This is a genomic window from Streptomyces sp. R-74717 (genome assembly GCF_047305335.1).
Taxonomy (GTDB): domain Bacteria; phylum Actinomycetota; class Actinomycetes; order Streptomycetales; family Streptomycetaceae; genus Streptomyces; species Streptomyces atratus.
This window is the reverse complement of the sequence record NZ_CP102361.1, coordinates 5,539,047-5,596,717: the sequence shown is the minus strand read 5'-3', so window position 1 is coordinate 5,596,717 and position 57,671 is coordinate 5,539,047. Positions and strand designations below refer to the sequence as shown.

Genomic DNA, 57,671 nt, shown 5'->3' with positions numbered 1-57,671 from the left:
CACGTAGAAGAGCATCTCCTCGCTCTTGCCCGCACCCTGGGTGTGCCAGACAACGCCCGCCCGGCCGTCGGTCGCGATGGCCGACTCGGTGGCGCGGACGGCCGCGTTCACGGCGATGTACTGGTGCGCCTTGGCCAGCTTGACCGTGTTGACGTCGCCCGAGCCCTCGGCCGAGTACGAAAGAAAGTGCGCGATCAGATCGAGGAGACGGGCCGGCTGGAACGCCCCGTACAGCATGCGTTCCAGCGCCCGCCCGTCCTCGCGCTCATGCTTGCGCAGCATGAGGTCGTGCTCGTCGGCGTGCCAGGGGGCCATGTGCTGCCAGGGCGTGAAGGGCGTGCCCATGCGGGCGGTGATCCCGTCGGAGGCGAGCGCGACGAGGAGCGTGGCAAAGGTGCCGGTCTGCTTCAGTTCGCGCCGGTAGCCCTGGAGCTGCTCGTAGGCGGTGCGGGCGCTGTCGTTGCTGTCGGCCTTCTTCAGCTCGATGACGGCGAGTGGCAGCCCGTTCACGTACAGGACGATGTCGAATATGAACGTCCGGCCCTTGACGCTCTTGACCCGGACCTGGTTGGCAGCGACGAGGTCATTGGCGTGCGGGTCGCCGAAGCCGACGGGCCGGATGACAGCATGCCGTGTGTCGCCGGTGGCGGGGTCGTCGTAGGGGACGGAGACGCCGCCGGTCAGCTTCTCGTAGAACCGGTGGTTCTCTCGCAGATCGTGCTGCGTGAGCTGTTCGAGGAGCAGGGGTATGGCGTCGTCGGCAACGCTCTCGGGCAATTGCGGGTAGCGGCGTCGGATCGCCTTGCGGAGATTGGGGTACAGGACGAGGTCCCCCCACCCTTTCCGCACCCCGTACGAAGGCCCCAACTCGGCCCCGGGCACATGCCGCCACCCGCACTCGGCAAGCAGCCCGAGGGCGTGGAGCTCCAGCTCGTGCTCGGTGAGCCGGTCGATGAGGGGCTCGCCGGTGGGGTGGGCCTGCAGGCCGGCGTCGGTCATACGGCCTCCTCTACAACGCGGGTGGCGTCCTTGACGCGGAGCTTTCCGGTGACGAGCTGAGGGAGGAGGGTGTCGCGGAGGTCGGCGAGGGTGCGGTTCTCGAGCCTGGCTGCCTCGGCCCGTGCGTGCAGCGGCGCACACTGCCGATCGAAATCAGCGAGCGCCGATCGTCCGGGAAGCGAGATCTTCAGCGACCGAATATCGCCGAGACTGAGATAGTCAGCCATGTCGGTCTGCCCCTTCATTCCGACAGCCTGGCGCCAGAACTCCTGGCCGCGCAGCCAGTGGAACAGGTAGATTCTCGACATCGAGGCGCCAGCCTGTGCGCGGAAGAAACACACCTGCGGACTGTAGACGAACTCGGCATCGTGGGGAGAAATCATTGCCACCCGCCCAACTGTGCCCTTAGTCGTGAGGACGATGTCACCAGAACGCGAGGTTTTCCTCCCCATCGCCGTCCGGAATTCATCCCGGACGTGATCACCGAAGGATGGAGTAATTTCCCCTGCCCCCACCTCCGCAACCCGCAGAATGGGAAGCCCCGGTGTTCCGTGCTCAGCTTTCTTGGTCCGGTACCCGTCACCGAACTCCAGCGCGCCTTCGGCCATGAGCTGGCCGAGAGTCGCGTACTCCACGCGGGCACCTAGATCGGCCATCGCCTGGTAGTAGGCGTCGCCGATCTCCAAAACGGCTGAACAGATCCGCTCATTGAGCGCGATCTTGTCATCCAGCGCACCGAGAACGTCGGCAATGGCCCGCTGAACGCTTACCCCGGGCAACAGCCCTAGCTCCAAGGCGCGCACTTCTTTAATGTTTAGGTGAGCGACAGTAGAGCCCGCCCCCCTCGCATGCATTCTCTCTTGCACTCGCGGACTTACCAACAGGTACAAAAGAAACTGCCCGTCTACCGCTTCCGGGTCCGGCCTCAACAAGACTGTGCGCTGACGTAGGCAAACTCGCACGCCATGCTGAATCATTCCTGCCTGACCAACCGGTGCCTCGCGGGTCAGGATCAGGTCACCTGCTTCAGGAACGCCTCGCACCGTCCATTGAGCATAGGTTCCACGATCGACAGGCACTGCATCCTCAAGCAACAACCGCCCGCTTCGGATGTGAGGCGTTCCGACTGATAGTGCAAATTCCGCGCCACGAGGGGCGCGAGGGGCTGTCTTGTGCTCACTGTCAATTACCGCGATGCATACATCTCCCAATCGCGCGCTCACGCCAGCACCCTCCCCAACTGCTCTTCAACAACCTTCGCCAACCGCTCCGACTCCGCGAACTGCTCCCGCAGCAACGCCGTCAGCCGCGCGATCTTCGCCTCCACCGGCTCCGCGCCCGGGTCGACCTCCACCTCCGCCGTCCCCACGTACCGCGCCGGGGTCAGTACGTAGTCGTGCTCGGCGATGCACTCCAGGCCAACGCTCGCACAGAAGCCCGGCACGTCCTCGTACGGTTCCACGCCCCCCACGCCCCGCCACGCACGCACCGTGTCGCCGATACGGGAAACAATCTCCTCGGGCGTCAGTTCCCGCAGCGTGCGGTTCTTCATCACGCCGAACTCGCGCGCATCAATGAACAGCACCTCGCCTTTGCGCCCCCGCACCCACCCGGAGTGCCGGCCCTTACCCTCCGCGAGGAACCACAGGCAGGCCGGGATCTGCGTCGACCGGAACAACTGCCCCGGCAGCGCGATCATGCACATCACCAGGTCGACCTCGACCATGCCCCGGCGGATGTCGCCCTCTCCGGACTGCTTGCTGCTCATCGAGCCGTTGGCCAGGATCACACCCGCCCGGCCGCTCGGCGCGAGCTTGCTGATCATGTGCTGGAGCCACGCGTAATTCGCGTTGCCGACAGGCGGTGCCCCGTACACCCAGCGTCGGTCCATGCCGAGCAGCTCGCCGCCCCAGTCGGAGATGTTGAACGGCGGATTGGCCATCACCACGTCCGCCTTGAGCGTCGGGTGCTGGTCGTTGCGGAACGTGTCGGCCGGTTCGTCACCGAGGTTGGCCTCGACACCATGAATGGCCAGGTTCATATGGGCCAACTGCCAGGTAGTCTGGTTGAGTTCCTGGCCGTACACCGAGACGTTCAGCGGGTTGCCGCCATGCGTCTCGATGAACTTCTCCGCCTGGACGAACATGCCGCCCGACCCGCACGCCGGGTCGTAGACCCGCTCCCCCTGCTGCGGCTCCAGCACCTCCACCAGAAGCTGGACCACGCTCTCAGGCGTGAAGTACTCCCCGCCCTTGCGGCCCTCCTTGAGCGCGAACTCGGCAAGGAAGTACTCGTACACCTCGCCCATGATGTCCCGCGCACCCTTGCGGCGGCCGTCATCGCCCAGCTGCTCCTGGAAGGCGAGCCGGTCCAGCAGCCTGATCAGCCCCGAAAGGCGTTCCTCATCGACCTGGCCGCTGGCGTAGATCTTGGGCAGGGTCTTCTTCAGCGCCGGATTCTGCGCCTCGATCGCCAGCATGGCCGCGTCGATCGCCTCGCCTACGGTCTGGCCCTCCACCGTCGTACCGGCCCGTTCGAGGATGCTCTCCCAGCGGGCGGTCGGCGGTACGTAGAAGATGCCGGCACCGGTGTACTCGCGCCGTTCCTCCAGCGTGACGAGAATGTCGTCCTCGCTCCAGCCGCCCTCCTCCCTGAGCTCCGCCTCCAGCTGCGCGCGCTTCTCGCTCATCGCAGCGGACACGTACTTGAGGAAGACGAGGCCTAGGACGAAATGCTTGTACGCGGCGGCGTCCAGGCTGCCGCGCAGCTTGTCCGCGGCCTGCCACAGGATCTGCTTCATGTCGGCGGGTTCGGTCTTCTTCCGTGGTGGCACGGGGTTCTCGTTTCTCTCGTGGTTCGTAGGGGCCGGTCGGGCTATCAGACCCGGGGTGCGGGCCCGGGACCGGGCCGTTTGCGCAGTCTCAGGTCGCCGTCCGCGACGCCCGCCGCCAGCCGTTCGGCCAGGGTGTCCAGTGCGGCCAGCTGACGGCGTACGTCGGCGCGGTGCCGTTCCGCGTCCGCCAGGACCGTTTCGAGATCGGCGATCTCCTCCGCCGGCAGCTGTGGCAGGTCCATGTCCCGCACGCTCACGCGCCGTACGAGCGATCCGCTGCCGCGCTGCTGGTTCCGCGGCGCAGCCAGCAGATGGGCCAGCGGATAGGGGCGCATCCACAAACTCTCGGGACGCGCTTCCTTCCCCGCCGCCAGGTCCGTCAAATACTTCCGGTATGCCGCGATCCGTAGCCCCTGGACCGGTGCGAGCAGTACGCAGCCGCCCGCGCCATCGACGCGCGTGCGTACCCCGTGTTCGGTGAACAGGAAGACGTCGCCCTGTTCGGTCATCACAGCCTGCGGGTAGGCGGCGAGATCCTCCAGCATGATGCGCCGTTCGCCGATCGGCAGGGCCCCGAGCATTTCTTCGCGGCCGATCACCGGGACTCCGGCATCTCCGATGTCGCCTTCCCGGATGCGGTGCCCAGGCAGGAGTCTGAGCTGCCCTGCTTTCAGCTGTCCACCGACCTTGAGGTGAGCGGCCCGGCTCTCTCGTTTGCCGATGCCGAGATCGCCGATCCACTGCTTCAGATGCGGCAGCGCCGCGTACGCGTTCTGCCGTGCCTCCACTGTCGCCGCGAAGTGGTCGAGACCCTTCTCCGGGGACGCGAGGCGATGCGCGGGCAACAGGGAACGACCGTCCAGCAGAAACGAGGTGCCCGGGCCCGTCGTCGTCACCGGCACGTGCTGGGCTTCCTGGGCGACCGGGGTCTCACCGCTTCTGAGCAGCCCCACGACGTAGCGCGGCCAGCCATCTCCGACCCGTCGCGCCAAGCGGTCCGCATCGATCAGCAGGACCGGCGCCGCCACACGCGGGACCTCCGCCACACCCCGCAGTACGAGCAAGGCGTGCTCCGCGCCGGTGCGGAACGTGTGGATACGGCGGGGCAGTTGAACGATTGCTTCCACCACGCCGGACTTGAGCAGGTCCTCGCGCATCCGGGCATTGGCCGTCATCACCCCGCCACGTGGACGGGACAGCGTCCAGGATGGTACGACCACGAGCCCCTGACCGTCCGGACGCAGGTGCCGCATCGCCTCGATCGCCCACCACAGCGGCCCGTCCTCGTCGCGCTCGCGCTCCCCGGAGGCGTACGGCGGATCGGCGACGACCAGATCGGCGGCGGGGAATCCCCTCGGCTCCTCGTCCACGTCGGTCGGCTGCGACGCCCACTGCTCATGCGGACGGACGGTGCCCAGTTCCTCCGGCCGGGCGCGGACCTCGACCGCCTCCGCCGACCAGCGTGCGAGCAAGCGGTAGATCAGCAGCTTTCGTCGCAGCGGGTCGGGCTCCACAGCGGCGACATCGCCGACACCGCCGTCGACCCCGAGCGCCAACAGCAGATCTCCAGTGCCGGCACACAAGTTGAGCACGACCTTCGGCTCCGCTGCCGAGAGAACAGGCTCTCCCAGCGCCTCGATCAGGTCGACGACCGCCCGTGGCGTCGCGTCCATCGCGAGGTCGGATTCCATGCGCCCCGCCAGCTGAAGGATTACCTCGGCTGCCGAACCGGTGCTGTCCAACTCCTCGATCAGCTCGCGCACGGTGTGCACGAGTTCGGAATCGGCTCGGTCGAGATCCGGCAGAAGGCTGTCCGGCAGACTCTCCGGCACGCTGCCTCCGCCCTCCCCCTCCATCGCCGTGACGGCCAGCGCCTGGATGATCAGCTCATCGGCACCGAGCATCCCGTGTCCGAGTGTCACCAGCCGCCGCAGCCGCAGACCGTCACGGAAGCGTTCCCCGTAGGTCGGCAGTGTTCCGTCCGGACGACGTTCGCCGTCGGGCACGGGCCGTTCGTCGAGCCAACGCCCGATCTCCTCTGTATCGAACAGGGGCTTGCTCTCGCTGCCGCCGACCGGATCGGGGAAGGAATCGTGACGCCGCCGCCAATTACTGACCGTGGGCCGGCCCACCTCGGCGAGCTCCTTGATCTCGCCGAGGGTCACCGGCTCGTACCGCCGCCGCTCCGTCACAGCACAATCTCCTCCTCACCCGAGAGAACCCGGGCCTTGCGGGCCAGGACCGCGGGGACCTGGCTGTACTTCTCGTGGCGCGCCGCCAGCTCGGGAGCGACGACGGCCATCAGCTCGACAGCCGTCCGGAAGTCCTGCTCCAGGTGGCGGTGGGAGATGCGCTCGTGGTGCGCGATGCGGTTGCGCAAGGTTCGCATGACCTCGAACTGATCATGCAGTTCCTCGCGCCGCAGCCCCTTGAAGCAGTGGCGCAGCGACGGGTACCAGTACTTCATCTCGTAGTTGCCACGGCCGCCCGTGCTGAGCAGGCCGATCCAGAAGCCGAACGACAGCGTCGCGACGACGTCGCACGGGGCGTACCGCCTGCCACGGCGCGCGAGGCGGTCCTCGGCGTCGCGGATGTCTTCCATGGCCCAGCGGTTGGGCTCGGCCCGCCGGAGGTTCCACCAGTCGGCCTGGCGGAACTTGCCCGCGAGCTGCCGGTGGAGCCGATTGCGCAGGCTCACCTCCAGGTCACGCAAGGGGCTGTGCAGCGCCCGAGCCGCTTCGGCGTCCCAGGCGTAGAGCCGCAGAGCCACCACCACATCTCCGCGGCACTCGCCCAGGAACGGCTGGAACCGCTCCGGGGAGATTGCCTGGACTAACTGCTCTTCACCGTTCTCCGTCATAGCCCCGCCCTTCCTTCCGTCCGGCTGTCGTGTTATGTTGCCGGAGTACGCCTTGGAGTCCTGTCACCGCTTGCTTTTCCGCATAGCACACAGCCCGGGGTAGAGCCTGGTGATGTGCCCTACACCGCCCACGGATATTGGGCGGTGTAGGGCGTCACTGTTTCCGCCGTGATACTCGGCCTGACGCCCCATCACCGCGACGTCTTCAACCTAGCGTGTTTCCCTCTCCAAGGGAAGCGCATAGAGACGGCGCTCGTGAGAAGCCCGGTTCTCACGAGTCTTTCGTTTCTTTTGTCCACAGTGAAAAACGGGCCACGAAAGTTCCCGTGACCCGTTCCTTCTGCCGCACGCACCACTCAGAGCCGCCGCGCGACCTCCGTCGCCCAGTACGTCAGGATCATCTGCGCACCGGCCCGCCGGATCCCGGTCAGGCTCTCCATGATCGCCGCGTCCCGGTCGATCCAGCCCTTCTCCGCGGCGGCCTCGATCATCGCGTACTCACCACTGATCTGGTACGCGGCGACCGGCACGTCCACCGAGTCGGCGACCTTCGCGAGGATGTCCAGGTACGGTCCGGCCGGCTTGACCATGACCATGTCGGCGCCCTCTTCGAGGTCGAGCGCCAGCTCGCGCAGGGACTCACGGGCGTTCGCCGGGTCCTGCTGGTACGTCTTGCGGTCGCCCTTGAGCGAGGAGCCGACGGCCTCACGGAACGGCCCGTAGAACGCCGACGAGTACTTCACCGTGTAGGCGAGAATCGAGACGTCCTCGTGGCCCGTCTGGTCGAGCGCGTCGCGGATGACGCCGACCTGGCCGTCCATCATGCCGCTGGGGCCGACCACATGGGCGCCCGCGTCGGCCTGGACCTGGGCCATCTCGGCGTACCGCTCCAGCGTCGCGTCGTTGTCGACGCGGCCGTCAGCGGTCAGCACGCCGCAGTGGCCGTGGTCGGTGGACTCGTCCAGGCACAGGTCCGACATGACGACGAGATCGTCACCGACCTCCTCGCGCACCGCGCGCAGACCCACCTGGAGGATGCCGTCCGGGTCCGTGCCCGCCGTGCCCCGGGCGTCCTTCTTCTCGTCCGCGGGGACACCGAAGAGCATGATCCCGGAGACCCCGGCCGACACCGCCTCGACGGCGGCCTTCCGCAAGGTGTCCAGGGTGTGCTGCTGGACGCCGGGCATGGCCGAGATGGCGACGGGCGCGTCGATACCCTCGCGTACGAACGCGGGCAGGATCAGATTCGCCGGGTCGAGCCGTGTCTCGGCGACCATGCGCCGCATCGCCGGGGTCGTCCGCAGCCGCCGGGGGCGGGAGCCGGGGAAGTTTCCGTACACAGTCATCCTTCGAGATTAGCCCCGTACACATCACCGTCTTACCGACACCCGTGCCGGAAAAACGGGCAGGGGCCCGGCCGCCGAAGCAGCCGGACCCCTGACACCGTCAACCGGGCCGATCAGGTCGTCGTACGACGCCTCCGCGCGCCCGGACGCCGCTCGCTCGGCCGCGCCACCGGGTCACCGGCCTCCTTCGCCGCCTCCCGGCGCTGCGCACCGAACTCGGCGAGGGCCTCGGCCAGCTTGTGCACCGAAGGCTCCGGCGACAGGACGTCGACGCGCAGGCCGTGCTCCTCGGCGGTCTTGGCCGTCGCCGGGCCGATACACGCGATGACCGTCACGTTGTGCGGCTTGCCCGCGATACCGACGAGGTTCCGGACGGTCGACGACGAGGTGAAGAGCACCGCGTCGAAGCCGCCGCCCTTGATGGCCTCACGCGTGTCCGCAGGCGGCGGCGAGGCGCGGACCGTGCGGTACGCGGTGACGTCGTCGACCTCCCAGCCCAGCTCGATGAGCCCGGCCACCAGCGTCTCGGTGGCGATGTCGGCGCGCGGCAGGAAGACGCGGTCGATCGGGTCGAAGACCGGGTCGTACGGCGGCCAGTCCTCCAGCAGACCGGCGGCGGACTGCTCACCGGACGGCACCAGGTCCGGCTTCACACCGAAGTCGACGAGCGCGGCGGCGGTCTGCTCGCCGACGGCCGCGACCTTGATCCCGGCAAAGGCACGGGCGTCGAGCCCGTACTCCTCGAACTTCTCCCGGACGGCCTTCACAGCGTTCACGCTGGTGAAGGCGATCCACTCGTAGCGGCCCGTGACCAGGCCCTTGACCGCGCGCTCCATCTGCTGGGGCGTACGAGGCGGCTCGACGGCGATCGTCGGGACCTCGTGCGGCACAGCACCGTACGAACGAAGCTGGTCGGAGAGCGACGCCGCCTGCTCCTTGGTACGCGGGACGAGCACCTTCCAGCCGAACAGCGGCTTGGACTCGAACCACGCGAGCTGGTCGCGCTGGGCGGCGGAGCTGCGCTCACCGACCACGGCTATGACGGGCTGGTGCCCCTCCGGCGACGGGAGGACCTTCGCCTGCTTCAGGACCTGGGCGATCGTCCCGAGGGTCGCCGTCCAGGTGCGCTGGCGGGTGGTCGTACCGGCCACCGTCACGGTCAGCGGGGTGTCGGGCTTGCGGCCCGCCGAGACCAGCTCACCGGCGGCCGAGGCCACCGAGTCGAGCGTCGTCGAGATGACGGCCGTGGCATCGCTCGCGCCGACCTCGGTCCAGCAGCGGTCCGAGGCGGTACGGGCGTCGACGAACCGGACGTCGGCACCCTGCGTGTCACGCAGCGGCACGCCGGCGTACGCGGGCACGCCCACGACGTTGGCGACACCCGGTACGACCTCGAAGGGGATACCGGCGGTGGCGCAGGCGCGCATCTCGGCGCCGGCGTTCCCGTCCAGTCCCGGGTCACCCAGGACGGCACGGACGACCCGCCTGCCGCCCTTCGCTGCCTCCATGACAAGATTGGCCGCATCCCTGAGAACGGGAACACCGGCGGCTGTTGACTGCGCGTCAACAACCGCCAGCTCAGGCGTGCTTACGCCTGCCCGCGCATGGCAGCGAACGACGCCGAGAACGTCCGGCTCGGCGACAAGGACGTCCGCGCTCGCGAGCGCCTCGACAGCGCGCAGAGTCAGCAGTCCCGGGTCGCCGGGACCGGCGCCGAGGAAGGTGACGTGCCCTTGTGCGGACAGGGCCGGAAAGTCGGATGCGGCGTGGCCGGTGGGGCTCAAAGTGCTCGCTCCCCCATAAGACCGGCCGCACCCTTGGCGAGCATCTCGGCCGCGAGTTCGCGACCGAGGGCCGCCGCGTCGTCGTGCGACGTGGGGACGGGACCGGTGGTGGACATCTGTACCAGCGAGGAACCGTCGGTTGAACCGACGACACCGCGCAGGCGCAGTTCGTTGACAGCCTGTCCGTCGACCAGGAGGTCGGCCAGCGCACCCACAGGTGCGGAGCAACCGGCCTCCAGGGCGGCGAGCAGGGCACGCTCGGCGGTCACGGCGGCCCGGGTGTACGGGTCGTCGAGCTCGGCGAGCGCGGCGGCGAGGTCTGCGCTGGTCGCAGCGCATTCGATCGCCAGTGCTCCCTGGCCGGGAGCGGGCAGGACGGTGTCGACCGACAGGAAGTCGGTCACCTCACCGATCCGGCCGAGGCGGCTGAGCCCGGCCGCGGCGAGTACCACCGCGTCCAGCTCCCCGCTTCGTACAAATCCGATACGCGTATCGACGTTCCCCCGGATCGGCACGGTCTCGAAGTCGAGGCCGTGGTTACGGGCGTACGCGTTGAGCTGCGCCATGCGGCGCGGCGAGCCGGTGCCTACGCGGGCACCGGACGGCAACTGCTCGAAGGTCAGCCCGTCCCGCGCCACCAGTACGTCGCGCGGGTCCTCGCGCACCGGTACGGCGGCCAGCACGAGGCCCTCGGGCTGGGCGGTCGGCAGGTCCTTGAGCGAGTGGACGGCGAAGTCCACCTCGCCGCGCAGCAGCGCGTCGCGCAGCGCCGCGACGAACACACCGGTGCCGCCGATCTGCGCGAGGTGCTCCCGGGAGGTGTCGCCGTACGTGGTGATCTCGACGAGCTCGACGGCGCGCCCGGTCACCTCGCTGACCGCGTCGGCGACGAGGCCGGACTGCGCCATGGCGAGCTTGCTGCGCCGGGTCCCCAGCCGCAGCGGCTTGGTTGCCCCCGCGCCCAGGGGTGAGTTGTCGGTCATGACCGCCCTCGATTCGGGTCGTTCAGGTCTGCCCGGGAGACGGCGGCGACCGTCTGCGGGTCGAGGTCGAAGAGTTCCCGCAGCGCATCGGCGTACCCGGCGCCGCCGGGCTCACTGGCGAGCTGCTTGACCCGCACGGTGGGCGCGTGCAGGAGCTTGTCGACGACGCGGCGCACGGTCTGCGTGATCTCGGCGCGCTGCTTCTCGTCCAGGTCGGGGAGGCGTCCGTCGAGCCGCGCGATCTCGCCCGCGACCACTCCGGCGGCCATCGTGCGCAGGGCGACGACGGTCGGGGTGATGTGGGCGGCGCGCTGGGCGGCGCCGAAGGCGGCGACCTCGTCGGCGACGATGGTGCGTACCTGATCCACATCGGCGGCCATCGGGGCGTCCGCGGACGCCTCGGCGAGCGATTCGATGTCGACGAGGCGCACACCGTCGAGACGGGCGGTGGCTCCGTCGATGTCGCGCGGCATGGCGAGGTCGAGCAGGGCGAGGCGGACGGGGCCGGCGCCCTGGGCGGGCACGGTGGCCCGGCGGACGGCCTGGCGCACCGTACCGGCGGTGCCGTTCTCCACCCAGGCGGCGTGCCGGTCGGGGTCGGCGGGCGGCGCGGGGACGGACGCGGCGGGCGCCTCGTACGCGGTGTCGAAGGCCAGGCCGAGCGCTCCGGCGACGGCCTCGGCGGTCAGCACGAGACCCGTCGCGCCGGTGCACGAGACGACGACATCGGCACGTGTCAGTTCGTCGGAGACCGCGGCCATCTCCACGGCGTGAGCGGCCACTCCCGTACCGCCGGGCTGGCCCAGGATCTCGACGAGCCGGTCGGCACGGGCCCGGGTCCGGTTGGCGACGACGATCTCGGCGACGCCGGTACGGGCCAGGGTGGCGGCGGCCAGCGAGGACATCGAGCCGGCGCCGATCACCAGGGCACGCTTGCCCCTGGCCCAGTCGGCGACATCCGCACCGGCCGCGAGCTGTTCGAGACCGAAGGTGACGAGCGACTGCCCGGCCCGGTCGATGCCGGTCTCGCTGTGGGCACGCTTGCCGACCCGCAGGGCCTGCTGGAACAGGTCGTTCAGCAGCCGGCCGGCGGTGTGGATCTCCTGCCCCAGCGCCAGTGCGTCCTTGATCTGGCCGAGGATCTGGCCCTCGCCGACGACCATCGAGTCCAGCCCGCAGGCCACCGAGAAGAGGTGGTGGACGGCCCGGTCCTCGTAGTGCACATAGAGATACGGAGTGAGCTCGTCCAGCCCGACGCCGCTGTGCTGGGCGAGGAGCGTGGACAGCTCGGCGACGCCCGCGTGGAACTTGTCCACGTCGGCGTACAGCTCGATGCGGTTGCAGGTGGCCAGCACGGCGGCCTCGGCCGCGGGCTCCGCGGCGAGGGTGTCCTGGAGGAGCTTGGCCTGCGTCTCGGCAGCCAGAGAGGCCCGCTCCAGCACGGAGACGGGGGCGCTGCGATGGCTCAGCCCTACGACAAGAAGACTCATGCCGGCATCACGGCGGGCATGTCCCCGTCAGGTCCCTTCCGATCGCCGGCGGCCGCGCGCACGGGCGGCGCGGCCGGGTCCGGGCTGCTCTCGGTGGCATCCTCGCCGGCCTTGCGCTGCTCGTGGAAGGCGAGGATCTGAAGCTCGATGGACAGGTCGACCTTGCGCACGTCGACGCCGTCGGGCACGGACAGCACTGTCGGCGCGAAGTTCAGGATGGAGGTGACGCCCGCGGCGACGAGCCGGTCGCAGACCTGCTGAGCGGCACCCGCCGGGGTCGAGATGACACCGATCGACACGCCGTTGTCGCCGACGATCTTCTCCAGTTCGTCGGCGTGCTGCACGGGAATCCCGGCGACGGGCGTTCCGGCCATCGCGGGGTCGGCGTCGATCAGTGCGGCGACCCGGAAACCACGGGAGGCGAAGCCGCCGTAGTTGGCGAGCGCGGCACCGAGGTTACCGATACCGACGATCACGACCGGCCAGTCCTGGGTGAGCCCGAGTTCGCGGGAGATCTGGTAGACGAGATACTCGACGTCGTACCCGACACCACGCGTCCCATAGGACCCGAGGTAGCTGAAGTCCTTGCGCAGCTTGGCAGAGTTGACCCCCGCCGCCGCGGCGAGCTCCTCGGACGAGACCGTGGGGACCGAGCGCTCGGAGAGCGCGGTCAGTGCGCGCAGGTACAGCGGAAGTCGGGCGACGGTGGCCTCGGGAATTCCTCGGCTACGGGTCGCCGGTCGGTGATTTCGGCCAGTTGCCACGGTGCTCCTGCGGGATGAGCGGGGCTGCAGGCGGCCGTATGTCCCAAGGCCGCCCCGTCGAATGCAGGCTATGTCTTTGTGAACGCGTGCACAAAGATAGTGTCCGTTTTGTCCGGTCAAAGTGACCGGGGTCACGCACATTCGTCGCGCGATCCCGGAACCAAGGATCGCATCAGCCCGTTGCAGGCCCGAAGGGGGCAAAGCGGTACACACTCCTCACAACCACTCCCCCGAGAGCACTCAAAACGCCCACGATGGTAACCGCGTTTCCCTCACGAACGCAGTGCGTTGCGCAGCCTCACCGGGTCCACCTTCCAGAACGTGTGCTGTTCGTTATCAATCAGGACAACCGGGATCTGCTCCCAGTACTCCCGGTGCAGCTCCTCGTCCTGGGTGATGTCCTTCTCCTCCCAGGACGCACCGGTCTCCGCACAGACCTCCCGCACCACCGCCCTCGCGTCGTCACAGAGGTGACATCCGGGCTTCCCGACCAGGGTCACCACCCGGTCCGCGGGCTTCTTCTTCGTACGTCGCAGCAGTGCACTCATGCCTTCATTCTGCGCCGGAAGGAGACCATCCCTCCGAGCCGGAAGGGAGCCACTTCCACCCTTGATCCGAAACGCCCCGAATCACCCGTTTAACAAATCGGCAGCCGAGAGTTCACGGCACGGCATCCCAGCAGGTCGGGAAGGGCCGAACCGACTGACTATGCTCACGACATGGCCGCTCTTGGATGGCTCACACCCCGTAGGCGCCCCGCAACAGCACGGAGCGTGCTGGCAGGCGAGGCAGCAGCTGAGGCGGCGCGGAAGTCCTCCCTCCCCGACGATCAGTCCCCCGCCGCCGACCAGGACACCTCTGTCCTCACCACGACCGAGGAACCGCCCTTCCCCGTCGTCGGCGACGACCGGGCCGCCGCCTTCTTCGACCTGGACAACACCGTGATGCAGGGCGCGGCGATCTTCCACTTCGGCCGCGGCCTGTACAAGCGGAAGTTCTTCCAGCGCCGCGAGCTGACCAGGTTCGCCTGGCAGCAGGCCTGGTTCAGGCTGGCCGGCGTCGAGGACCCGGAACACATGCAGGACGCCCGCGACAGCGCCCTGTCCATCGTCAAGGGCCACCGTGTCTCCGAGCTGATGTCCATCGGCGAAGAGATCTACGACGAGTACATGGCCGACCGCATCTGGCCCGGCACCCGCGCACTCGCCCAGGCCCACCTCGACGCCGGACAGCGGGTCTGGCTGGTCACCGCCGCCCCGGTGGAGACCGCCACGATCATCGCCCGCCGCCTCGGCCTGACCGGCGCACTCGGCACGGTCGCCGAATCCGTCGACGGCGTCTACACCGGCCGTCTGGTCGGCGAGCCGCTGCACGGCCCCGCGAAGGCCGAGGCGGTCCGCGCCCTGGCGGCGGTCGAGGGTCTGGACCTCGACCGCTGTGCGGCGTACAGCGATTCGCACAACGACATCCCGATGCTGTCCCTGGTCGGACACCCGTACGCGATCAACCCGGACGCCAAGCTCCGCAAGCACGCCCGCGCGCTCGACTGGCGGCTGCGGGACTACCGGACGGGCCGCAAGGCGGCCAAGGTCGGCATCCCGGCCGCGGCCGGCGTGGGCGCCCTCGCAGGTGGCACCGCGGCCGCCGTCGCCCTGCACCGCCGCCGCCGCTGACGCACACCCGTTCGCGCCCCCGCCCGATCCCGCCGGGGGCCGCCGAGCCACGCCCGGACGCCTGCCGCCAATCGGGACCCCTTACCCACCGACCGCTCCCGCCAGTCGGATTGCTCGCACCCGACCACAACCCGTCGCGCCCGCAGGCAGATCGCGAAGTAATCCGATCAATAACCGGTCACGATGTGCTACTTGATGCATCGATTAGTCGCTACAGAAACGACGTAATCGGTGATTTGAGCAACTGGGTGTAGCACTGCCTGTACGAAGCGTTATTCTCCTCAGACGCATTCCGGAACCCACCACTCACTACGACGAGTGACGGTTTCGCACTGAACGTGATGGAAGCTCTGCCTCTGGGAGTCCCGTGTACCCACACGTCGGGGTTGACGCCTCGGGCCTGGCTACGCTGCGCGCAACGGTCGCCAACCGCTTGCGCGGCTTCGTCCCCACCGCGTACGCCGTACCCGCATTTGCCACCCCTGCACCTGTCGGCCCTTGCTACGCCCTGGCCGAACGCGGTGCGGCGGTCGGAAGACGCAGCAACCGCGGCGCAACTACTACGTCCACCGTTCGTCGGCCCACCGCCGACAGCGACAGCGCGCGCATGATGGATCTCGTCGAGCGCGCACAGGCCGGCGAGGCTGACGCCTTCGGCCGCCTCTACGACCAGTACAGCGACACCGTCTATCGCTACATCTACTACCGCGTGGGCGGCAAGGCGACGGCGGAGGACCTCACGAGTGAGACCTTCCTGCGCGCCCTGCGCCGCATCTCCACATTCACCTGGCAGGGCCGCGACTTCGGTGCCTGGCTGGTCACGATCGCCCGCAACCTGGTCGCCGACCACTTCAAGTCCAGCCGTTTCCGGCTGGAGGTGACAACCGGCGAAATGCTCGATGCCAACGAGGTCGAACGCAGCCCGGAGGACTCCGTCCTGGAGTCCCTCTCCAACGCCGCACTGCTGCAGGCCGTGCGGCGGCTCAACCCCCAGCAGCAGGAGTGCGTGACCCTGCGCTTCCTGCAGGGCCTCTCGGTCGCCGAGACCGCCCGGGTCATGGGCAAGAACGAGGGCGCGATCAAGACCCTCCAGTACCGCGCCGTCCGCACCCTGGCCCGGCTCCTTCCGGACGATGCCCGCTGACCCCACTCCCGACCGAATCACTCTCGGCAATATGTTCGTCACTCACTGGTCCGATCATCCTTCGTGCGTAACCCAAGTGCCGCGCCCCTCGTTGTGCCGGTTGCAGGCCCCCTGTCGTCACCCCATGTCCGCCGACACTCACTCTTTCGTGTGGAAGCGCTCAAGGTGTGCAACCATCCGGACCCCCAGGGGAGTCGACCGTCATGACGAGAGGAGGTGCCGCCAGTGATCGCAAACGTTTCGGCACACCGGCGGGCGAACGCCTTCGCCCAGGCCCTGGAGGAGCAGTCGCTCCGCGGTGCGGCGGCCGTACAGCCCGAGGAACCGGCCGAACCGGCCGACCACGGAACGCTGTTGGCCCTGGCGAACGGCCTCGGTGAGCTACCGCGGCCGGAGTTGGATCCCGAAGTCAAAGTGGTGCAGCGAGCCCAGCTCGTCGCCGCCATGGAGGCCATGTTCGCCGAGGGCGATGCGTCCGCGGGCCCTACGGTGCCCGAGCAACGGACCAAGGGGGCCCACCGGGCCTCCCCGCTCCGGAAATTGCGTCCGCGCTCACGCTGGACGAAGGGCCTGGCGGCCGGCGGACTCACCGTCGGTGTGGCGGCAGGAGCCTTCGGCGGAGTGGCCGCTGCCAGTTCCGACGCCCTGCCGGGTGATTCGCTGTACGGGCTCAAGCGCGGCATGGAGGACATCCACCTCGGCATGGCCAGCGGCGATGCCGACCGCGGCGAGGTCTACCTCGACCAGGCATCGACCCGGCTCAGCGAAGCCCGCCGGCTGATGGAGCGCGCCCGCTCCGGCGATCTGGACCACGAACAGCTCGGCGAGGTCAGGCGCACGCTCAACGGCATGACGCACGACGCCACCGAGGGCCACCGTCTACTCCACTCCGCCTACCAGCGGGACGGCGCCATCGGCCCGATCCAGACCTTGGAGTCCTTCTCCCGCTCGCACCGCGACAGCTGGAGCAGCCTGCGCGACCGGCTGCCCGTACAGCTGGCCGATGTCGGCGACCAGGTCAGCTCGGTCTTCGACGCCATAGACGATGAGGTCGAACCGCTGCAGTCGCTCCTGCCCCGCACCCCGGACAGGAGCGGCGGTTCCCAGCAGTCGGACGAAACGGAGCAGGGCACGGGACCGTCCCATACGGACCAGTCCTCGCCCTCGTCACCGGAGGCCTCACAGGGCCGTACGGGCGACAGCGCCTCGCCCCAACCGTCCGACTCCGGCAGCACCCCGTCCGACGGCCTGATCATCGGCGGCACGGACGGCCTCCTCGGTACCCCGCCCCCGGGCACCACCCCGTCCACCGACGGCCGGACGAGCCCCCCGCCCACCCCGGACGTAACGCTGCCCCCGCTCCTCCCCGGCCTGCTCCCTGGCCTGGGAATCAACGGCGAGGACCTGAACGACTAGCGCAACCCTCGATCGTCGGACGGGCATTCAGCACTAGCGAGCCCGTCCGGCGACTGAGGACATGGCGCCCACCGGACGCCCCCGGCACTCCTCGCGCGCACCCTCAGAAGAACACCGACCTCCGCTGCACCAACAACTTGTACAGCGTGTGCTGAATCTGCTCCCGCACCTGATCCGTCAGATTGAACATCAGCATCGGGTCCTCCGCCGCCTCCACCGGATACCCACTCGTGGAGATCGGCTCCCCGAACTGGATCGTCCACTTCGTCGGCAACGGCACCGCCCCGAGCGGCCCCAGCCAGGGAAACGTCGGCGTGATCGGGAAATACGGAAACCCCAGCAGCCGCGCCAACGTCTTCGAGTTGCCGATCATCGGGTAGATCTCCTCCGCCCCCACGATCGAGCACGGAACGATCGGCACCCCGGCCCGCAACGCCGTGGAGACAAAGCCGCCCCGCCCGAAGCGCTGCAGCTTGTACCGCTCGCCGAACGGCTTGCCGATGCCCTTGAAGCCTTCCGGCATCACCCCGACGACCTCGCCCCGCCGCAGCAGCCGCTCCGCGTCCTCCGCACAGGCCAGCGTGTGCCCGGCCTTACGGGCAAGCTCGTTGACCACCGGCAGCATGAAGACGAGATCGGCTGCGAGCAGGCGCAGATGCCGTCCCGCCGGATGGTTGTCGTGCACGGCGACCTGGAGCATCAGCCCGTCGAGCGGCAGCGTCCCCGAGTGGTTGGACACGATGAGCGCCCCACCATCGGACGGGATGTTCTCAATGCCCTTCACCTCGACCCGGAAGTACTTCTCGTACATCGGCCGCAGCATCGACATCAGGACCTGATCGGTCAGCTCCTTGTCGTACCCGAACTCGTCGACGTCGTACTCACCGGTGACCCGCCGCCGCAGGAACGCGAGCCCGCCGGCGATCCTCCGGTCCCAGCCACCGCGGGCCCCCTCCAGCGGCTGCCCGGCCTGCTGGGGCTCCTCCTGCGGCAGCGAGGCGTCCAGCTGCCCTGGAAGGGCACTGACGGCCGCAGTACCGACCACGGAGGCCGCCGAGGGCCCCTGGCCCCGACTGCCGCCCCCTGCGGACCGGCGTCGCGCAGAGCGCGGCGAGCCGCCCGACCGCGAACGGTCGTCGTCGAACGGAATGACCTTGGCATCCGCCATCGTCGGTGCGCTCCTCTACCTGGCGCTGGGGGTCGGGTGTGTGTCGCCCGCCCCGGTGATCCCCGGAACATCGCCGGCCGCCCCGCCGAACGGCATGGCGGCCAGTCGGTCGACCGCCCTGCCCACCGCCTCCGGCGGCAGCAGTCCTGGCCCCTGGCTGCGCGCGAACTCCGCGAACGTCTCCGCGGTACTGAACTGCGGGTGGAAACCCAGGGTCTCGCGCATCTGAACGGTGGAGACCACCCGGCCGTGGGTGAGCAGCCGGATCTGCTCCGGCGAGAAGTCCGTCATGCCGACCGTACGCAGCGCCTGGCCGACCCAGGTGACAGCGGGCAGCAGCAGCGGCATCGTCGGCCGCCCCAGCCGCCGCGAGCACTGCGAGAGCAGCAGCACGCCGTCCCCGGCAATGTTGAAGGTGCCGCTGTTCAGCGTCCCGCGCCTCGGCTCTCGCGAGGCGATTCCCAGTACGTCGACGACATCGTCCTCGTGCACGAACTGGAGCCTCGGGTCGTATCCGAACACCGTCGGCAGCACGGGCAGCGACAGATAGTCGGCGAGCGGCGAATCCGCCTCCGGCCCCAGGATGTTCGCGAACCTGAGCACGCACACGGCGACGTCCGGCCGGCGGCGCGCGAAGCCCCGTACGTACCCCTCGACCTCCACCACGTCCTTGGCGAAGCCCCCGCTCGGCAGGGACTTGGGCGGGGTGGTCTCGGTGAAGACCGCAGGATCGCGGGGCGCGGAGCCGTACACATTCGTACTGGATTTGATCACCAGCCGCCGCACACTCGGCGCCTTCTGGCAGGCACCGAGCAGCTGCATGGTGCCGATGACATTGGTCTCCTTGACCGCCGTGCGGCCACCCGTGCCGACCGTCTTTGCGGAGACGTCCAGATGGACGACCGTGTCGACGGAGTGCTCTGCGAGGACTCTGGCGATCGCGGGCTGGCGGATGTCCGCGCGGACGAAGTCGGCGTCGCCCAACTGGTGCCCGGGCGCGACCGCGTCCACGGCGATCACCCGGTCCACTTCCGGATCACGCTGGATGCGCCGCACGAAGCGGCCGCCCAGTTGCCGGGCCGCTCCCGTGACCAGCACGACCTTCCCCAAGATCAGCGCCTTCCGTCGAAAGGTTTCCCCTGGCCGTCACCGTAGCGGGTGGATGTTGCCCTGTGATGACCGCACGGCGGCCTTCCACCAAGTCTTTGGCCCGAATGCGCGTACGTGCCGCCCCACAACGCACCGCAGCCCTCCCGCCATGTCGGCGGGAGGGCTGCGGATTCACGAACTGCGTTCGCCTACTTCTTGTTGCGACGCTGAACGCGCGTGCGCTTGAGCAGCTTGCGGTGCTTCTTCTTGGCCATCCGCTTGCGCCGCTTCTTGATAACAGAGCCCACGACTACCCTCGCTCACTTCTTCTTCACTGGTGCGGGGCGTCTGGGCCCACACGACCTACGTCGGCCTAGCCTACCCGCCACCGCGTGAGGGGCGTAATCCGAGGTGAACCTCAGGCGGACTCCACCCCCACAAAGGACTCGCGGAGATACTCGTGAACCGCTTGCTCCGGAACCCGGAAGGACCTTCCCACCCGGATCGCCGGCAGATGACCGCTGTGCACCAAGCGGTACACAGTCATCTTCGACACCCTCATGACCGAGGCGACTTCCGCCACAGTCAGAAACTTGACCTCGTTGAGAGGCCTCTCGCTGCCAGCAGCCATGACCCACCTGTACCTTCCGCACGAGACGCGCACCGGCTTCCCCTCCGGTGACTCTTCGTCGTTGTGCGCTCACTCCCCAGATTAGGGGCGCGTGATGCGAGTGGGGAAGAGGAGAGACGATCGGCCGCCTACTGTGACAGACACGCCCGATTGAGTACATAGCGAGTGAGCGGCCGATAGTAGGCGGACCGCACGGCATCGTCGAGCGGAACGGCGACCGACACCCGCCCCTCGGCCTCCCCGACGAACAGCGCCGGATCGTCCGTATCCGCAAGCCCGATCGCCTCGATGCCCAGCTGACCTGCCCCGCAGACCCATCCGTGGTCCCCTACGACCAGCTCCGGCAGCCGCCCGCAACCTTCCGCGACCGCCTCCAGAGCTACCCGGACCGGCAACGGCGAATGGGTGTGTGCGCCGGTGTCACCACCGGGAGCCCGCACGCCGGGTTCGCGCACCATCGCAACACCTCGTACGTAGTCGAGGCTGTACGTGCGTACGCCGAACCGGGCCGTTATGTCGATACATCTCCCCTGCGCGGGGGTGAGTACGGGGCACCCGGCCGCCGACATGGCGTCTGCCAGATCTGCGTAGAAGCCGAGCAGCCGGTGCGGATGACCGGTTCCGAACAGCACCGGCGCCCGCCGAACCGCGGCATACGACAGCCGCACGGCAAAGGCATCCAGACCTGCCAGGGTCCGCTCCGGATCGATCACATCAGGGCCCGATACATGAGCGGGATCATCCGAAACCCCGCACTTGTCAGCCATGAGACGAAGAAGATCGGGCTCTTTCCAGCCCCGTTCGGGGTCGAGGCCGAGCATCACCCGCGGGTCGCGGGCCGCGAAGAGCCGATAGCTCCGCAGACTCACTTCCCTCGATGTGGCCACAGGCCCGGCCAGCCGGGCCGCCAGCAGATGCGCACGCAGCGCTCCGGTGCTCAACACCCCACCGATGCTCCCCGAATCACCCGGACGGGGGGCCAGAAGCCCGGTCACACCCCACAGTTGGCGTAACCATTCCTCACCACCGCACGGAAACGGCCACACCGCGACCGCCCCGCCCACCTCAGGTCAGCAGCCCCCGCAACGGGAACGCCGCCCGCCTGGTCGCCAGCACCGCCTGATCGAGCCGGTCCGCAGGGTCGTACCCCTCCTCCCACGACTTCCAGGAAGGAGTACGCCCGTCCGTCATCCGGGCCGGCCCCAGCTGCCGCGTCCGGGCATAGACCTCGTCCCGCCACGAGGACGGAATCACCGACTCCGGGTCCACCGGCGCATGCGCGGCGATCCCCACCAGATGCGTCCAGGACCGCGGCACCACATCGACCACCGCATACCCGCCCCCGCCGAGCGCCACCCAGCGCCCGCCCTCCGCGTACTCATGGGCGAGATCGTGACAGGCCGCCATCACCACCCGCTGCGCGTCCAGCGACACCGCGAAATGGGCGAGGGGATCCTCGAAATGCGTATCGGCCCCGTGCTGACTCACCAGCACCTGCGGCCGGAAGTCCGCCAGCAGCTCCGGCACCACAGCGTGGAACGCCCGCAGCCACCCCGCGTCCCCCGTACCGGCCGGCAGCGCCACATTCACCGCACTGCCCTCACCCACCCCGGAGCCGGTCTCCTCCGGCCAGCCGGTCTGCGGGAAGAGCGTGCGCGGGTGCTCGTGCAACGACACGGTCAGGACCCGCGGATCCTCCCAGAAGGCCGCCTGCACCCCATCCCCGTGGTGCACATCCACATCGATGTACGCGACCCGCTCGGCACCCAGCTCCAGCAGCCGCGCGATGGCGAGCGCCGGATCGTTGTAGATGCAGAACCCCGCCGCACCGCCCGGCATGGCGTGGTGCAGCCCGCCCGCGAAGTTCACGGCATGCGCGGTGTCACCCCGCCACACCGCCTCGGCTGCCCCCACCGACTGCCCGGCAATCAGCGCCGACACCTCATGCATCCCCGCAAACGCGGGATCGTCCACCGTTCCGAGACCGTAGTTCTGGTCGGCGTGCTTCGGATCCGCCGAGGCGGCGCGTACGGCGGCCACATAGTCCTCGCGGTGCACGAGCCGCAGCGTGGACTCCCCGGCGGGCTTGGCCGCCACCACATCCACCGCACCGTCCAGCCCGAACGCCCGCACCAGCCCCATCGTCAGGGCGAGTCTGACAGGGTCCATCGGATGGCTTTCCCCGAAGTCGTATCCCGTTACTGCGTCATCCCACATCAACTGTGTGCGGCCGCTCATGCCCGCCACCGTATCGGGCAGGCTCCGCGCCGAACGACTTGGCGTACACGAGCGTCGCGAGCACCAACACCATCGGCACGAGCATCGCCCCCCGATAGCTCCAGGCGTCCCCGAGCGCCCCCACCAGCGGCGACCCCACCAGGAATCCCACGTAGTTGAAAACATTCAGCCGTGCGACAGCCGTATCACTCGCCCCGGGGAACATCCGCCCGGCAGCGGCGAACGTCTGCGGCACGATCACGCACAGCCCGAGTCCCAGCAGGGTGAACCCGAGCATCCCGACCCACGCCCCACCGGCCACCGCCACCACACCGAACCCGGCAGCAGCCAGCACACTCCCGAACCGCACCACGGACACAGCCCCGAACCGCCGCACCCCGAAGTCCCCGACAGCCCGCCCCAGCAGCGTCGTCACCATGTAGACGTTGTACGGAACGGTCGACAGCTGCTCCGAGCTCCCCAGCACGTCCTGCAGATACTTGGCGCTCCAGTTGGACACCGTCGAGTCCCCGATATAGGCGAAACTCATCACCAGACAGAGCGGCATCAGCAACTTGAAGGAGACCGAGGCGGCCCCCTTTCCCTGCGCCTCTCCCGGGCCCTTCTCCACCGACGCGCCGTCGACATACCACCGGCTCCCGATGAACGCGACGGGCAGCAGCACAACAACCGCCGGCAGGTACGAGACCAGCAGCGAGAGATCCCAGTGCGCGCCGGCCCACGCCGTGGACGCCCCGGCGATCCCGCCCAGGCTGTACGCGGCATGGAACCCGAGCATGATGGAACGCCCGTACGCCCGCTGAAGACTGACCCCCATCATGTTCATGGAGGCATCGAGCGCCCCGACGGCGAGCCCGAACACACCGAGTGCCAGGGCCGCCTCCCACAACGCGTTCCCGGCCCCGACACCGAGCAGCGCAAGCAGCACAACGGGCTGCGCCCACCTCAGTACGCCCCCGGGCCGCACCCGCGCGACCACCTTCTCGGTGACCACGCTGCCCACCCCGGCCAGGATCGGCACCGCGGCCAGGAACAACGGCAACAGCCCGTCGGATATCCCGTACCGGTCCTGGATGGCGGGAATCCGCGTCACGAGCAGAGCAAAGGTGACTCCCTGTACGAAGAAGCTCAACGCGAGGGAGGCCCTGCCGTGCCGCAAACGAGCATCTGTCATGGCCGCGAGCGTAGGGCCAGTCTCTACCCATGGGTAGATGGATCAGGCGAGCATTTCCCGCAGTTGACTCATGTCGGAGAAGTGCCCGGTCACCCCGGCGAGCCGGTCCGCCGGCATCATCGACGTAAACCCGTACACATCCATCCCCGCGGCCCTGGCCGCCTCCACTCCGAGCGGGCTGTCCTCGATGACGACACACCGCTCGGGAGGTACGCCCATCCGCTCGGCGGCGTGGAGGAACAGATCGGGCGACGGCTTTCCGTGCGCCACATCCTCCGCACTGAAGATCCACTCCTCCTCGAACCACTGGTCGAGCCCGGTCTTGCGATGCCCGACCCTGATCCGCTCATGGTTGCTGGAGGACGCGACGCAGTAGGCGACCCCGTCGGCGACAAGCTTCCCCAGCACATCGTCGACACCCGCCACCGGCTCCAGCTCCTGCTGGAACGCAGCGAAGACCCGCGAGTGAAGCGTCTCGTCGAAGTCCGCGGGCAGCTTATCCCCGGTCCTCTCCTCGACGAGATCGTGCACCCGGTGCACGGCAGCCCCCATGTAGTCGCGAAGACACTCCTGGTACGAGGTGGGGTGACCGAGCTCCGTGAGGTACTCGGCCAGGATGGTGTTGGAGATCGGCTCGCTGTCCACGAGCACACCGTCGTTGTCGAAGATGACCAGTTCGTAGCGCATGGTTCGAGCCTAGACGCTCAGAACGCAGAAAAGCCCCGTGCCACAAGGGCACGGGGCTTTCCCGTAAAAGGAGTTCGGCGGCGTCCTACTCTCCCACAGGGTCCCCCCTGCAGTACCATCGGCGCTGAAAGGCTTAGCTTCCGGGTTCGGAATGTAACCGGGCGTTTCCCTAACGCAATGACCACCGAAACACTATGAAATTAACCAACACCGGAACACAACACGGCCGTTCGTTATTTCAGAACAAACACAGTGGACGCGAGCAACTGAGGACAAGCCCTCGGCCTATTAGTACCAGTCAGCTCCACCCGTTACCGGGCTTCCACATCTGGCCTATCAACCCAGTCGTCTACTGGGAGCCTTAACCAATCAAGTTGGTGGGAATACTCATCTCGAAGCAGGCTTCCCGCTTAGATGCTTTCAGCGGTTATCCTTTCCGAACGTAGCCAACCAGCCATGCCCTTGGCAGGACAACTGGCACACCAGAGGTTCGTCCGTCCCGGTCCTCTCGTACTAGGGACAGCCCTTCTCAATATTCCTACGCGCACAGCGGATAGGGACCGAACTGTCTCACGACGTTCTAAACCCAGCTCGCGTACCGCTTTAATGGGCGAACAGCCCAACCCTTGGGACCGACTCCAGCCCCAGGATGCGACGAGCCGACATCGAGGTGCCAAACCATCCCGTCGATATGGACTCTTGGGGAAGATCAGCCTGTTATCCCCGGGGTACCTTTTATCCGTTGAGCGACAGCGCTTCCACAAGCCACTGCCGGATCACTAGTCCCGACTTTCGTCCCTGCTCGACCCGTCGGTCTCACAGTCAAGCTCCCTTGTGCACTTACACTCAACACCTGATTGCCAACCAGGCTGAGGGAACCTTTGGGCGCCTCCGTTACTCTTTAGGAGGCAACCGCCCCAGTTAAACTACCCATCAGACACTGTCCCTGATCCGGATCACGGACCCAGGTTAGACATCCAGCACGACCAGAGTGGTATTTCAACGGCGACTCCACAACCACTGGCGTGGCTGCTTCAAAGTCTCCCACCTATCCTACACAAGCCGAACCGAACACCAATATCAAACTGTAGTAAAGGTCCCGGGGTCTTTCCGTCCTGCTGCGCGAAACGAGCATCTTTACTCGTAGTGCAATTTCACCGGGCCTATGGTTGAGACAGTCGAGAAGTCGTTACGCCATTCGTGCAGGTCGGAACTTACCCGACAAGGAATTTCGCTACCTTAGGATGGTTATAGTTACCACCGCCGTTTACTGGCGCTTAAGTTCTCAGCTTCGCCGACCCGAAAGTCAGCTAACCGGTCCCCTTAACGTTCCAGCACCGGGCAGGCGTCAGTCCGTATACATCGCCTTACGGCTTCGCACGGACCTGTGTTTTTAGTAAACAGTCGCTTCTCGCTGGTCTCTGCGGCCACCCCCAGCTCACCGAGCAAATCGGATCACCAGTGATGGCCCCCCTTCTCCCGAAGTTACGGGGGCATTTTGCCGAGTTCCTTAACCATAGTTCACCCGAACGCCTCGGTATTCTCTACCTGACCACCTGAGTCGGTTTAGGGTACGGGCCGCCATGAAACTCGCTAGAGGCTTTTCTCGACAGCATAGGATCATCCACTTCACCACAATCGGCTCGGCATCAGGTCTCAGCCTTAACGTGTGACGGATTTACCTACCACACGGCCTACACCCTTACCCCGGGACTACCACCGCCCGGGCTGGACTACCTTCCTGCGTCACCCCATCGCTTACCTAGTACAAGTCTGGTTCGTCGGCTCCACCACTACCCTCAACTCCGAAGAGATCGGGCCGGCTTCACGGACTTAGCATCGCCTGATTCAGTATTGGGCGTTTCAAAGCGGGTACCGGAATATCAACCGGTTGTCCATCGACTACGCCTGTCGGCCTCGCCTTAGGTCCCGACTTACCCTGGGCAGATCAGCTTGACCCAGGAACCCTTAGTCAATCGGCGCACACGTTTCTCACGTGTGTATCGCTACTCATGCCTGCATTCTCACTCGTGAACCGTCCACAACTCGCTTCCGCGGCTGCTTCACCCGGCACACGACGCTCCCCTACCCATCCACACAGGCGTTAGCCCTTAACGTATGAATGACACGACTTCGGCGGTACGCTTGAGCCCCGCTACATTGTCGGCGCGGAATCACTTGACCAGTGAGCTATTACGCACTCTTTCAAGGGTGGCTGCTTCTAAGCCAACCTCCTGGTTGTCTCTGCGACTCCACATCCTTTCCCACTTAGCGTACGCTTAGGGGCCTTAGTCGATGCTCTGGGCTGTTTCCCTCTCGACCATGGAGCTTATCCCCCACAGTCTCACTGCCGCGCTCTCACTTACCGGCATTCGGAGTTTGGCTAAGGTCAGTAACCCGGTAGGGCCCATCGCCTATCCAGTGCTCTACCTCCGGCAAGAAACACACGACGCTGCACCTAAATGCATTTCGGGGAGAACCAGCTATCACGGAGTTTGATTGGCCTTTCACCCCTAACCACAGGTCATCCCCCAGGTTTTCAACCCTGGTGGGTTCGGTCCTCCACGAAGTCTTACCTCCGCTTCAACCTGCCCATGGCTAGATCACTCCGCTTCGGGTCTTGAGCGTGCTACTGAAACGCCCTATTCGGACTCGCTTTCGCTACGGCTTCCCCACACGGGTTAACCTCGCAACACACCGCAAACTCGCAGGCTCATTCTTCAAAAGGCACGCAGTCACGACTGCATGTGCAAGCACATACAGCGACGCTCCCACGGCTTGTAGGCACACGGTTTCAGGTACTATTTCACTCCGCTCCCGCGGTACTTTTCACCATTCCCTCACGGTACTATCCGCTATCGGTCACCAGGGAATATTTAGGCTTAGCGGGTGGTCCCGCCAGATTCACACGGGATTTCTCGGGCCCCGTGCTACTTGGGTGTCTCTTAAACGAGCCGTCAATGTTTCAGCTACGGGGGTCTTACCCTCTACGCCGGACCTTTCGCATGTCCTTCGCCTACATCAACGGTTTCTGACTCGTCTCACAGCCGGCAGACCGTGAAAAAGAGATCCCACAACCCCGCATGCGCAACCCCTGCCGGGTATCACACGCATACGGTTTGGCCTCATCCAGTTTCGCTCGCCACTACTCCCGGAATCACGGTTGTTTTCTCTTCCTGAGGGTACTGAGATGTTTCACTTCCCCTCGTTCCCTCCACACTGCCTATGTGTTCAGCAGCGGGTGACAGCCCATGACGACTGCCGGGTTTCCCCATTCGGACACCCCCGGATCAAAGCTCGGTTGACAGCTCCCCGGGGCCTATCGTGGCCTCCCACGTCCTTCATCGGTTCCTGGTGCCAAGGCATCCACCGTGCGCCCTTAAAAACTTGGCCACAGATGCTCGCGTCCACTGTGCAGTTCTCAAACAACGACCAGCCACCCATCACCCCACCCCGAAGGACGAGTTCACTGGGACCGGCAACTGAAGGCGACCATGACGGCCGTACCCTCAGACACCCAACAACGTGCCCGACACAACCGATCCCTTCCCACGTTCCACGCCGAAGCAGTACTAGTGAAAAACAACCTGTCGTGCCGAATAGTCAACGTTCCACCCATGAGCAACCACCGCCGGACATTTGCCGACGTAGTGGCCTCTGACCAAGCAAGCTTGGTAAGAAGTGCTCCTTAGAAAGGAGGTGATCCAGCCGCACCTTCCGGTACGGCTACCTTGTTACGACTTCGTCCCAATCGCCAGTCCCACCTTCGACAGCTCCCTCCCACAAGGGGTTGGGCCACCGGCTTCGGGTGTTACCGACTTTCGTGACGTGACGGGCGGTGTGTACAAGGCCCGGGAACGTATTCACCGCAGCAATGCTGATCTGCGATTACTAGCAACTCCGACTTCATGGGGTCGAGTTGCAGACCCCAATCCGAACTGAGACCGGCTTTTTGAGATTCGCTCCGCCTCGCGGCATCGCAGCTCATTGTACCGGCCATTGTAGCACGTGTGCAGCCCAAGACATAAGGGGCATGATGACTTGACGTCGTCCCCACCTTCCTCCGAGTTGACCCCGGCAGTCTCCTGTGAGTCCCCATCACCCCGAAGGGCATGCTGGCAACACAGAACAAGGGTTGCGCTCGTTGCGGGACTTAACCCAACATCTCACGACACGAGCTGACGACAGCCATGCACCACCTGTACACCGACCACAAGGGGGGCACCATCTCTGATGCTTTCCGGTGTATGTCAAGCCTTGGTAAGGTTCTTCGCGTTGCGTCGAATTAAGCCACATGCTCCGCTGCTTGTGCGGGCCCCCGTCAATTCCTTTGAGTTTTAGCCTTGCGGCCGTACTCCCCAGGCGGGGAACTTAATGCGTTAGCTGCGGCACCGACGACGTGGAATGTCGCCAACACCTAGTTCCCAACGTTTACGGCGTGGACTACCAGGGTATCTAATCCTGTTCGCTCCCCACGCTTTCGCTCCTCAGCGTCAGTAATGGCCCAGAGATCCGCCTTCGCCACCGGTGTTCCTCCTGATATCTGCGCATTTCACCGCTACACCAGGAATTCCGATCTCCCCTACCACACTCTAGCCTGCCCGTATCGACTGCAGACCCGGGGTTAAGCCCCGGGCTTTCACAACCGACGCAACAAGCCGCCTACGAGCTCTTTACGCCCAATAATTCCGGACAACGCTTGCGCCCTACGTATTACCGCGGCTGCTGGCACGTAGTTAGCCGGCGCTTCTTCTGCAGGTACCGTCACTCTCGCTTCTTCCCTGCTGAAAGAGGTTTACAACCCGAAGGCCGTCATCCCTCACGCGGCGTCGCTGCATCAGGCTTTCGCCCATTGTGCAATATTCCCCACTGCTGCCTCCCGTAGGAGTCTGGGCCGTGTCTCAGTCCCAGTGTGGCCGGTCGCCCTCTCAGGCCGGCTACCCGTCGTCGCCTTGGTAGGCCATCACCCCACCAACAAGCTGATAGGCCGCGGGCTCATCCTTCACCGCCGGAGCTTTCAACCCCGTCCCATGCGGGACAGAGTGTTATCCGGTATTAGACCCCGTTTCCAGGGCTTGTCCCAGAGTGAAGGGCAGATTGCCCACGTGTTACTCACCCGTTCGCCACTAATCCACCCCGAAGGGCTTCATCGTTCGACTTGCATGTGTTAAGCACGCCGCCAGCGTTCGTCCTGAGCCAGGATCAAACTCTCCGTGAATGTTTTCCCGTAATCGGGACACACATCACGAGAGCGGAACGATCAGCCGGAATAAGACCGATCGTTCACAGCGTCCTCGCTGTGTAAATTGCCCACCGGAACCATGAGGCCCGGCAGGACTTTCAAAGGAACCACCAACCTGCCGAAGCAGGCCGGGGTATCAACATATCTGGCGTTGACTTTTGGCACGCTGTTGAGTTCTCAAGGAACGGACGCTTCCTTTGTACTCACCCTCACGGGCTTTCCTCCGGGCTTTTCCCTTCGATCTTGCGTTTCCGACTCTATCAGACTCTTTCGTGTCCGATTCCCGGTCGAAGCGGGGCCGCTTTCCAGTTCTTCGCTTTCGCGTTTCCCTTTCCGGCGAGTCCGACTCTATCAGATCCTTTCGGGCCTGATTCCCAGTCAGCGGGGTTTGTCTTCCCGGCTGTTGGGCCGTTCCGACGAGTGAGACTTTAGCGAATCCTGGGCCTCGACGCTAATCGGGGTCGCGCTCCTTCGAACGCGGACTCTTCATTTCGCAAATACGCACAGAAAGTCTGGCGACAGATGTCGCTGACCAGATGTGGTTACTGCGGAATGGCTGCCCGGGGACCGATCGGAGTCGGCGCTCACGTCGGGCAACCCGGAGAACATTACGGATGTGGGCGTGTCGTGTCAACCTCGGGCCTGCCCGGTTTCTGATGGAAGGCCAGGCGGTAGTCGCGGGGGCTGGTGGAGACGTGGGCGGCGAAGTGCTGGCGCATGGTGACCTCGCTGCCGAAGCCGGTGCGGCGGGCGACCTCGGGGAGGGGCAGGTCCGTCTGCTCCAGGAGCTTCTGGGCTGCGGCCACGCGTTGGATGATCAGCCACCGGAGCGGGGTCGTGCCGGTGGTGGCCTGGAAGTGGCGGGCGAAGGAGCGGGGGGACATTCCGGCGTGCGCGGCGAGGTCGGCGACCGTGTGGGGTTCGGCCAGACGGGTCAGGGCGAAGGCCCGTACCGAGGCGAGGGTGTCGGCGTCGCGGTCGGTGTGGGGCGTGGGGTGCTCGATGAACTGGGCCTGGGTGCCGGTGCGGAAGGGGGCCGTGACCATCGAGCGGGCGATCGTCGCGGCCGTCTCCGCGCCGTGGGCCGTACGTACGAGATGGAGGCAGAGGTCGATGCCGGCCGCGGTGCCCGCTGACGTCCAGATGTTGTCGTCGTGGAGGAACAGGGCGTCCTGGACGACCGTCACGTGGGGGTGGCGGGTGCGCAGGAGGTCGGTGAGGTTCCAGTGGGTGACTGCCTGGCGGCCGTCGAGGAGGCCGGCCTGGGCGAGGGTGAAGGCTCCGCCGCAGAGGGCCGCGATGGGGGTGGCTCGGGCATGGGCACGACGCAGCGCTTCGAGGACCGGTTCAGGGGCCGGTGTCAGGTGGTCGTCGAGGCCTGGGACGACGATCAGGTCGGCACGGGTGAGCCAGGCGAGCGTGCGGTCGGGGGTGAGGGAGAGGCCGCCGCGCAGGGGGATGGGGGCCGGGTCCGCGGCGGCGCGGCGCAGGTCGAAGGGCGGGACGCCGCGGTCGGTGCGATCCACTCCCCAGACCTCCGTGACGACGGAGACGTCGAACGCACGGATGCCCGGGAAGGAGACGAGCGCTATGCGGGTGGGTGGGCGGCCAGTCGTGGGCATGGTGGCAGTAAAGCATCGATGGATGGCTTTTTGACCTCTGGGTCACAGGGGTGCGGCGCGGCAGCATCGTTCGTATGGAGATCGCAGACAACGCAGCACTGGTCGTGGTGGACGTACAGGAAGGTTTTGAGGAGGAGGCGTACTGGGGGCCGCGGAACAATCCCGGGGCCGATCGGAACATTGCGGGGCTGATCGATGCCTGGCAGGCGAGTGGACGGCCCGTGGTGTTCGTACGGCATGACTCGCCCAAGCCGGATTCGCCGTTGCGGGTGGGGCAGCCGGGCAACGGCTTCAAGGGGTACGTGGAGGAGCGGCGGGGGAAGGGCGGTGGGCCCGAGCTGTTGCTGACGAAGAGCGTGAACTCCGCCTTCTACGGGGCGCCCGATCTCGGGGCGTGGCTGGATCGGGGCGGGGTGCGGCAGATCGTGGTGGCCGGGATCCAGACCAATATGTGCGCGGAGACGACGGCGCGGATGGGAGGGAACCTCGGGTATGAGGTGTTCTTCGCGCTGGATGCGACGTACACCTTCGACGGGGTCGGGCCGTGGGGGTGGGTGCTGAGCGCGGACGAGCTGGCGCGGGCCACCGCCGTGTCGTTGCACGGCGGCGGTTTCGCGAAGGTGGTGCGCAGTGCGGAGCTGGTGGCTGCCGCCGGGAAGTGAGAGTCAGCCGTTGCCCGAGGCCAGCTCGCGGCTGCGGTCGCGGGCTGCTTCGAGGGCGGCGATGAGGGCAGCTCGTACGCCGTGGTTCTCCAGCTCGCGGATGGCGCTGATGGTGGTACCGGCCGGGCTGGTGACGGCTTCGCGCAGCTTGACCGGATGTTCGCCGCTGTCGCGGAGCATCACGGCGGCGCCGATGGCGGCCTGGACGATCAGGTCGTGGGCCTGGGCGCGGGGCAGGCCGAGCAGGATGCCCGCGTCGGTCATCGCCTCGACGAGGAAGTAGAAGTACGCCGGCCCCGACCCGGAGAGGGCGGTGGCCGCGTCCTGCTGGGACTCGGGGACGCGCAGGGTCTTGCCGACGCCGCCGAAGATCGCCTCGGCGGTGGCGAGGTGTTCGGTGGTGGCGTGGCTGCCCGCGGAGATGACGGACATGCCCTCGTCGACGAGGACGGGGGTGTTCGGCATGACGCGTACGACCGGGGTACTCGCGGCGAGGCGGTCCTCGATGAAGGCGGTTGTGATGCCTGCGGCAGCGCTGATGACCAGGCGGTCAGCGGTGACGTGTTCGGCGAGCTCGTCCAGGAGCCGGCCCATGTCCTGGGGCTTGACCGCGAGGATGAGGATGTCGGCGCGCTTGGCGGCCTCGGCGTTGGTGACGGAATCGACGCCGTAGCGGCTGTGGAGTTCCTCGGCACGCTCGGAGCGGCGGGTGGTGACCAGCAGGTTCGCCGGGCGCCAGCCTGCCCGGATCATGCCGCTGAGCAGGGCCTCGCCGATTTTGCCGGTGCCGAGGACTGCAACTGTCTGGGTCATGCGGTTCACCCTCCGGGCGGTGCTCGCGGTTCTCGGTGCGTCGTGCTGACGGTTCTCGGTGCTCGTGTCCGTCATCCTCGCACCGGGGCCGGTCAGGCGGTACGTCGGCGGAGCGTGGCCGCGCCGAGGGTGAGGACGAGCAGGGCGCAGCCCGCGACGACCAGGACGTCGCGGATGAAGTCGCCGGTGACGTCGGTGTGGTGGAGGACCTCGTTCATGCCGTCGACCGCGTACGACATGGGCAGGACGTTCGAGATGGCTTCGAGGACGGGCGCCATCCGGTCGCGTGCGATGAACAGTCCGCAGAGCAGGAGCTGCGGGAAGATCACGGCCGGCATGAACTGGACGGCCTGGAACTCGGATGCGGCGAAGGCGGAGACGAAGAGGCCCAGTGCCGTGCCGAGCAGGGCGTCGAGCACGGCGACCAGGAGCAGCAGCCACGGTGAGCCGGTGACGTCCAGGCCGAGCACCCAGACCGAGAGTGCGGTGGCCAGGAGGGACTGGACGATCGCGACGGCGCCGAAGGCCAGGGCATAGCCGCCGATCAGGTCGCCCTTGCCGAGCGGCATGGCGAGGAGGCGTTCGAGGGTGCCGGAGGTGCGTTCGCGCAGGGTGGCGATCGAGGTCACCAGGAACATCGTGATCAGCGGGAAGATGCCGAGGAGCGAGGCGCCGATGGCGTCGAAGGTGCGGGGGCTGCCGTCGAACACGTACCGGAGCAGCGTGATCATCACGACCGGGATCAGGAGGAGCAGCGCGACGGTGCGGGGGTCGTGGGTCAGCTGGCGCAGAACGCGGGCGGCGGTGGCGAGCGTGCGGGCGGGGCTGAGGGGTGGTGCGGCCGGGTGGGGCTGCGGGGTGCTCATCGGACGGTCTCCTGACGGGTGGCGGCTTCGTCGACCAGGTGGAGAAACGCCTCTTCGACGGTGGCGGCGTGGGCGGCGGTGCGCAGCGCCTCGGGGGTGTCATCGGCGAGGATCTCGCCCTCGCGCATGAGAAGCAGCCGGTGGCAGCGCTCGGCCTCGTCCATGACGTGGGAGGAGACGAGGAGTGTGGTGCCGCGGTCGGCGGCGAGGGCGTGGAAGAGGTTCCACAGGTCCCGGCGGAGTACCGGGTCCAGACCGACGGTCGGTTCGTCGAGGACCAGGAGTTCGGGGGTACCGAGCAGGGCCACGGCGAGGGAGACACGGGTGAGCTGGCCGCCGGAGAGGGTGCCGGCCAGCGCGTCGGCGTGGCCGGACAGGTCGACCTCGGCGATCGCGCGGGCGACGGCGGCGCGGCGGGCGTCCCGGTGGCGGCGGCCCGGCTGGAGGATCGCCGCGAAGTAGTCGAGGTTCTGCCGGACTGTCAGGTCGGTGTAGACGGACGGGGCCTGGGTGACGTACCCGATGCGCGGGCGGAGGGTGGGGTGTCCTGCGGGGCTGCCGAGCACGTCGAGGGTGCCCGTGACCTTGGCCTGGGTGCCCACGACGGCACGCATCAGGGTGGATTTGCCGCAGCCGGAGGGGCCCAGGAGGCCGGTGATCCTGCCGGGTTCGACGGTGAAGTCAAGGTCGCGGAGGACGGTGCGGTTGCCTCGCGCGACGGTGAGGCCGCGGGCCTCGATGGCGACACCCGGAGAATTCATCATGTGATGAATTTTGATCCTGGCGATGTCTGTCCGTCAAGAGCACGACCGGGCCGTCGTGCTGGACCTCAGCGGGCTGCACCACACCGACCACGCATGCGCCGCGGCCCTTCAGGGCCGGGCCGCGGAGCGGGAGGCGTGTGAGGCCCTTCGGCGTGCGGATCAGGAGCGCGGTGGGGGTGGGGCCGGGGTCGAGCCCGGGCGGATCGCCACGCTCAGGTCGACCACGTAACTCTCCTCGACCGTGCCGTCCGGGAAGAGCTCCGCCAGCCGGTCGAGCTCCTCGTCGAGGAATCGGTGCGTGGGTTCCTCACCGAGGACGAGGAAGGCGGAGTGGCTGCCGAGGTTGGCGAGGTGGGTGTCGAGGGACACCCGTCGGGTCCAGGGCACCGTGCGGTGCACGAAGCCGAGCTCGGACGGCAGATGGCGGGAGCGGACGGGCGAGCCGTGGGCGCCCTCGTCGGCACCGAAGAAGCGGCGGAGGCGGGCGTCCTGCTCGGCGATCCAGGGGACGGAGTGGTCGGAGACATTCCACCAGAGGGCGAGTGCGCCGCCGGGGCGCAGTACGCGCAGGGCCTCGGGGGTGGCGCGGTTCCGGTCGGTCCAGTGCCAGGACTGGGCATACGTGATCAGATCGGCCGATGCGGTGGCGATGGGGAGGCGGTTGCCGTCGCCGCGCACGATCGGCACGTACGGGAGTGCCCGGTGCAGTTCTTCCGCCATGCCGGGGCCCGGTTCGACTGCGGTGACCCGCGCGCCCCGGTCGTGGAGAAGTCGGGTGGAGATACCCGTGCCCGCGCCGACGTCGATGGTGCGGGCGCCACGCAGGGGGCGGCCGGCCAGTTCCTCGACGGTGTCGAAGAGGGCGGGCGGGTAGCCGGGGCGGGCCGCGGCGTACTGGGCGGCTGCGCGGTCGAAGGAGAGGGCGCGGGGTGGGGCCGGGGAGGCAGGTGAGGAGGTGCCTGCCCGGAAATCGGAGTGGGAGCCGGAGCCGGAAGGAAGCATGGGGCCATCGTGGCCCGCGCGGGGGCCTTGCGCCGGTGCTCGCGGGGCTTGACCCGCGCTCGTGGGGCCGCGCTACTTGCGCTTGGGTCGCTTTCCCTTGGTGGTCTTGCGGGAGGCCGGGTTTCCGGTGCGGGCCGAGCGGCGCTTCGCGTAGCGGGCCAGGGCCGTCTCGTACTCAGTACGGCGCAGTTGCTCGCCCGGTGCCTCCTTGAACGTACGGAGGAAGTACGCAATCAGTGAGCCGACGAAGCCGATGGTCTTGAGGCCGCGCAGATTGGCCTCGCGCGCCGGATCGGCCGGGCGGCGGCTGAAGCCTTCCCACGTCTTACGGAAGGCGATGGCGCTGCAGATGGCGAACATCAGGACGACCAGGATGCCGACGAGGTTGCCGACGTCGGCGATCTCCAGTCCCTGGAAGGCGAAGCGGAGTACGAAGCAGGCGGCGACCGCGGCCGCGAGGGAGCCCACCGCCGCCCCGACGCGTCGCAGCCCGTAGCCCCCGTCGTGGTCGACCCAGGTCGTACCGAAGAAGAGCAGGGGCTCGGGCTGCGGGCCGGGCGTGGTGGAGCCGGGCGCAGTGCTGCCGGGCATGGCGCCGGGGCCGGGGGCTTCGCTGTTCTCGCTCACGGGGTCGATTATCCCCGGGCGGTCCCGGTCCCGGTCCCGATCGTCGTCCCCGTCACAGTCCCGATCGCCGTCCCGTCACGGTCCCGGTCCCGGTCGCGGTCCCGGTCAGTCGCAGCGCGGGGCGATGTAGCCGTCGCTGCCCGTGTGGACGTAGACGTCCGCCACGAACTGGCCGTTGGCGATGTTGTCCCAGAGGTTCGAGGTGCCGTACGGGCCGGTGACCCGCTCCCCCGGCTTCTGGCAGTAGACCGGAACCTTCATTCCGTACGGAAGCGTCCTGACGATGCCGTACTGGGTGCCCGGTCCCGTGCGGACGTTGACCCGGTAGCCCGGTGCGATGGGGTACCTGGTGACGTCGTCGGTGCCGGCGAGCGCGGCCACGTCCTCGGCCGCGTCGGTGGTGCCGGTGGTGATGTCGGTGTGCTCTTCCATGGCCGTGAGGCCCTCCCCCGTTGAGAGACGGTGTGTACGACGCGCAGGCTACAAGCCCCGCCCGTTTCGCACGCACCATCGACTAGGCTCCGTGCGTCGCGCTTGCGGACGAACACACGGGGGTGGGCGATGCCGCCGCTGCGAGGTACCGGAGCCAATCCGGAAGCGGAGCATCCGGAGTACGCCGGTCATTACCGCCTTGAGGCATGTCTCGGCGCGGGCGGCATGGGCGTCGTACACCTGGCACGCTCCACCTCGGGGCTGCAGCTCGCCGTCAAGGTGGTGCACCGGCACTATTCGGCAGACCCTGAGTTCAGGGCACGCTTCCGGCAGGAGGTCGGGGCGGCGAGGCGGGTCAGCGGGGCCTTCACGGCACCGGTCGTCGATGCCGATCCGGACGCCGCACGGCCGTGGATGGCCACTCTGTACGTGCCCGGCCCCACGCTCTCCGACCAGGTGAAGCGGAACGGGCCGATGGCCCCCGCCGAACTGCGCAGGCTGACGGCGGGACTTGCCGAGGCGCTGCGCGACATCCATCGGGCCGGGGTGATCCACCGCGACCTCAAGCCGAGCAATGTGCTGCTCTCCGACTCCGGGCCCAAGGTCATCGACTTCGGGATCTCCCGGCCGTACGACAGCGATCTGCGCACCGAGACGGGCAAGCTGATCGGCTCGCCGCCGTACATGGCGCCCGAGCAGTTCCAGCGGCCGCGTGAAGTCGGGCCCGCCGCGGACGTGTTCGCCCTGGGGGCCGTGCTCGTCCATGCGGCGACCGGCCGGGGGCCCTTCGACTCCGACAGCCCGTACATCGTGGCCTACCAGGTGGTGCACGACGAGGCCGATCTGGCGGGGGTGCCGACCGATCTGGCGCCGCTGATCGGCCAGTGCCTGGCGAAGGACCCTGCGGAGCGGCCCACTCCGGACGACATCATGGCGGCGCTGCGCCCTCCTTCGTACGACGCCGCCGCGTTCATACCGTCGCAACGGCGGCCGGGTGCTGTCGAAGCTCCGGCGGTGTCGGGGCCGGAGAGCGCGCCGGGGGCGGGTGCGGATGCGGACACGCATGCAGGCGCGGGCGCGGCGGCGCGGGGCAGGAAGGCGACCGCGAGCGGTGCCGGCAAGCGGCGGTGGCTGGCATCCGTTGCGGCGCTGCTCGTCATGGGTGCCGGTGGGGTGTGGGCTGCCGGGGTGGTGGGCGACTCAGGTGGCTCGGGTGAGTCGGAAGGGTCCGGTGAGTCGGGTGAGTCAGGCGGCACCAAGGGCTCGGCAGCGGCGTTCGCGCCGTGGCGGACGCCGCTGCCGGCCTCGGGCAGCTCCACGCCGGTCTGTTCCTCGGCGGGCGGTGCCGGCGAGGAGGCATCCGGCCCGCCCGCGGCGCTGTACTGCGCGGCGGGCGGTATCGGCGCCGCCCGGTTGGATCCCGCGGACGGCCGGGTGCTGTGGTCCCGTCACGGTCCCGCCGGGGACACCCCGTCGGTCGGCGTGGTGTCGGTCTCCGGCGGTCTGGTGCATACGGCGGTGCCGGGCGGGAAGCTCCGGGCGTACGACCCCGCCAAGGGCGAACAGGTCTGGGACGCTGATCTCTCCCCGTATCTCGGCGCCCCCTTCGCCGCGGGTGACACGCTGCTGCTGGTCAGTGAGGACGGCACGACCGAAGCGCTCGACTCCGCGACCGGCGTGTCCCTCTGGCGGCATCCGCTCACCGGGCACCAGCGGCCGGACTACGCGCTGTACGACGAAGGATCGGGGCTGGCCTACGCCTTCGAGCACTCGGCCTACGGGTCCACGACGCTGGTCACGGCCGTCGATGCGGCAACGGGGCACGCGGCATGGCAGCGGCGGCTGGACGGAATGCTCACTCCGGTGGGGACCTCGGACGGTGCGCTCGTCCTGACGTCCATGAACGGGGACGCCCAGACCGTCGGGCTCGTCCGCTACGACCCGGAACGCAAGCACGTCGCACGGGTGGCGCTGCCGTTCCGGATGAACGAACCGGAGGTCGTGATGGGCGGGGACACCGCGTATCTGCTGGCGCACGGCGGGACCCTGGTCGCCGTAGACACGCGCCCGGCAGGCGACGGGGCTGTTCGCTGGCAGCTGGAGACCGCTGCCGGGCGGACGTCGGCGCCCGTTCTCGCCACCGGGAACCGGCTTTACTTCTCGGCGGCGGACGGGCGGCTGCTCGCCGTGGACACCGAGCGCGGAACGCTGCTGGGCCAGACGAGCCCCCGGCTCCGGGACGGGAAGCTCACGTACGCGTCGGCGCTGCCCGCCCCTGTCGCCGCCGGCCGGACCGTCTTCGGTACCGCGCCCGACGGGTCCGTGTTCGCCGTCGACGGACAGGACCCCGCTCACTGGTGAGAGCGGGGTCCGGCGGCAGCGTTCGCGGCTGCCTCGGTCAGCCTTGTTCAGCCTTGTTCAGCCGAGCCTGGACACGTCCCGCACCGCACCCCGGTCCGCGCTCGTCGCCATCGCCGCGTACGCGCGCAGCGCCGCGCTGACCTTGCGGTCGCGGTCCTTCGGCGCGTACACGCCGTTCAGCGCCTCGCGGCGGGTGGTCAGCTCGGCTTCGGGAACGAGGAGCTCGATCGAGCGGTTCGGGATGTCGATCCTGATCCGGTCGCCGTCCTCGACCAGCGCGATCGTGCCGCCCGACGCCGCCTCCGGCGATGCGTGGCCGATCGACAGGCCCGACGTGCCACCGGAGAAGCGACCGTCGGTGACGAGCGCACAGCTCTTGCCGAGGCCTCGGCCCTTCAGGAAGGAGGTGGGGTAGAGCATCTCCTGCATGCCGGGACCGCCGCGCGGACCCTCGTAACGGATGACGACGACGTCGCCCTCCTTGATCTCCTTACGGAGGATCTTGTCGACGGCCTCGTCCTGCGACTCGCAGACGACCGCCGGGCCCTCGAAGGTCCAGATCGACTCGTCGACGCCCGCCGTCTTCACGACGCAGCCGTCCTCGGCGAGATTCCCCTTGAGGACCGCGAGGCCGCCGTCCTTGGAGTACGCGTGCTCCAGGTCGCGGATGCAGCCGCCCGCCGCGTCCAGGTCGAGGGTGTCCCAGCGCTCGGACTGCGAGAAGGCCGTCGCCGAACGCACGCATCCGGGGGCCGCGTGCCACAGTTCGACGGCCTCGGGGGACGGGGAGCCGCCCCGGACGTCCCAGTTCTTCAGCCACTCGCCGAGGGTGGCGGAGTGCACCGAGTGCACGTCCTCGTTGAGCAGACCGCCGCGGTAGAGCTCACCGAGGATGGCCGGGACGCCGCCCGCCCGGTGGACGTCCTCCATGTAGTAGGTGCCGCCGGGGGCCACGTTGGGCGCAACCTTCGACAGGCAGGGGACGCGGCGCGAGACCTCGTTGATGTCTTCGAGGTCGTAGGCGAGCTCGGCCTCCTGCGCTGCGGCGAGCAGGTGCAGGATCGTGTTGGTGGAGCCGCCCATGGCGATGTCCAGCGCCATCGCGTTGTCGAACGCGGCGCGGGTGCCGATGGAGCGCGGCAGGACTGTCGCGTCGTCCTGCTCGTAGTAGCGCTTGGTGATCTCTACGACCGTGCGGCCGGCGTCCTCGTACAGCGCCTTGCGGGCGGTGTGGGTGGCGAGGACGGAGCCATTACCGGGGAGGGAGAGGCCGAGGACCTCGGTCAGGCAGTTCATCGAGTTGGCGGTGAACATGCCGGAACAGCTGCCGCAGGTGGGACAGGCGTTCTCCTCGATACGGAGGATGTCCTCGTCCGAGACGTTCTCGTTGACGGCGTCGCTGATCGCGTTGATCAGGTCGAGCTTGCGGACCGTGCCGTCGACGAGGGTGGCCTGGCCGGCCTCCATCGGGCCGCCGGAGACGAAGACCGTCGGGATGTTCATGCGCATCGCGGCCATCAGCATGCCGGGCGTGATCTTGTCGCAGTTGGAGATGCAGATCAGCGCGTCCGCGCAGTGCGCCTCGACCATGTACTCGACGGAGTCGGCGATCAGGTCGCGGGAGGGGAGCGAGTAGAGCATCCCGGCGTGGCCCATCGCGATGCCGTCGTCGACGGCGATGGTGTTGAACTCGCGGGGAACGGCGCCTGCGGCCCTGATGGCGTCGGAGACGATCCTGCCCACCGGGGCGAGGTGGGTGTGGCCGGGGACGAACTCGGTGAAGGAGTTGGCCACAGCGATGATCGGCTTGCCGATGTCCTCGCTCGCTACGCCCGAGGCCCGCATAAGGGCGCGGGCGCCCGCCATGTTGCGGCCGTGGGTGACAGTGCGGGACCTCAGCTGGGGCATCGTCTCTCGCTCCTTCGACAGAAAAGACTGCTTCCGAGCCTACGCCTCCGGCTCCAAGATCTGGACACGGTGTCCGGTATGCGGGATGGGGTGCTCGGTGGGTGGGCCGGGGAATCGAGGGTGCGGTGGGAGGTGCACGGCGAGTGGGCCGCCGCGGGGGGCCGGCCGCCTTCCCGCCCCTTCCCGGAACCGGGGCTCCGCCCCGGACCTCGCTCCTCAAGTGCCGAAGGGGCTGGATGTAGCTGAGGGGTAGCCGACGAGGCTGAAGTGTCAGGGTTCCGTCAGGTAGCGCTGCAGTGTCGGTGCCACCATCTCGATGATCTTCTCCGGGGGCGCCGAAGCAAGTGGTTCCGCCCGGATGACGTAGCGCAGCATCGCGATCCCGAGCATGTGCGAGGCAGCCAGTTCCGCGCGGAACGTCGCGTCCGGTACGTCCAGTGCCTCCGCGATGCGTTCCAGGAGGCGGCGCAGGACGAAGCCGCGGAGGACCTTCGCCGCCGCCTCGTGCGTCAGTGCGGACCGCATGATCGCCAGCAGGGGTGCCCTGGACGCCGGGTTCTCCCATACGGCGATGAAGTAGCGGGCCAGCCGCTCCCCCAAGCCGTCCGTGCCGCTGCCGAGGATGGCCGGAATCACCAGGGCCGGCTCGAAGGAGAGCTCGATGGCGGCCGCGAAGACCTCGTCCTTCGTACCGAAGTAGTGGTGGACGAGGGCGGAGTCGACGCCTGCCGCCTTGGCGATGCCCCGGATCGACGTCTTGTCGTAGCCGCGCTCCGCGAACTCGGTGCGGGCCGCCTCCAGGATGCGGGTGCGGGCGTCGGGGCCGGTGGTCCCGGCCGTACGGGAGGGGCGGCCGCGGCGCTTGGGGGCGGGGCCGGTGGGATCAGTGGGATCGGTGTGGCCACCGGTCATGGGCGCGGCGCCTCGGCCGAGGACGACGCCAGGTGGAGCCGGGTGAAGGCCAGCGCCTCCGCCAGGTCGGCCTCGCGTTCGGCGGTGGACATGGCGCGGCGGGTGTTGACCTCGATGACGACATGGCCGCCGAAGCCGGTACGGGCCAGGTGTTCCAGGAGTTCGGCGCAGGGCTGGTCGCCGCGGCCGGGCACCAGGTGCTCGTCCTTGTTGGAGCCCTTGCCGTCGGCGAGATGGATGTGGGCGAGCCGATCGCCCATCCGGTCGACCATCGCCATGCCGTCCGTGCGGGCCGTCGCGGTGTGCGACAGGTCCACAGTGAAGTGGCGGTAGTCGTCGTTGGTGACGTCCCAGTCGGGGGCGTACGCCAGCATCTCGCGGTCCCGGTAGCGCCAGGGGTACATGTTCTCGACGGCGAACCGCACATCCGTCTCGTCCGCCATGCGCCAGATCCCGGTGACGAAGTCGCGCGCGTAGTTGCGCTGCCAACGAAACGGCGGGTGGACGACGACGGTCGTCGCCCCGAGCTTCTCAGCGGCGGCACGGGCACGCTGGAGCTTCACCCACGGATCGGTGGACCAGACGCGCTGCGTGATCAGCAGACAGGGCGCGTGGACGGCCAGGATCGGCACCTGGTGGTAGTCCGAGAGCCGTCGCAACGCCTCGATGTCCTGGCTGACGGGGTCGGTCCACACCATGATCTCGACACCGTCGTAACCAAGACGCGCGGCGATCTCGAAGGCCGTCGCCGTCGACTCCGGGTAGACGGAAGCCGTCGACAGGGCGACCTTCGCATCCGGGATGCGCACCACTGGTTCTGCCACTGGGACAGCGTACGGGCAGTGTGACGCCGCGCCGAGAGACCCGGGCGGAAAGTGAGGAGGGCCATGGCGCGCTGCCGGCCGCCCCGGCGGTGCTCAGCTCGGCGCGGCCTGCTCCGTCGGCTCCGTCGGCATGTGGTCCAGACGGCGCAGGATGACGCCCTCGCGCAGCGCCCAGGGGCAGATCTCCAGCTCTTCGACCCCGAACAGATCCATGGCCCCCTCCGCCACCAGCGCCCCGGCCAGCAGCTGCGCGGCCCGGCCCTCGGAGACCCCGGGCAGGGTGCCGCGCTGCTCGGCCGTCATCGCGGCCAGCTTCGGCACCCACTCCTCCAGCGCCTTGCGGGTGAGGACGCGCTGCACGTACAGGCCGTCGGTGGAGCGTGCGGCGCCCGCGATCCTGGCGAGCTGCTTGAAGGTCTTGGAGGTGCCGACGACATGATCCGGGCGCCCGAGGCGGGTGAATTCCCCGACGCTCCGGGCGATCCTGGCCCGCACATGGCGGCGCAGCGCCTTCGCCTCCGCCGGGTCCGGCGGATCGCCCGGCAGCCACCCGGCGGTGAGCCGGCCCCGAGCGGCAGCGACACCGCGGCGTCCGGCTCCTCGTCCATGCCGTACGCGATCTCCAGCGAGCCGCCCCCGATGTCCAGGACCAGCAGCCGCCCCGCCGACCATCCGAACCAGCGGCGCGCGGCGAGGAAGGTGAGCCGGGCCTCCTCCGCACCGCTGAGGACGGCGAGGTCGATGCCCGTCTCGTCCCGCACCCGGGCCATCACCTGGTCGGCGTTGCTCGCCTCCCGTACCGCGGATGTGGCGAACGGCAGAACGTCCTCGCACCCCTTGTCCTCGGCGGCCTGGAGCGCATCGGTGATCGTCGCCACGAGCCGGTCCACACCGTCGGGGCCGATCGCCCCGTCCCCGTCGAGAAGTTCGGCCAGGCGCAGCTCCGCCTTGTGCGAGTGCGCGGGCAGCGGGCGGGCGCCGGGGTGCGCGTCCACCACCAGCAGATGCACCGTGTTCGAACCCACGTCGAGGACTCCGAGTCTCATACCAGGAACGCTACCGGGCCTACGGACTTACTCTTGGCGCGTGCCAAAGACGAAAAAGGCGAAGCCGGGCAAAATCACGAAGAAGCAGAAAACGAAGCAGGAGATGCAGCAGCAGGAAGTGAACGGGCCGAACCGGTCCGAAGACGAGACGGGGATCGACTTCGCACGCGCCTGGGTCGAGTTCCCGGACCCCGCGGACGACGAACAGATCTTCCGCTGCGACCTGACCTGGCTGACGTCCAGGTGGACCTGCATCTTCGGCAGTGGCTGCCAGGGCATCCAGGCGGGCCGCGCGGACGACGGATGCTGCACGCTCGGCGCGCACTTCTCGGACGAGGACGACGAGAAGCGGGTGGCGAGCCATGTCGCACGGCTGACCCCTGATCTGTGGCAGTTCCATGATGTCGGTACCAAGACGGGCTGGGTCGAGGTCGACGACGACGGGGAACGCCAGACGCGGCGCTGGAAGGGTTCGTGCATCTTCCAGAACCGTCCGGGGTTCGCGGCCGGCGCGGGCTGCTCGCTGCACATCCTGGCGCTGCGGGAGGGCAAGGAGCCCCTGGAGACCAAGCCGGACGTCTGCTGGCAGCTGCCGATCCGGCGTACGTACGACTGGATCGACCGGCCCGACGACACGCGTGTGCTCCAGGTCTCGATCGGCGAGTACGACCGCAGGGGCTGGGGTCCGGGCGGCCACGATCTGCACTGGTGGTGCACATCGGCGACCTCGGCGCACGGGGCCGGGGAGCCGGTGTACGTGTCGTACCGCCCGGAACTCATCGAGCTGATGGGCAAGAAGGGGTACGACCGGCTGGTCGAGCTGTGCGAGGAGCGCCTGTCCTCGCTGCTGCCGATGGCGCCGCACCCGGCGGATCCGGTCGATCCGGCGTGACGGCTGAGGCGTGACGGCGTAGCAACTGGGATGTGACGGCTGAGGTGCCTTCCGGTGGCTCGGCCGGTACGTCGCGCGGGCTGCCGCAGCCCCGGACGGACTGTTTCAGCCCGTCGGTGTGGTGGTGCCCGTACCCGGTTCGGTCGGGGTCGTGGAGTCGGACGGGTCCGGGGACGGCGTCGGATCGGTCGGGGACGGGTCCGACGGTGACGGCGTGGGGTCCGTCGGGTCGGTCGGCTGGGTGGGATCCGGCGAGGACGGTGGCGGATCCGACGGTACGGACGGGCCCGAGGGGGTGGAGGGGTCGGCCGTACCCGGGTGGCCGGGGCCGCCGGGTGACGGTGCCGTCGCCCCGGATCCCCAAATCGCCACGACCGAACCGGAAGGGGCGAGGGCGATGCGTGCGCTCCAGGGACCGGCGGGTTGCCGCAGGTGGTCCACAAGGACGCGGATCGTGATGCTCGCGCCTGCGGCGAGCGTGCCCGAGGAACTGCTGAGGCGCAGCCAGGACGCATTCGCGCGGGCCGACCAGGCAACGGGTGCGCCGCCCGAGGCGGTCAGGCGGATGAGTGTCGTGCCGCCGGACGAGCGGGCCTCGACGGTGAGCCCGCCGATGCCGCCGCGCACCGGACCCGAGCTGATCACCTCGGCCGAGACGTCCGGGGTGCGGCCGTCCTTGAAGCGGGCGCCGGGCTGGGGACGGGCATTGCCCGCGTTCTCGTAGTGACCGTCCGGCGTGCCGTCGAAGTCGTGGCGGACGTCCGTCTCGGTCGCGGTGACCGAGGAGCCGTCGTGGCCCTCGCCGGTCTGCGGCGCGCCGCGGTAGGCCGTCCACAGCGCGATCACCGGGGCGGCGACGACCGTCGCCACCACCGTCGTCGTCACGACCCTGGCCCGCAGCCGGTCCCGGCGAGCGGCGTGGTCCTTCGGGTCCATGGGGAAGCCCGCCCGGTCGAAACGCGGGCCGGCGGACCGGTTCCGCTGGGCGTGGACCATCGCGACGTATGCGGAGGGCCGTGGCGCCTCGACGACCGTCAGCGCGGCGGCCGGGGTGACGGTCGCGCCCGGCCAGGGGCCCTCGGCGCCGGCCCGCTCGGCGGCCCGGCGACAGCGGGGGCAGTCGTCGACATGGCGGACGAGTTCGCGGCGCAGGGTCGCGGAGAGCAGGACACGGTGGTCGCCGGTGAGCCGGGCGACGGTGGGGCAGTTGCCGCTCTCGACGACGGCGAGGGCTGCGCGGGTGCGTTCCACCTCGCAGGCCGCGGCGGCCAGGAGCTCGCGGGCGGTCGCCGGTTCGAGGCCCAGGACGGAGGCGACCGCGCGCGGGGCGAGGCGGTGACGCACGGCGAGTTCGAGCGCTTCGCGCTGTTCGGGGGTGGTGCCTGCGGCCTCCGGCCAGGCCAGCTGAGCGAGTTCACGGCGGTGCGCCTCGGCGGCGGCTTCGGATTCGGGGGCGTTGCCCGCCGGGGCGCCGCCCGGCGTGAACGGGGCGGCGTCAGTGGCCTTCGCGACGACGGCCGGGGACGTACGGCGGCCCGCGCGCGCCCCCTGGGTGGCCGTCCCGCCCGGCTGCTTGCCCGGAGGCCCTCCCCCCGCCCGCTTCGCCTCGCGCTTCGTCTCCTGCTTGGCCGACCGTCTTCCCGACAGCTTCCCGGCATTGTGGCGGTGCGCCTGACGGCCCTGTCTCTGCTCGGCGAGCTTGCGCAGACACGTCCATCTGGCCAGCGCATACAGCCAGGATTTACGTTCCTCCTCACCCGCCGGGCACCGGCCGTCCTGCCGTTCCGCGATCGCGAGCACACCGCCGAGCGCCTCGGTGGCGGCATCGTGGTCGCAGAGCACGGAGAGGCAGTAGGTGAACAGGCCATCGAGATGCGGCTCGTAACGTGCAGGCAGCCGCTGCGGCGAAGGCTGCGCCGAGGAGTGGGGCGCACGGCGCCGCGCCCGGTGTGCGCCGGTGGTGTGCGTGGGGGGCTCCAGCCTGCTGCTCGTCACCTGGCGACCGTAGGCAGCACAGAGCATGCCTTTAGCGCCCCTTCGGCACATTTAATCCTTACGGGTGAACGTATCGCTCAAAAGGGGACAGGGATCGCTGCTCCAGGGGACGGAATCCCTGATTTCGCCGGAGCGCCGGTCCGATCCGGGGGCCACTGGCGGGCGCGGTCCGCCCGCGCCGGGCGGCGTCGACGGACCGCGCCCGGCGGCATTGTCGGACCCCACCTATACGGTTGTGCCATGGCTGCCCGTACGAAATCCGCGAAGGACCGGCCGTCCTACCGCTGCACCGAATGCGGCTGGACGACCGCCAAGTGGCTCGGCCGCTGCCCCGAATGCCAGGCATGGGGGACGGTCGAGGAGTTCGGCGGCGCCCCCGCCGTGCGGACCACCGCGGCCGGCCGGGTCAGCACCGCCGCGCTCCCCATCGGCCAGGTCGACAGCCGACAGGCCACCGCCCGGTCGACCGGCGTCGGCGAGCTGGACCGGGTGCTCGGCGGCGGTCTCGTGCCGGGTGCCGTCGTGCTGCTCGCGGGCGAGCCGGGCGTCGGGAAGTCGACGCTGCTGCTGGACGTGGCCGCGAAGGCGGCGAACGACGACCACCGCACGCTCTATGTCACCGCCGAGGAGTCCGCGAGCCAGGTCCGCCTGCGCGCCGACCGGATCCGGGCGATCAACGACCATCTGTATCTCGCCGCGGAGACCGACCTGTCCGCGGTCCTCGGCCATCTGGACGCCGTCAAGCCGTCGCTTCTCATCCTCGACTCCGTGCAGACGGTCGCCTCGCCCGAGATCGACGGGGCGCCCGGCGGCATGGCACAGGTCCGGGAGGTCGCCGGTGCCCTCATCCGGGCCTCCAAGGAACGCGGGATGTCCACGCTGCTGGTCGGCCATGTCACCAAGGACGGGGCGATCGCCGGGCCGCGGCTGCTGGAGCATCTCGTCGATGTGGTGCTGTCCTTCGAGGGCGACCGCCATGCCCGCCTGCGGCTCGTACGGGGCGTCAAGAACAGGTACGGCGCGACCGACGAGGTCGGCTGCTTCGAGCTGCACGACGAGGGCATCACCGGCCTCGCCGACCCGTCCGGGCTGTTCCTCACCCGCCGCGACGAACCCGTGCCCGGCACCTGCCTGACCGTCACGCTGGAGGGCAAGCGGCCGCTCGTCGCCGAGGTGCAGGCGCTGACGGTCGATTCCCAGATCCCTTCGCCCCGGCGCACCACCTCGGGTCTGGAGACGTCCCGGGTGTCGATGATGCTGGCCGTTCTGGAGCAGCGCGGCCGGATCAGCTCGCTCGGCAAGCGGGACATCTACAGCGCGACGGTCGGCGGTGTGAAGCTCTCCGAGCCCGCCGCGGACCTCGCGGTCGCGCTGGCGCTGGCCAGTGCCGCGAGTGACACACCACTCCCCAAGAACCTGGTGGCGATCGGCGAAGTAGGCCTCGCGGGGGAGGTCAGGAGGGTTACGGGAGTCCAGCGCAGACTGGCCGAGGCGTACCGTCTGGGCTTCACGCACGCGCTGGTTCCGACCGACCCGGGGAAGGTCCCGGCCGGGATGAAGGTCACAGAAGTCGCCAACATGGGTGATGCACTGAGCGTGCTCCCGCGCCGGTCTCGCGCACAGGCCCCACAGGAGGAGAACGCACGCCGGTAGACTTTGCCCTGGTCTCGCCCGTCCGTACGAACGGTACGAGGGACGTAAGGGCACCGCAAACCTGTGACCGGAGGAGTGCAGTGGCAGCCAGCGACCGGGCAGCATCGCCCGGAAAGTCCGGCCAAGGCACCGGTAACGAGGCGCTGATGCGCGCCTCGTTGACCGCCGTCGCGCCCGGAATGGCCCTGCGGGACGGCCTGGAGCGCATCCTCCGTGGCAACACCGGCGGGCTGATCGTCCTGGGCATGGACAGAACCGTCGAGTCGATGTGCACCGGCGGATTCGTGCTGGACGTGGAGTTCACCGCGACGCGTCTGCGCGAGCTGGCCAAGCTCGACGGGGCGCTGATCCTCGACAAGGACATGACCAAGATCCTGCGGGCCGGTGTGCAGCTGGTCCCGGACGCCTCCATCCCCACCGAGGAGACCGGCACCCGCCACCGCACGGCGGACCGGGTCTCCAAGCAGTGCAACTTCCCGGTCGTCTCGGTCTCGCAGTCGATGCACCTCATCGCGCTGTACGTGGACGGGGAGCGCCGGGTCCTGGAGGAGTCCGCCGCGATCCTCTCCCGCGCCAATCAGGCACTCGCCACCCTGGAGCGGTACAAGCTCCGCCTCGACGAGGTCGCGGGCACCCTCTCGGCGCTGGAGATCGAGGACCTGGTGACGGTCCGGGATGTGACGGCCGTCGCACAGCGGCTGGAGATGGTCCGCCGGATCGCGACCGAGATCGCGGAGTACGTGGTGGAGCTGGGCACCGACGGCCGGCTCCTCTCGCTCCAGCTGGACGAGTTGATCGCCGGCGTCGAGCCGGAGCGTGAGCTGGTCGTGCGCGACTATGTGCCGGAGCCGACCGCGAAGCGGTCCCGTACGGTCGCCGAAGCACTGACCGAACTCGACGCGCTCTCCCACACCGAACTGCTCGAACTCCCCGTCGTGGCAAGGGCGCTGGGGTACAGCGGCTCGCCGGAGACGCTGGATTCGGCGGTCTCGCCGCGCGGCTTCCGGCTGCTGGCGAAGGTGCCGCGGCTGCCCGGGGCGATCATCGACCGGCTGGTGGAGCACTTCGGCGGCCTGCAGAAGCTCCTTGCCGCCAGCGTGGACGACCTCCAGACGGTGGACGGGGTCGGCGAGGCGCGGGCGAGGAGCGTGCGCGAGGGGTTGTCGCGACTGGCCGAGTCGTCGATTCTCGAGCGGTACGTGTAGCGGTACGCGCAGCAGACACAGGCGGTGTCGGGGCCCGGGAGACCTGGGCCCCGAAGTATTTTCCCGGGCCCGCTCCCACGGGTTCCCAGCCTTTTCCCAGCCCTTTCCTCAGTCCTTCGCGAGTACGAACGAGGCGCGCTGCACCGGCTCGCCCGGCGCCTTCGCCTCGACCAGGTACGTACCGGGCCCCGCAGTCACCGCGGGCGGCGTCGCGCACTGCGGGACGCTCTTCTTGCGGTCCCACTCCACGGCGTGGACGACGGTCGAGCCCGCCGGGACCTTCAGCAGCAGGCTGCCCGCGTTGCGCGGGCAGTCCTTGGAGGACCACACCTGGCTGTCGTCGCCACCGGCCTCGGTGACGGTGAGCACCGCGCTCTTCGGCCCGAAGTCGGCCTTGCAGGTGGTGGACGAGGTGTTCTTGGCGATCAACCGGAACTCCGGCTTCTCGCCGGGGCTGTAGCTGAGTTCGGTTCTCAGGCTCAACTGCAGTGCGCCGGCGGCGCAGTCGGGGAGCGAGGAGCCTGCCGGGACCTGCTGTCCGGTCGTCGCGCCGCTTCCGCTCGCGCCACCGGCTCCGGTGTCCGATCCGCTGCCGGTGTCCGTGCCGTCGTCACCGTTACCGCCGTCGCTCGCGCCGCCGTCGGAGCCCGCGCCCGTACCGCTGTTGTCTCCGTCGCCGCTGCCCGAGTCGCCCGACTCGTCGCGCCCGCCCGGCTGTTGACTGATGGCCGGACCCGACTGGGAGGGGCCGGGGGTGATCGAGCGTGCGGGACCCGATCCGCCGGACCGGGAGTCGTCCGTGTTCGCCTTGCCGCCACCGGAGGTGACGGCCCACACGATCAGCAACGCGAGCAGCGCAACCAGCGTCGCCGCTACGGCCCTCCGTCGCCAGTAGATGGTGGAGGGAAGCGGCCCGATCGGATTACGCAAAGATCCCACGGCGCAAACTGTACGAGAGATCGGCGCCAACTCCCGCCCCACCCGCCGCCCGGCTCTGAAGTTTTGCGGATCATCATCTCGGGACGGCCTGCTCCCGCCCCGCACTTCCACCGAGTTGGGCACCGGGGACAGCCCAAGGTGACCACCCGGTTTTGTTGACTACCCTCTGTCACATGGATAGTTCATCTACTGCCCCGCTCTACCGGGACATCACCGACTTCGCACATGACATGCCGTCATGGGTGCAACACCTGGCCGAGATATGGACGGAGCTCGGGCTCCTGGTCTTCGGCGTACTGTTCATCACCGGGTGGTGGCGTGCCCGACGGGCGGACGACGGCGCCCTGGCGCTGGCGGTACTCGCACCCATTGCGACGGCCTTCGCCTATGTGGGCAGCGAGGTGCTCAAGTCGATGGTGGACGAGGAACGCCCGTGCCGGGCGGTCGTCGGGGCGGCGGCCTCGCTGGTGCCGTGTCCGCCGACGGGCGACTGGTCGTTCCCCAGCAACCACTCCGCGATCGCCGGCGCGGCAGCCGTCGCCCTGGCGATCGCCCGGCCCCGGCTGGCCTGGCTCACCGTGCCGCTGGCGCTGCTGATGGCCTTCTCGCGGGTCTTCGTCGGGGTGCACTATCCGCATGACGTGGCGGTCGGCCTGCTGCTGGGTACGGTGGTGGCCGCCGTGGCGGTCGCCGTGCTGTACCGGCCGGCACGGTCGCTCGTCCGGACGGTGCGGGGCAGCGGGGCGCCCCTGGCCGTCTGGGCATCGGGCCCGGGGCCGGCGGCCGGCCGGTCCGGGCGGCGGGGCAAACGGCACTGACGGCCGGGGGGAGTCTCCTTGGGCCGGTTGCCGGATATCGCGGGGACAGACGGGTGGCAATATCACCCCAAGGGCCCTCAGGAGGAGCGACACCACCGTGCGCGGAGCCGTCCTCTGCCCTTCCGTGTCAGGATCGGCGATGCGATGACTGCCATGACTGCGACACAGACGCCCCCCGCCTCCCTCCACGATCCCGTCATCGGGTGGTTCGAACAGCACGCCCGCGATCTGCCCTGGCGCCGCCCCGAAGCGGGCGCCTGGGGTGTGATGGTGAGCGAGTTCATGCTGCAGCAGACCCCCGTCAGCCGGGTCCTCCCGGTGTACGAACAGTGGCTGGCCCGCTGGCCGCGCCCGGCCGATCTGGCCGCCGAGCCGCCCGGTGAGGCGGTCCGCGCCTGGGGCCGGCTCGGCTACCCCCGCCGGGCGCTCCGCCTGCACGGGGCCGCGCAGGCAATAACTGAACGGCACGGCGGCGACGTACCGAGCGAGCACGGTCAGCTGCTCGCACTGCCCGGGATCGGTGAGTACACCGCGGCGGCCGTGGCCTCGTTCGCGTACGGACAGCGGCATGCCGTACTCGACACGAACGTCCGCCGGGTGTTCGCCCGGGCCGCGACCGGCATCCAGTACCCGCCGAACGCGACCACTGCCGCCGAACGCAAGCTCGCCCGGGCCCTGCTCCCCGAGGAGGACGAACGGGCCGCCCGCTGGGCCGCCGCGACGATGGAGCTCGGCGCCCTCGTCTGCACCGCCAAGAACGAGGACTGCACACGGTGCCCGATCGCCGGGCAGTGCGCCTGGCGGCTGGCCGGGAAGCCCGCCCACCAGGGGCCCCCGCGGCGCGGTCAGACCTACGCCGGCACGGACCGTCAGGTGCGCGGACGGCTGCTCGCCGTGCTGCGCGAGGCCGTGGCACCGGTGTCGCAGTCGGCACTGGACGCGGTGTGGGACGAACCGGTGCAGCGAGCCCGCGCGCTGGACGGCCTGGTCGCGGACGGCCTGGTCGAGCCGCTGGCCGGCGGCCAGTACCGGCTGCCGCTGAGCTGAAGGTCCCTGCCGCCCTCTCCCCCGCTGTTACAAAACCGATGGACAGCCGTGCGTCAGCGTATGGCTGCTCCGCACAGCCCCGTGACAACAGCTCCGTAGCGTCAGCGACGTCAGCCCGGCCGATCGATGGCTGACGGCGGTTCTACGGGGATCTACGGGGACGGAGGCGGTTGGAATGGCGCAGGGCGAGGTGCTCGAATTCGAGGAGTACGTACGCACTCGGCAGGAGGCACTGCTGCGCAGTGCACGCCGGCTGGTCCCCGACCCCGTGGATGCGCAGGACCTGCTGCAGACCGCCCTGGTCCGTACGTACGGCCGCTGGGACGGCATCGCCGACAAGTCCCTCGCCGACGCCTATCTGCGCCGCGTCATGATCAACACCCGTACCGAGTGGTGGCGGGCCCGCAAGCTGGACGAGGTTCCCACCGAGCAGCTGCCCGACGCGAGCGTCGATGACGGCACCGAGCAGCGCGCCGACCGCGCCCTGCTGATGGATGTGCTGGGCGTACTGGCTCCCAAGCAGCGCAGCGTCGTCGTGCTGCGACACTGGGAGCAGATGAGTACGGAGGAGACGGCTGCGGCGCTCGGCATGTCGGCCGGTACGGTGAAGAGCACGCTGCACCGTGCGCTGGCGCGACTTCGCCAGGAGCTGGAGAGCCGTGAGGCAGCGAGCAGGGAGGCCCGGCTCCGGGAGGAGCGGGGCCTGACGGCGGCCGACCGTGCTCCGGCCGTCGGCGCTCAGGTACGTGCGCGGGCAACGGCGCAGGTACGGGCGCAGGCGGGCAGGCGTATGGACGAACGGGGGCGGGAGCGGTGCGCGGCCTGACAGCCAGCGGTGACAGCGATAACGGCGACCGTGGCGGCGCAGGAGACGGCGGTGGCCGCGATGCCACCGGCAGTCGTGGCCGGGGCCTGACCGGCTGGGCGGCGAGCACCACGACCCTGGTCGGGCTCGCCGCTTTCGGGCTGCTCGCCGTCGGCTGCTCCACCGGCGGTACCGGCACCCGTGACGAGGGTCCGGCAGGCACCGAGGCGGTCGCCAAGGTCACACCGAGCGCCGATCCGACGTCCACGGCGAAGCCCACGCCCCGGATCGATCCCGTGGCGCTGCTCAAGCGGGACCCCAAGGTCAGCGAGCGGGTCAGGACGGATCTGAAGCCCTGCAGCGGCTCCGAGTACCCGGTGGACACCTCGTACGGCACCATGACCGGCGGCCCCTCGGCCGACGTCGTGGTGAACGTGATGACCTGCGGCGATTCGGTGGGCGTCGGAACCTATGTGTACCGTCAGCGGGGCAACGACACGTACGAGAACGTGTTCGCCGTCGAGCAGCCCGCGGTGTACGGCACCATCGACCGCGGTGATCTGGTGGTGACGGCCCAGGTGTACGAGAAGAAGGACTCGGTCGCGTACCCCTCCGGCGAGGAAGTGATCACCTACCGCTGGGCGAACAACCGGTTCAGCGAGCACGACCGGGTGCACAACGACTTCAACCGAGCCGTCGGCAACGGGGAAGCCGGGCTTCCGGAATCCTCCGGACCGGCGGGGAACTGAGAGCAGTCCGATGGCCGAGACCCACGTCCTGTTCGTCGAGGACGACGACGTCATCCGCGAGGCCACCCAGTTGGCGCTGGAGCGCGACGGCTTCGCGGTCACCGCGATGCCCGACGGACTGTCGGGGCTCGATGCGTTCCGGGCCGACCGTCCCGATATCGCCCTGCTCGATGTGATGGTGCCGGGGCTCGACGGGGTCAGCCTCTGCCGTCGTATCCGCGACGAGTCGACGGTCCCAGTGATCATGCTGTCGGCCCGGGCCGACTCGATCGACGTGGTGCTCGGCCTGGAGGCAGGCGCCGACGACTACGTCACCAAGCCCTTCGACGGGGCGGTCCTGGTCGCCCGGATCCGTGCCGTGCTGCGCCGCTTCGGTCATGCGTCGGGCGGGCAGCCGGGCAACGGGGAGCCGGAGCCGCAGCCCGTCGGCGGGGTGCTGGTCTTCGGCGATCTGGAGATCGACACCGAGGGCATGGCGGTCCACCGGGGCGGCCGGCAGGTGGCGCTGACCCCGACCGAGATGCGGCTGCTGCTGGAGTTCTCCGCCGCACCCGGCACGGTGCTCTCCCGCGACAAGCTCCTGGAGCGGGTCTGGGACTACGGGTGGGGCGGTGACACCCGGGTCGTGGATGTCCATGTGCAGCGGCTGCGCACAAAGATCGGCCAGGACCGGATCGAGACGGTCCGCGGCTTCGGCTACAAACTCCGGCCATGAAGCGGTTCGCCCTGCGGACGGGTGTCCGCTGGAAGATCAGCATCGCGATCGCGGCGGTCGGCGCGCTGACCGCGGTCGCGCTCAGCTTCGTCGTCCACAACGCCGCCCGGGTCTCGATGCTGGAGAACGCGCGCGAGGTCCAGCTGGAGCGGCTGACGTACGCGCAGCTGCTGTACGAGGCGAAGAAGACGCAGAAGGCCGACCCCCGGTTCGGAGCCAAGCTCAACGACCCGACGATGCCGCGCAGCCTGCGCGCGGAGACCAACAGGAACCGGCGCGCCACGCATGTCGAGGAGACCAGGAACGGGGTGCCCGATGTGTGGGCGGCCGTGCCGGTCGGCAACGGCGATGTGCTCTCGCTGCACACCCGTTTCGCCGACCGCAGCGCCACGATCATGGGCGATCTCGACCGGGCGCTGATCATCGGCTCGGTCTCGGTGGTGTTCGGCGGCTGCGCGCTGGGGGTGCTGATCGGCGGGCAGCTGTCGCGCCGGCTGCGCAAGGCGGCGGCCGCGGCGGGCAGGGTCGCGCAGGGCAATACGGATGTACGTGTCAGGGAGGCCGTCGGCGGTGTCGTCCAGGACGAGACCGATGAGCTGGCCCGCGCGGTGGACGCGCTGACGGACGCGTTGAACGAACGCATCGAGGCGGAGCGCCGGGTCACCGCGGACATCGCGCACGAGCTGCGCACCCCGGTGACCGGTCTGCTGACGGCGGCCGAGCTGCTGCCGCCGGGCCGCCCCACCGAGCTCGTACGGGACCGGGCGCAGGCGATGCGCACCCTGGTCGAGGATGTGCTGGAGGTGGCCCGGCTGGACAGCGCGTCGGAGCGGGCCGAGCTGCAGGAGATCGCGCTGGGTGAGTTCGTCAGCCGGCGGGTCGCGCTGTTGGACCCGGATGTGCGGGTCCAGGTCGTCCACGAGTCCTGGGTCAGCACCGATCCGCGCAGGCTGGAGCGGATCCTCGGCAATCTGCTGGGGAACGCCGCCAAGCACGGTGCCACTCCGGTGGAGGTCACGGTCGAGGGCCGGGTGGTGCGGATCCGCGATCACGGTCCCGGGTTCCCGGCGGCGCTGCTGCGTGAGGGTCCGAGCCGGTTCCGTACCGGAAGCAGCGACCGGGCCGGACACGGACACGGTCTGGGGCTGACGATCGCGGCAGGTCAGGCGCGGGTCCTCGGGGCCCGGCTGACCTTCCGCAACGCGGCGCCGGAAGGGGCGGCGAAGGGCGCGGGCGGGGCGATCGCCGTGCTGTGGCTGCCCGAGCACGCACCGACGAACACCGGCAGCTTCCCGATCCTGCGCCTGTCCGAACAGCGCACGGCGGGCAGCGGCGACGGGCAGAGCGCGGAGTCCGGCCGCAGGCAGTCCGGCGGCTGAACCGGATACGGAAGGAGGCTCCCGGGGCGCGCCCCGGGAGCCTCCTCGTGCACGGCTCGCGCACCGCTTGTGCAGCGCGAGGGATCAGACGGCCTCGGGCTGCTTGGGGCCGGCGACCGCGGCCGGTTCCTGCGCACCGTCCGACGACACGGTTTCCGGGCCCGATCCCCGCAGCGGGACCTCCTTGACGAACACCGACGCGAGCAGGGCGATCACTCCGACCGAGGCGCCCACCAGGAACGCGATGTGGGTACCGGACGACACCGCGAACTGGTACGCCTCACGCATCGCATCCGGCAGCTTCGCCAGGCTCGCTGCGTCCAGCTGCGCGGACTGCGCCGTGGCTCCCCCGCCGCCGCGGGCCACCATCTCGTCCTGCACCCGCCCGGTGAACAGCGCGCCCATGATCGCGACACCGAAGGAGCTGCCGAGCGTACGGAAGAGGGTGGTCGCGGAGGAGGCGACTCCCATGTCCTTCATCTCGACGCTGTTCTGCGCGACGAGCATGGTGATCTGCATCAGGAAGCCCATGCCCGCACCGAGCACCGCCATGTAGATGCCCGAGGTGAACCGCGTGGTGCCGGTGTCCATCTGCGACAGCAGGAACAGACCGGTCACCATCAGGACCGAGCCCACCACGGGGAAGATCTTGTACTTGCCGGTGCTGGTGGTGACCCGTCCCGCGATCAGCGAGACGACCATCATCGACAGCAGCATCGGCAGAAGCAGCAGACCCGAGTTGGTCGCCGACGCGCCCTGGACGGACTGCTGGAACAGCGGCAGGAAGAGCACCGCGCCGAACATCACGAAGCCCGACATGAAGCCGACGACGGACATCAGGGTGAAGTTGCGGTTGCGGAAGATGTGGAGCGGAATGATCGGTTCTGCAGCCTTCGTCTCGACGAAGAGGAAGCCGACGAGCGAGGCGACACCGATCGCTATGAGCTCCATGATCACAGCGGAGTTCCAGTCGTACTCCGAACCGCCCCAGGTGGTGACCAGCACGATCGCGGTGATGCCGAGGGTCAGCAGACCCGCGCCGAGGTAGTCGACCTTCGCCTCGGTGCGCTCCCGCTTGGGCAGATGAAGCACGGCGGTGACCATGGCGAGGGCGACCGCGCCCAGCGGCAGGTTGATGTAGAAGCTCCAGCGCCAGCCGAGGTGGTCGGTTATGGTGCCGCCGACCAGCGGTCCGCCGATCATGGCGATCGCCATCACACCGGCCATCATCCCCTGGTACTTGCCTCGCTCGCGGGGCGGCACCAGGTCGCCGATGATCGCCATGACGCCGACCATCAGGCCGCCCGCGCCGAGTCCCTGGACCGCCCGGAAGCCGATCAGCTGACCCATGTCCTGGGCCATTCCGCTCAGTACCGAGCCGATCAGGAAGAGCACGATGGACGTGAGGAAGATGCCCTTGCGCCCGTACATGTCGCCGAGCTTGCCCCAGATGGGGGTGGAGGCCGCGGTGGCCAGGGTGTACGCGGTGACGACCCAGGACAGATGCTCCAGGCCGCCGAGGTCACCGACGATGGTCGGCATGGCGGTGCCGACGATCAGGTTGTCCAGCATGGCGAGCAGCATCGTGATCATCAGGGCGAGCATCACCACCTGGACACTGCGCTGCCGCTTCTCGGGTTTCCCGGGTTTCTCGGCAGGACGGTCGTCCGCCTTTCCGTCCGCCGCCTTCTTCAGGTCCGACATGGTCCCCACTCCCCTGATCCCCTGTGCGTACCGGGCACTTACTTGCCGCCCGGCTAGTTGACTACACTGGGGAAAGTAGCCCCGTAACTAGCCGGGCGTCAAGTAAGTATCAAGGAGAGCGCCATGGGCAGCACACCGCAGCCGCGCCGGGGCAACACGCGCCAGCGTATTCAGGACGTCGCCCTGGAACTCTTCGCCGAACAGGGCTACGAGAAGACCTCGCTGCGTGAGATCTCCGAGCGTCTGGATGTCACCAAGGCCGCGCTGTATTACCACTTCAAGACCAAGGAAGACATCCTGGTCAGCATCTTCGACGACCTGAACCGGCCGGTCGAGGAGCTGATCGAGTGGGGCAGGGGCCAGCCTCACAGCCTGGAGACGAAGAAGGAGATCCTGCGCCGCTACAGCGA

General features: G+C 68.6%; 47 protein-coding genes, 3 rRNA genes and 1 pseudogene (2 of these 51 cut by a window edge). 15 read left to right on the top strand and 36 right to left on the bottom strand.

The window, feature by feature from the left end:
- The 11 genes from NRF20_RS25600 to NRF20_RS25550 form a co-directional block, all read right to left on the bottom strand.
- Positions 1–999 carry the 5' portion of a type I restriction endonuclease subunit R gene (locus tag NRF20_RS25600; protein ID WP_413753328.1) on the bottom strand. The gene continues 2,244 nt to the left of window position 1, outside the view, so 999 of the gene's 3,243 nt are visible here — the first part of the coding sequence; it begins with the start codon at positions 997–999; the stop codon falls past the left edge of the window.
- Positions 996–2,042 (bottom strand): restriction endonuclease subunit S, encoded by a 1,047-nt coding sequence (locus NRF20_RS25595; RefSeq protein WP_413754604.1) that lies wholly within the window; start codon positions 2,040–2,042, stop codon positions 996–998. Before NRF20_RS25595 ends, NRF20_RS25600 begins: the two co-directional genes overlap by 4 nt.
- A 176-nt stretch (positions 2,043–2,218) precedes the next feature.
- Positions 2,219–3,832: a type I restriction-modification system subunit M gene (locus tag NRF20_RS25590; RefSeq protein WP_413753327.1), complete on the bottom strand. Its 1,614-nt coding sequence runs from the start codon at positions 3,830–3,832 to the stop codon at positions 2,219–2,221.
- A 44-nt stretch (positions 3,833–3,876) separates the two neighbouring features.
- Positions 3,877–6,024, bottom strand: coding sequence for an N-6 DNA methylase (locus tag NRF20_RS25585; RefSeq protein ID WP_413753326.1), 2,148 nt, complete (start codon positions 6,022–6,024; stop codon positions 3,877–3,879).
- On the bottom strand, positions 6,021–6,692 hold the full coding sequence (locus tag NRF20_RS25580) for a hypothetical protein (RefSeq protein ID WP_413753325.1): 672 nt from the start codon (positions 6,690–6,692) through the stop codon (positions 6,021–6,023). Before NRF20_RS25580 ends, NRF20_RS25585 begins: the two co-directional genes overlap by 4 nt.
- A gap of 356 nt (positions 6,693–7,048) precedes the next feature.
- Positions 7,049–8,038, bottom strand: a complete 990-nt coding sequence (gene hemB / locus NRF20_RS25575) for a porphobilinogen synthase (RefSeq protein WP_413753324.1) — start codon at positions 8,036–8,038, stop codon at positions 7,049–7,051.
- Between the two features lie 113 nt (positions 8,039–8,151).
- Positions 8,152–9,822 (bottom strand): bifunctional uroporphyrinogen-III C-methyltransferase/uroporphyrinogen-III synthase, encoded by a 1,671-nt coding sequence (locus tag NRF20_RS25570; protein WP_266360584.1) that lies wholly within the window; start codon positions 9,820–9,822, stop codon positions 8,152–8,154.
- Complete coding sequence (hemC, locus tag NRF20_RS25565; protein ID WP_398634266.1) at positions 9,819–10,805, bottom strand: hydroxymethylbilane synthase; 987 nt, start codon at positions 10,803–10,805, stop codon at positions 9,819–9,821. Before hemC ends, NRF20_RS25570 begins: the two co-directional genes overlap by 4 nt.
- A complete protein-coding gene (locus NRF20_RS25560; protein ID WP_413753323.1) occupies positions 10,802–12,295 on the bottom strand; it encodes a glutamyl-tRNA reductase in 1,494 nt (497 codons plus the stop codon). Before NRF20_RS25560 ends, hemC begins: the two co-directional genes overlap by 4 nt.
- Positions 12,292–13,059, bottom strand: coding sequence for a redox-sensing transcriptional repressor Rex (locus NRF20_RS25555; protein WP_266360578.1), 768 nt, complete (start codon positions 13,057–13,059; stop codon positions 12,292–12,294). Before NRF20_RS25555 ends, NRF20_RS25560 begins: the two co-directional genes overlap by 4 nt.
- Before the next feature lie 272 nt (positions 13,060–13,331).
- Complete coding sequence (locus NRF20_RS25550) at positions 13,332–13,607, bottom strand: glutaredoxin family protein (RefSeq protein ID WP_266360576.1); 276 nt, start codon at positions 13,605–13,607, stop codon at positions 13,332–13,334.
- Positions 13,608–13,778: 171 nt separating this feature from the next.
- Here NRF20_RS25550 and NRF20_RS25545 point away from each other — a divergent pair, with 171 nt between their 5' ends.
- The 3 genes from NRF20_RS25545 (at position 13,779) to NRF20_RS25535 (ending at position 17,292) form a co-directional block, all read left to right on the top strand.
- Complete coding sequence (locus NRF20_RS25545) at positions 13,779–14,732, top strand: HAD family hydrolase (RefSeq protein ID WP_398634268.1); 954 nt, start codon at positions 13,779–13,781, stop codon at positions 14,730–14,732.
- Positions 14,733–15,099: 367 nt separating this feature from the next.
- The gene (locus NRF20_RS25540; RefSeq protein WP_037697319.1) at positions 15,100–15,876 is read left to right on the top strand and encodes an ECF subfamily RNA polymerase sigma factor, BldN family; all 777 of its coding nucleotides are present in this window, start codon (positions 15,100–15,102) and stop codon (positions 15,874–15,876) included.
- A gap of 225 nt (positions 15,877–16,101) precedes the next feature.
- Positions 16,102–17,292, top strand: a complete 1,191-nt coding sequence (locus NRF20_RS25535) for a DUF5667 domain-containing protein (protein ID WP_398634269.1) — start codon at positions 16,102–16,104, stop codon at positions 17,290–17,292.
- Between the two features lie 103 nt (positions 17,293–17,395).
- Here the strand turns inward: NRF20_RS25535 and NRF20_RS25530 are convergent, their stop codons facing one another.
- The 12 genes from NRF20_RS25530 to NRF20_RS25475 form a co-directional block, all read right to left on the bottom strand.
- Complete coding sequence (locus NRF20_RS25530; RefSeq protein WP_266360568.1) at positions 17,396–18,460, bottom strand: lysophospholipid acyltransferase family protein; 1,065 nt, start codon at positions 18,458–18,460, stop codon at positions 17,396–17,398.
- A 15-nt stretch (positions 18,461–18,475) separates the two neighbouring features.
- A complete protein-coding gene (locus tag NRF20_RS25525) occupies positions 18,476–19,570 on the bottom strand; it encodes an NAD-dependent epimerase/dehydratase family protein (RefSeq protein WP_398634270.1) in 1,095 nt (364 codons plus the stop codon).
- A 188-nt stretch (positions 19,571–19,758) separates the two neighbouring features.
- A complete protein-coding gene (locus tag NRF20_RS25520; protein WP_003948845.1) occupies positions 19,759–19,857 on the bottom strand; it encodes a 30S ribosomal protein bS22 in 99 nt (32 codons plus the stop codon).
- A 110-nt stretch (positions 19,858–19,967) separates the two neighbouring features.
- Positions 19,968–20,180, bottom strand: a complete 213-nt coding sequence (locus tag NRF20_RS25515) for a helix-turn-helix domain-containing protein (RefSeq protein ID WP_014046653.1) — start codon at positions 20,178–20,180, stop codon at positions 19,968–19,970.
- 128 nt (positions 20,181–20,308) lie between these two features.
- A complete protein-coding gene (locus NRF20_RS25510) occupies positions 20,309–21,124 on the bottom strand; it encodes a phosphatase (protein WP_413753322.1) in 816 nt (271 codons plus the stop codon).
- 121 nt (positions 21,125–21,245) lie between these two features.
- On the bottom strand, positions 21,246–22,418 hold the full coding sequence (locus NRF20_RS25505) for an acetoin utilization protein AcuC (protein WP_093898530.1): 1,173 nt from the start codon (positions 22,416–22,418) through the stop codon (positions 21,246–21,248).
- On the bottom strand, positions 22,387–23,592 hold the full coding sequence (locus NRF20_RS25500) for an MFS transporter (protein ID WP_413753321.1): 1,206 nt from the start codon (positions 23,590–23,592) through the stop codon (positions 22,387–22,389). Before NRF20_RS25500 ends, NRF20_RS25505 begins: the two co-directional genes overlap by 32 nt.
- A 42-nt stretch (positions 23,593–23,634) precedes the next feature.
- The gene (locus NRF20_RS25495) at positions 23,635–24,279 is read right to left on the bottom strand and encodes an HAD family hydrolase (protein WP_398634274.1); all 645 of its coding nucleotides are present in this window, start codon (positions 24,277–24,279) and stop codon (positions 23,635–23,637) included.
- Between the two features lie 72 nt (positions 24,280–24,351).
- A 5S ribosomal RNA gene (gene rrf / locus NRF20_RS25490) occupies positions 24,352–24,468 on the bottom strand.
- A 79-nt stretch (positions 24,469–24,547) separates the two neighbouring features.
- Positions 24,548–27,672: ribosomal RNA gene (locus tag NRF20_RS25485) — 23S ribosomal RNA — on the bottom strand.
- Between the two features lie 299 nt (positions 27,673–27,971).
- Positions 27,972–29,497: ribosomal RNA gene (locus NRF20_RS25480) — 16S ribosomal RNA — on the bottom strand.
- Together the 16S, 23S and 5S rRNA genes form the textbook arrangement of a ribosomal RNA operon.
- A gap of 632 nt (positions 29,498–30,129) precedes the next feature.
- Positions 30,130–31,143, bottom strand: a complete 1,014-nt coding sequence (locus tag NRF20_RS25475) for a GlxA family transcriptional regulator (protein WP_413753320.1) — start codon at positions 31,141–31,143, stop codon at positions 30,130–30,132.
- A 74-nt stretch (positions 31,144–31,217) separates the two neighbouring features.
- Here NRF20_RS25475 and NRF20_RS25470 point away from each other — a divergent pair, with 74 nt between their 5' ends.
- Positions 31,218–31,805 (top strand): cysteine hydrolase family protein, encoded by a 588-nt coding sequence (locus tag NRF20_RS25470; protein WP_398628045.1) that lies wholly within the window; start codon positions 31,218–31,220, stop codon positions 31,803–31,805.
- Between the two features lie 3 nt (positions 31,806–31,808).
- Here NRF20_RS25470 and proC read toward each other — a convergent pair whose 3' ends face one another.
- The 6 genes from proC to NRF20_RS25440 all read right to left on the bottom strand — a co-directional run bounded on the left by proC (position 31,809) and on the right by NRF20_RS25440 (position 36,309).
- Positions 31,809–32,618 carry a pyrroline-5-carboxylate reductase gene (gene proC, locus NRF20_RS25465; protein WP_398628046.1) on the bottom strand — a complete coding sequence of 270 codons (810 nt, stop codon included), beginning with the start codon at positions 32,616–32,618 and terminating at the stop codon, positions 31,809–31,811.
- Between the two features lie 92 nt (positions 32,619–32,710).
- Positions 32,711–33,484, bottom strand: a complete 774-nt coding sequence (locus NRF20_RS25460) for an ABC transporter permease (protein ID WP_398628047.1) — start codon at positions 33,482–33,484, stop codon at positions 32,711–32,713.
- Positions 33,481–34,248, bottom strand: a complete 768-nt coding sequence (locus NRF20_RS25455; protein ID WP_413753319.1) for an ABC transporter ATP-binding protein — start codon at positions 34,246–34,248, stop codon at positions 33,481–33,483. The genes NRF20_RS25460 and NRF20_RS25455 overlap by 4 nt, the downstream gene beginning before the upstream one ends.
- A 159-nt stretch (positions 34,249–34,407) precedes the next feature.
- Complete coding sequence (locus NRF20_RS25450; RefSeq protein ID WP_413753318.1) at positions 34,408–35,250, bottom strand: class I SAM-dependent methyltransferase; 843 nt, start codon at positions 35,248–35,250, stop codon at positions 34,408–34,410.
- 72 nt (positions 35,251–35,322) lie between these two features.
- On the bottom strand, positions 35,323–35,877 hold the full coding sequence (locus NRF20_RS25445; RefSeq protein ID WP_413753317.1) for a hypothetical protein: 555 nt from the start codon (positions 35,875–35,877) through the stop codon (positions 35,323–35,325).
- Between the two features lie 105 nt (positions 35,878–35,982).
- A complete protein-coding gene (locus tag NRF20_RS25440) occupies positions 35,983–36,309 on the bottom strand; it encodes an SH3 domain-containing protein (RefSeq protein WP_266360541.1) in 327 nt (108 codons plus the stop codon).
- A gap of 129 nt (positions 36,310–36,438) precedes the next feature.
- On the opposite strand from NRF20_RS25440, the gene NRF20_RS25435 reads away from it, so the two are divergent.
- Positions 36,439–38,670, top strand: a complete 2,232-nt coding sequence (locus NRF20_RS25435) for a serine/threonine-protein kinase (protein ID WP_413753316.1) — start codon at positions 36,439–36,441, stop codon at positions 38,668–38,670.
- 57 nt (positions 38,671–38,727) lie between these two features.
- On the opposite strand, the gene ilvD is transcribed toward NRF20_RS25435, so the two are convergent.
- The 4 genes and pseudogenes from ilvD to NRF20_RS25415 all read right to left on the bottom strand — a co-directional run bounded on the left by ilvD (position 38,728) and on the right by NRF20_RS25415 (position 43,360).
- Entirely contained in the window at positions 38,728–40,578 is a 1,851-nt protein-coding gene (gene ilvD, locus NRF20_RS25430) for a dihydroxy-acid dehydratase (RefSeq protein WP_398628052.1), read from the bottom strand.
- A gap of 270 nt (positions 40,579–40,848) precedes the next feature.
- Positions 40,849–41,490, bottom strand: a complete 642-nt coding sequence (locus tag NRF20_RS25425) for a TetR family transcriptional regulator (protein ID WP_398628053.1) — start codon at positions 41,488–41,490, stop codon at positions 40,849–40,851.
- On the bottom strand, positions 41,487–42,314 hold the full coding sequence (locus tag NRF20_RS25420; RefSeq protein ID WP_398628054.1) for a sugar phosphate isomerase/epimerase family protein: 828 nt from the start codon (positions 42,312–42,314) through the stop codon (positions 41,487–41,489). The genes NRF20_RS25425 and NRF20_RS25420 overlap by 4 nt, the downstream gene beginning before the upstream one ends.
- 93 nt (positions 42,315–42,407) lie before the next feature.
- Positions 42,408–43,360 (bottom strand): annotated as a pseudogene (locus tag NRF20_RS25415) (Ppx/GppA family phosphatase).
- Between the two features lie 40 nt (positions 43,361–43,400).
- Here NRF20_RS25415 and NRF20_RS25410 point away from each other — a divergent pair.
- Positions 43,401–44,252 carry a hypothetical protein gene (locus NRF20_RS25410; protein ID WP_398628056.1) on the top strand — a complete coding sequence of 284 codons (852 nt, stop codon included), beginning with the start codon at positions 43,401–43,403 and terminating at the stop codon, positions 44,250–44,252.
- Positions 44,253–44,357: 105 nt separating this feature from the next.
- Here the strand turns inward: NRF20_RS25410 and NRF20_RS25405 are convergent, their stop codons facing one another.
- Complete coding sequence (locus NRF20_RS25405) at positions 44,358–46,247, bottom strand: BACON domain-containing protein (RefSeq protein WP_413753315.1); 1,890 nt, start codon at positions 46,245–46,247, stop codon at positions 44,358–44,360.
- 240 nt (positions 46,248–46,487) lie between these two features.
- On the opposite strand from NRF20_RS25405, the gene radA reads away from it, so the two are divergent.
- Both radA and disA read left to right on the top strand, forming a co-directional pair.
- Positions 46,488–47,900: a DNA repair protein RadA gene (radA, locus tag NRF20_RS25400; protein ID WP_398628058.1), complete on the top strand. Its 1,413-nt coding sequence runs from the start codon at positions 46,488–46,490 to the stop codon at positions 47,898–47,900.
- Positions 47,901–47,980: 80 nt separating this feature from the next.
- Positions 47,981–49,105 carry a DNA integrity scanning diadenylate cyclase DisA gene (gene disA, locus NRF20_RS25395; protein WP_114245192.1) on the top strand — a complete coding sequence of 375 codons (1,125 nt, stop codon included), beginning with the start codon at positions 47,981–47,983 and terminating at the stop codon, positions 49,103–49,105.
- A 108-nt stretch (positions 49,106–49,213) separates the two neighbouring features.
- Here the strand turns inward: disA and NRF20_RS25390 are convergent, their stop codons facing one another.
- The gene (locus tag NRF20_RS25390; RefSeq protein ID WP_398628059.1) at positions 49,214–50,044 is read right to left on the bottom strand and encodes a hypothetical protein; all 831 of its coding nucleotides are present in this window, start codon (positions 50,042–50,044) and stop codon (positions 49,214–49,216) included.
- A 173-nt stretch (positions 50,045–50,217) separates the two neighbouring features.
- On the opposite strand from NRF20_RS25390, the gene NRF20_RS25385 reads away from it, so the two are divergent.
- The 6 genes from NRF20_RS25385 to cseC all read left to right on the top strand — a co-directional run bounded on the left by NRF20_RS25385 (position 50,218) and on the right by cseC (position 55,557).
- Positions 50,218–50,862, top strand: coding sequence for a phosphatase PAP2 family protein (locus NRF20_RS25385; RefSeq protein WP_398628060.1), 645 nt, complete (start codon positions 50,218–50,220; stop codon positions 50,860–50,862).
- Between the two features lie 144 nt (positions 50,863–51,006).
- Positions 51,007–51,909 (top strand): A/G-specific adenine glycosylase, encoded by a 903-nt coding sequence (locus NRF20_RS25380; RefSeq protein ID WP_398628061.1) that lies wholly within the window; start codon positions 51,007–51,009, stop codon positions 51,907–51,909.
- 175 nt (positions 51,910–52,084) lie between these two features.
- The gene (locus NRF20_RS25375; protein WP_266360524.1) at positions 52,085–52,735 is read left to right on the top strand and encodes a SigE family RNA polymerase sigma factor; all 651 of its coding nucleotides are present in this window, start codon (positions 52,085–52,087) and stop codon (positions 52,733–52,735) included.
- Positions 52,723–53,463 (top strand): hypothetical protein, encoded by a 741-nt coding sequence (locus NRF20_RS25370; RefSeq protein WP_398628062.1) that lies wholly within the window; start codon positions 52,723–52,725, stop codon positions 53,461–53,463. The genes NRF20_RS25375 and NRF20_RS25370 overlap by 13 nt, the downstream gene beginning before the upstream one ends.
- A 10-nt stretch (positions 53,464–53,473) precedes the next feature.
- Complete coding sequence (gene cseB, locus NRF20_RS25365) at positions 53,474–54,178, top strand: two-component system response regulator CseB (RefSeq protein WP_398628063.1); 705 nt, start codon at positions 53,474–53,476, stop codon at positions 54,176–54,178.
- A complete protein-coding gene (gene cseC / locus NRF20_RS25360) occupies positions 54,175–55,557 on the top strand; it encodes a two-component system sensor histidine kinase CseC (RefSeq protein ID WP_398628064.1) in 1,383 nt (460 codons plus the stop codon). Before cseB ends, cseC begins: the two co-directional genes overlap by 4 nt.
- A gap of 84 nt (positions 55,558–55,641) precedes the next feature.
- Here cseC and NRF20_RS25355 read toward each other — a convergent pair whose 3' ends face one another.
- Entirely contained in the window at positions 55,642–57,261 is a 1,620-nt protein-coding gene (locus tag NRF20_RS25355) for an MDR family MFS transporter (RefSeq protein ID WP_398628065.1), read from the bottom strand.
- A 123-nt stretch (positions 57,262–57,384) separates the two neighbouring features.
- Between NRF20_RS25355 and NRF20_RS25350 the strand changes: the two genes are divergently transcribed.
- A protein-coding gene (locus tag NRF20_RS25350) for a TetR/AcrR family transcriptional regulator (RefSeq protein ID WP_398628066.1) crosses the window boundary here: on the top strand, positions 57,385–57,671 show its 5' portion. It continues 298 nt past the right edge of the window; the window shows 287 of its 585 coding nt (coding positions 1–287); its start codon is at positions 57,385–57,387; its stop codon lies beyond the right edge, outside the window.

Bases quoted from the DNA above. Each gene is read 5' to 3' on its own strand.
- NRF20_RS25380 (WP_398628061.1), top strand. From the start codon at position 51,007: ATGACTGCCATGACTGCGACACAGACGCCCCCCGCCTCCCTCCACGAT.
- NRF20_RS25475 (WP_413753320.1), bottom strand. From the start codon at position 31,143: ATGCCCACGACTGGCCGCCCACCCACCCGCATAGCGCTCGTCTCCTTC.
- NRF20_RS25440 (WP_266360541.1), bottom strand. From the start codon at position 36,309: ATGGAAGAGCACACCGACATCACCACCGGCACCACCGACGCGGCCGAG.
- NRF20_RS25545 (WP_398634268.1), top strand. From the start codon at position 13,779: ATGGCCGCTCTTGGATGGCTCACACCCCGTAGGCGCCCCGCAACAGCA.
- NRF20_RS25455 (WP_413753319.1), bottom strand. From the start codon at position 34,248: ATGATGAATTCTCCGGGTGTCGCCATCGAGGCCCGCGGCCTCACCGTC.
- hemB (WP_413753324.1), bottom strand. From the start codon at position 8,038: ATGACTGTGTACGGAAACTTCCCCGGCTCCCGCCCCCGGCGGCTGCGG.
- NRF20_RS25425 (WP_398628053.1), bottom strand. From the start codon at position 41,490: ATGACCGGTGGCCACACCGATCCCACTGATCCCACCGGCCCCGCCCCC.
- NRF20_RS25550 (WP_266360576.1), bottom strand. From the start codon at position 13,607: ATGAGTGCACTGCTGCGACGTACGAAGAAGAAGCCCGCGGACCGGGTG.
- NRF20_RS25460 (WP_398628047.1), bottom strand. From the start codon at position 33,484: ATGAGCACCCCGCAGCCCCACCCGGCCGCACCACCCCTCAGCCCCGCC.
- NRF20_RS25505 (WP_093898530.1), bottom strand. From the start codon at position 22,418: ATGAGCGGCCGCACACAGTTGATGTGGGATGACGCAGTAACGGGATAC.
- NRF20_RS25515 (WP_014046653.1), bottom strand. From the start codon at position 20,180: ATGGCTGCTGGCAGCGAGAGGCCTCTCAACGAGGTCAAGTTTCTGACT.
- NRF20_RS25385 (WP_398628060.1), top strand. From the start codon at position 50,218: ATGGATAGTTCATCTACTGCCCCGCTCTACCGGGACATCACCGACTTC.
- NRF20_RS25580 (WP_413753325.1), bottom strand. From the start codon at position 6,692: ATGACGGAGAACGGTGAAGAGCAGTTAGTCCAGGCAATCTCCCCGGAG.
- hemC (WP_398634266.1), bottom strand. From the start codon at position 10,805: ATGACCGACAACTCACCCCTGGGCGCGGGGGCAACCAAGCCGCTGCGG.
- cseC (WP_398628064.1), top strand. From the start codon at position 54,175: ATGAAGCGGTTCGCCCTGCGGACGGGTGTCCGCTGGAAGATCAGCATC.
- NRF20_RS25560 (WP_413753323.1), bottom strand. From the start codon at position 12,295: ATGAGTCTTCTTGTCGTAGGGCTGAGCCATCGCAGCGCCCCCGTCTCC.
- NRF20_RS25530 (WP_266360568.1), bottom strand. From the start codon at position 18,460: ATGGCGGATGCCAAGGTCATTCCGTTCGACGACGACCGTTCGCGGTCG.
- radA (WP_398628058.1), top strand. From the start codon at position 46,488: ATGGCTGCCCGTACGAAATCCGCGAAGGACCGGCCGTCCTACCGCTGC.
- NRF20_RS25355 (WP_398628065.1), bottom strand. From the start codon at position 57,261: ATGTCGGACCTGAAGAAGGCGGCGGACGGAAAGGCGGACGACCGTCCT.
- ilvD (WP_398628052.1), bottom strand. From the start codon at position 40,578: ATGCCCCAGCTGAGGTCCCGCACTGTCACCCACGGCCGCAACATGGCG.
- proC (WP_398628046.1), bottom strand. From the start codon at position 32,618: ATGACCCAGACAGTTGCAGTCCTCGGCACCGGCAAAATCGGCGAGGCC.
- NRF20_RS25435 (WP_413753316.1), top strand. From the start codon at position 36,439: ATGCCGCCGCTGCGAGGTACCGGAGCCAATCCGGAAGCGGAGCATCCG.
- NRF20_RS25470 (WP_398628045.1), top strand. From the start codon at position 31,218: ATGGAGATCGCAGACAACGCAGCACTGGTCGTGGTGGACGTACAGGAA.
- NRF20_RS25450 (WP_413753318.1), bottom strand. From the start codon at position 35,250: ATGCTTCCTTCCGGCTCCGGCTCCCACTCCGATTTCCGGGCAGGCACC.
- NRF20_RS25495 (WP_398634274.1), bottom strand. From the start codon at position 24,279: ATGCGCTACGAACTGGTCATCTTCGACAACGACGGTGTGCTCGTGGAC.
- NRF20_RS25500 (WP_413753321.1), bottom strand. From the start codon at position 23,592: ATGACAGATGCTCGTTTGCGGCACGGCAGGGCCTCCCTCGCGTTGAGC.
- NRF20_RS25375 (WP_266360524.1), top strand. From the start codon at position 52,085: ATGGCGCAGGGCGAGGTGCTCGAATTCGAGGAGTACGTACGCACTCGG.
- cseB (WP_398628063.1), top strand. From the start codon at position 53,474: ATGGCCGAGACCCACGTCCTGTTCGTCGAGGACGACGACGTCATCCGC.